Source organism: Geodermatophilus sp. CPCC 205761 (genome assembly GCF_051383655.1).
In the GTDB taxonomy this organism is placed as follows: domain Bacteria; phylum Actinomycetota; class Actinomycetes; order Mycobacteriales; family Geodermatophilaceae; genus Geodermatophilus.
This window is the reverse complement of the sequence record NZ_JALPKQ010000020.1, coordinates 1-55,923: the sequence shown is the minus strand read 5'-3', so window position 1 is coordinate 55,923 and position 55,923 is coordinate 1. Positions and strand designations below refer to the sequence as shown.

The window sequence follows — 55,923 nt, the reverse complement described above, 5'->3', positions numbered from 1 at the left end:
GTCGGCCGCGGAGTACGAGGCGATCGCCCGGATGTCACCGGCCGAGGAGGAGGTCGAGCCCTCCGCCTTGATCCGGTCCAGGTGGGCCACGACCGCGGCGGCGGTGAACGGCGTGCCGTCGTGGAAGGTGACGCCCGAGGGCAGCGTCATCGTCCAGTTCGTGCCGTCGTCCGTGGTCTCCAGCGACTCGGCCAGCTCGGGGACGACGTTGCCCTCGGCGTCGAAGCCCATGAGGCTGTCGTGGACGAAGCGGGTGACCTCCTGCCCGGCGCTGCCGAGCTGGGCCAGCGGGTCGAGCGTCTCGACCGGGGCGATCATCCCGACGACGAGCTCGCCGCCCTCGGTGGGCTCGGTGCGCTCGAGCAGCTGACCACCGGCCTCGTTGAGCGAGATGCCCTCGCCCTCGGCGCTGATCTCGCCGATCTCGGTGGCGGCCGCGTCGCTGCCGTCGCTGCCTCCGCACGCGCTCAGGACGGTCGCGGCCACGGCGGCGGCGCCGACCAGACGCCAGGTGCGTCTCATGCCGAACTCCTCTCCGACGACGGCTCGCGCCGCTCGTCCTCCGACGGCCCCGGAGGGCCGGCGGCCCGGGCTGGGCCGGGCTGCTGCCGAGCGATGTTCGAGGTCACACGGGGCGGGGGACACTGACGCGTGCCGGTCGCCGGAACGCCTGTGCTGCCCGGCCGGCACGGCAGGACCCGGCCGCCACGTGCACGGCAGGACCCGGCCGGGGGCAGCACGGCAGACCCGGCCGCCAAGTGCACGGCAGGACCCGGCCGCGGACAGCACGCGACACCGGCCGCCGGGTGCCCGGCGGCCGGTGTCGGGTAGCCGGCCGGCCCGCTCAGATCGGGTGGTGGCAGGCCACCTCGTGCTCGGGGCCGACGGCGGTCAGCGGCGGCATCTGCGCCGAGCAGATCTCGGTCGCGGCCGGGCAGCGGCCGGCGAACGGGCAGCCGACGGTGCCGGAGGTGGCCGGGCGGCCGACCTCGCCGCCGGCGCGGGGGGCGCGGCGCTCGGTCCGCGGCCCGGGCACCGACGACAGCAGCAGCGCCGTGTAGTGGTGCCGGGGTGCGGCGTAGAGGTCGGCGGACGGCGCGATCTCGACCAGCTTCCCCAGGTACATGACCGCCACCCGGTCGCTGATGTTGCTCACCACGGCCAGGTCGTGGGAGATGAACACCATCGACAGGTCGTACTCGGCCTTCATCCGCTCCAGCAGGTTGAGCACCTGCGCCTGCACCGAGACGTCGAGGGCCGAGACCGGCTCGTCGCAGACGAGCACCTCGGGTTCCTGCACGACCGCGCGGGCGATGGAGATGCGCTGGCACTGCCCGCCGGAGAGCTCGTGCGGGCGGCGGCGGGCCATCTGGTCGTCGACCCCGACCTCCGCGAGCACCTCAAGGGCCCGCCCCCGGGGATCGGCGGAGCCGACCAGCCGCAGCGGCTCGGCGACGATCTCCAGCGCCGTCCGGCGGGGGTTCAGGGAGGAGATCGGGTCCTGGAACACCAGCTGCAGGCGCCGGCGCACCGGCCGCAGCTGCGCCGTCGAGAGCCCGGTGAGCAGCTCGCCGTCCAGCCGGACCTCCCCGGCCGTGGGTGGCGGCAGCTGCACCAGGGAGCGGCCCATCGAGGACTTCCCGCAGCCGGACTCGCCGACCAGGCCCAGGGTCTCCCCCTTCCGCACCGACAGGCTGACGTCGTCCACGGCCCGGACCGGGGCCCGGCCGCGGGCGCGGTACTCCACGACGACGTTGTCGGCGGTGAGGATCCGGCGGTCGCGGGGCCGGACGCCGGCCAGGACCACCGGGGCCGGGATGGCGGTGCTCATGCGGACCCTCCGGGGACGGCGGCGGACACGGGGGAACCTGCGGCCACCGGGACCAGCAGGTCGTGCGGGCGCAGGCAGGCGACCGAGCGGCCCGGTGCCGACGGTGTGAGCGGCGGGAAGGACTCGGCGCAGTCGTCCCCGGCGCGGGGGCAGCGGTCGCGGAACGAGCAGCCCGGTGGCAGGTCGACCAGGCGCGGCGGCCGGCCGGAGATGGTCTTGAGCAGGGTGTGCGGCGGGTTCTCCAGGCGCGGGCGGGCCTGCTCGAGCAGCCGCGTGTACGGGTGCTCCGGGGCGTCGAAGACCGCCTCGGCCGGCCCGCTCTCCACGACCCGGCCGGCGTACATCACCGACACCTCGTCGCAGCGCTCGGCGATCAGTCCGAGGTCGTGGGAGACCAGCAGGATGGCCAGCCCGCGCTCCTCGCACAGCCGGTCGAACAGGTCGAGGATCTGCGCCTGCACCGTCACGTCCAGCGCGGTGGTCGGCTCGTCGGCGATGAGCAGTTGCGGGTCGCAGGACAGGGCGATGGCGATCATCACCCGCTGCCGCTGCCCACCGGAGAGCTCGTGCGGATAGGCACGCAGCCGGGCCTCCGGGTGGGGGATGCCGACCTGGCGCAGCAGCTCGACGGCCGTGTCCCGCGCCTGCCGCCGGGACAGCCCTTTGTGCAGCCGCAGCGGCATCGCGATCTGATGGCCGATCCGCATGACCGGGTTGAGCGCGGTCATCGGGTCCTGGAAGACCATCGCGATCTGCCGGCCGCGGATGTCGCGGCCCATCTCCTCCTCGCTCAGGCCGAACAGGTCCCGGCCGGCGAACCGCACCGCGCCGTCCCGCCGGACCAGGCTGCGCCGCGGGAGCAGGCCCAGCACCGACCGGGAGGTCACCGACTTCCCCGACCCGCTCTCCCCCACCAGGCCGTGCACGGTGCCGGCCTCGATGCGCAGCGAGACGCCGTTGACCACCTCCGCAACGCCGGCCGGGGTGGCGAAGTGCACGCGCAGGTCCTCGATCTCGAGCAGCGCCCCGCCGCTCGCCGTCGTGCCGTTCACAGGACCGACTCCCGGATGTCGAAGCGCTTGCCGAGGTGCTCGGCGAGGAAGTTCAGTGCGAGGAGGGTGATGAACATGGCGAAGGCCGGCAGCAGCACGATGTGCGGGTCGGTGGCCAGCTCGGAGCGGCCGGTGCCCATCATCGAGCCCCAGCTGGACTCCGGCGGGGGGACGCCGAGGCCGAGGAAGCTCAGGGACCCCTCGGCGACGATCGCCACGGCGACCAGCACGGTGGCGTAGGCCAGGACCGGCACCACCACGTTGGGCAGGATCTCCCGGCGCAGGATCCGCCAGCTGCCGGCGCCCATGCCGCGGGCCGCGGTGACGAACTCGCGATTGGTGAAGGCCATCGTCGCGGAGCGGGTGACCCGGGCCACCGCCGGCGAGGCGACGATGCCGATCCCGATGATGATCGTGTCCAGCCCGGGGCCGAGGAAGACGCCCAGGGCGATCAGCGCGACGAGGGCCGGGAAGGCCAGCATCACGTCGACGACGCCGCTGACGACCCGGTTGACCCGCCCGCCGAAGAAGCCGGCGCAGATGCCCAGCGCCGCGCCGATGAGCACCGCGACGGCGATCGAGCCGATGCCCACGGTCAGGCTGACCCGGGCGCCGGTGATCAGCCGGGCCAGGATGTCGCGGCCGATCTCGTCGGTGCCCAGCAGGTGCGCCCCCGACGTGCCGGGCGGTTCGGCGATCGCGCCGTAGTCGCTGCGGGTCGGGTCGGGCAGCGGCAGCAGTGGCTGCAGCACGATCGCGGCCAGCAGCAGCACCAGCCAGCCCAGCGACAGGGAGACCACGAGGCGGCGGGGGCGACGTCGGCGCCGGCGGGCTCCGGTCGCCTCCGGCGGCGGGACGGGGGCGACCACCGCGGTGGTCGCCGGCTCGACGTTGCCGGTGACGGTCATGCGCGCACCCTCGGGTCCAGAAGGGAGTGGAAGAGGTCGACGAGGAAGTTCGCGACGACGTACGCGGCGGCGACGACGAGGATGATCCCCTGCACCAGCACGTAGTCGCGGTTGTTGATGGCGCTGAACAGCAGGGTCCCGAGGCCCGGGATGCCGGAGATCAGCTCGATGATCAGCGCGCCGCCCACCAGCGTCCCGATGTTGATGCCGACGACCGTGATCAGCGTCGGCAGCGAGGGCTTGAGCGCGTACCGGTAGAGGATCGTGCGGTTGCGCAGCCCCTCGGCCCGCGCCATGAGGATGAAGTCCTCCTGCAGCGTGCGGATCATCTCGTTGCGCAGCACCCGCAGGTAGAGCGGGATGAGCCCGGCGGCCAGTGCCAGCGTGGGGATGGTCAGCGACATGAGGTTGTCGGCGAGCCCCTCGGAGATCGGCACGTAGCCCAGGGCCGGCAGGAGGCTCAGCTGCACGGCCAGTACCAGGATCAGCACCAGGGCGACCATGAAGTTCGGGATCGACTGGAGGCCGAAGGTGAAGAAGGCGGTCACCCGGTCGAACACGCCGTCCCGACGGCGCGCCGCCATCACCGCGACCGGCACGGCCACGGCCAGCGACACGATCTCGGCCAGGACCAGCAGCTCGACGGTCACCGGCAGCCGGTCGCCGATCGCCTCCACCACGGTCTGGCTGGTGCGGTAGGACTGCCCGAGGTCGCCCTGCACGGCGTCGCCCAGCCACAGCACGAAGCGCCACAGCAGCGGCTGGTCCAGCCCCAGCTCGCGGCGGATCTCCTCCACCGCGCCCGGCGTGGGGTTGTCGCTGGAGGCGACGATCACCTCGGCGGTGTCGCCCGGCAGCAGGTCCAGCAGGACGAAGACGAGGAAGCTCACCCCCAGCAGGACCGCTGCGAGGTGCCCCACGCGCGCCCCGACGATTCTCAGGTTGGTCACGTCCACCCTCCGTCTCCGGCCGGCGCGGCGGCCGGCGGACCGGACGCTAGGGGCGGGTCCGGGGAGTGGCGACGGTCACGTTCCGGGGACCGGCACGGGCGGTTCAGGCGGCGACCGGGCCCTCGTCACGCGGGTCGTCGAGGCGGGCCAGCCGCAGCCGCCCGCGCAGCCGGGCCAGGACGGCGAAGGCGACGACGAGCAGGACGCCGGCGGCCACCACGGTCGGGCGGGGTCCGGCCACGTCCGCGACCCAGCCCTGCAGCAGGGCGCCGAGCGGCGTCGCGCCGGTGAACACCATGATCCGCAGCGCGAGCACCCGGCCCCGGACGGCGTCGGCGACGATCATCTGGACCGAGGTGTTGACCGCGGAGATGATCGCGAGGAACGCGCCACCGACCACGACCAGCGCGGCGAGCGCGACCGGGAAGGTCGGCGCCAGGCCGAAGCCGGTCACCGCGACGCCGTAGGCGAGCAGCCCCCAGCGGACGGTGCCCGCGGACGTGCGGGAGCGGCCACCGGACACCAGCGGCGCGGCCAGCACCGCGCCCACCCCGAAGGCGACGTTGAGCAGGCCGAGGCCGACCGGGCCGACGTGCAACTCGTCCTCGGCGAAGACGACGGTGAACTGGAAGACCGGGTTGCCGAGCAGGGCGACGACGACCACGACGACGAAGCCGACGAGGATGCCCGGCTGCCCCCGGGTGTAGCGGACCGCCGCCCCGAAGGACCGGAGCACCTTCTCCCGCGGCGGCCGCGGGCCGCGGGGCCGAATCGGCCGCACCAGCGCCAGGGCACCGAGGACGAACAGGAACGACAGCCCGTTGAGCAGGAAGGCCCAGGCGGGACCGAAGGCGGCCAGCAGCACGCCGGCGATCCCGGGTCCCAGGGAGCGGGCGGCGTTGAACTGCAGCGAGTTGAGGGTGATCGCCGAGACGAGGTCCTCGCGGGGCACCAGGTCGTTCACGAACGACTGCCAGCTGGGCATGTTGACGCCGGCCAGCGAGCCCGCCACCGCGACCAGCGCGAGCACGAGCACCGGGTCGCGCAGGCCGCCGGCCCACGCCCCCCACAGCAGCAGCGCGGCCAGCGCCATGCAGCTCTGGGTGACCAGCAGGACGCGCCGCCGGTCGTGGCGGTCGGCCAACGCCCCGCCGAGCGGGCCCAGCAGCAGGCTTGGCGCGAACTGGGCGGCCGTGGCCAGGCCGACCCAGAAGGCGCTCCCGGTCAGCTGGTACAGCACGTACGGGACGGTGAGGTTGGACAGCCAGCTGCCGGTGTTGGACACCAGCGCGCCGCACCAGAAGATCGCGTAGTCGCGGTGGCGGAACGCCCGCAGCGCGTGCCGCAGCCCGCGCGGGGCGGGTGCGGGTGCCGCCGGGGGCTCGGTGCGCGCCAGGGTCAGCGCGGCGTCGTCCCGGCTCTGCGGGGCGGCCGCGGGGTCGGCCGGGTCGGCGGTGCGACGGCCGGCGGGGCCGTCGTCCACCCGCGTCACGACCTCCCCGCCGGCGACGGGACCAGCGCGGCGCCGGCCGGGCGGGCCACCGGGTCGGGTGCCTGCCCGGTGGCCGGTCCCGGCGTCCGCAGCTGGACGGCGGCGACCACCAGGCCCAGCGCGAGGATCCCGGTGAGCACGCCGAGCGCCGCGACGTAACCGCTGGTGAGGGCGGCGACCTGGGTCGCGCCGAGGGCGCCGCCCCGGCCTGCGAAGAAGAGGTCGGCCGTGGCCGCCGGGACGCCGCCGACCACGACGGTCAGCGCGACGGCGGTCGACAGCGTCATACCTCCCGACTGTGCCATCACCCGGATCGCGTTCACCCCACCGGCCCGTTCCGGCGGGGCGCTGCGCAGGAGCATGCTCGAGTTCAGCGGGTGCAGCACGCCGTTGCCCAGGCCGATCACGCCCATGCACACGAGCACCGGCACGGTGCGGCCGCCGGCGCCGACCGCCCACACCAGCCCGCCCATCCCGGCGACGCAGACCGCCGCGGACCCGACGACCAGCCGGCGCTCCTCCACCCACCGGGTCAGCCCGTCGGCCACCAGCGCGCCCACGGTGAGGCCCACCGCCAGCGGGGTCACCGCGAGCGCCGCCGCGAGGGGTGAGGCGCCGCGCACGCCCTGGAAGTAGAGGCCGACCACGGCGACGACGCTCATCCGCGGCATCGCGAGCAGGAACCCGGCGGCCAGGGAGAGCGAGAACGACCGGACGCGGAACAGCGCCAGGTCGATCGCCGGCCGGGCGGCGCGGCGCTCGACGAGCAGGAAGACCGGGAACAGGACGGCGAAGACGGCGATGCCGCCGACGACGACCGGGTCCCCCCACCCCTCCCGGCTGGCGCTCGACAGCCCCAGCAGCAGCGCGGCCAGCCCGACGAGGACGACGGTGTTGCCGCCGACGTCGACGCGGCCCGCCCGGCGCGGTCCGGGCGGGACGGTGCGAAGCAGCCGCCAGCCGCCGGCCAGCGCGAGCAGCCCGATCGGCACGGTGGCCCAGAACAGCCAGCGCCAGCCGAACCACGTCGTCACCAGCCCGCCGAGGGCGGGGCCGGCGACCTGGGCGACGGAGAAGCCGGCCAGGTAGACGCCCATCGCCCGGTTGAGCAGCTGCCGCGGGAAGACCGCGGCGAGGATCGTCACCGCGTTGCACAGCAGGGCGGCGGCGGCGACGCCCTGCACCGCCCGGAGCGCGAGGAACACCTCGGCGGTCGGGGCCGACCCGAGCCCGAGGCTGGCCGCGGTGTAGAGCGCGAGCCCGGCGAGGAACATCCGCCGCCGGTCGACCGAGTCGGCCACCTGGCCCATGACGATCAGCAGCGAGGTGTTGACCAGCATGTAGCCGAGCAGGATCCAGGTGGCCTGCACCGAGCCGGCGTCGAGGTCGTCGACCACCGCCGGCAGGGCGATGGTGAGCATGGTGCCGGACAGCGACATGAGGATCGTCGCGACGAAGACGACAGCGAGGACGCCCCACGCCGGGCGCGGGACACCGGCCGTCTCCCGCCCGTGCCCTCCCCGCCCGCGCCGCACCCGTGGCCTCCCGCCTGCCGTGGTCTCTCCGGATCCGCCCCCGCGCCGCGGCCGGTCCCGGTCGCGGGGCGGGAGCCGGGTCACCAGCCGAAGGGGTCCGGTTCGTAGCCGAACAGCTTGAGCCCGTAGGCCTGGTACATCGGGTCGGCGACGTTGCAGACGTGCACCAGGCCGGCGTGGCAGTCCCGCCAGAACCGCTGCATCGGCTGGCTGAGCCGCAGCGACCCGCCGCCGGAGTGGGCGAAGAGCCGGTCGACGGCGTCGATGGACCGGCGCACGGCCCGCACCCCGTTGCGACGGAGCTCCAGCCGGAACTCGTCGCTCAGGTGCTCGCCGCGCTCGACGACGTCCATGGCGCGCTTCCAGTCGTCGAGAAAGTGCACCCGGCTGGCCGCGATGTCCGCGGCCGCCTCGCCCAGCGTGGACAGGTGCGCCGGGTCGTTGGTCGTCGTCCCGCCCTTCACCGTGATCCGGGTGCGCGAGTAGGCGACGAACGCGGCCAGCGCACCCTCGGCCATCCCGAGGGTGCCGGCGTTGATCGCGGCCGGGAAGATCGAACCGAACGGGATGGCGTAGAGCGGCTGCTCCCGCCCGACCTCGCGGGCCTGGACGCCGTGGTCGAACCGCTCCAGCGCGCCGACCCGGTACTCGGGGACGAACACGTCGTCGACGGAGACGTCCTTGGAGCCGGTGCCGCGCAGGCCCACGACCTCCCACGAGTCGTGGTGGATCGTGTAGTCCCCGCGCGGCAGGACGAAGTGCCGCGGCGTGGGGTTGGCGATGTTCCCGGCCCCGTCGGTCACCAGCCCGCCGAGGATGATCCAGTCGCAGTTGTCGGTGCCCGAGGAGAACGGCCACCGGCCGCTGAACAGGTAGCCGCCCTCGACCGGCGTGGCCCGCCCGAGCGGCGCGTACGGGGAGGCGATCCAGGTGTCCGGGTCCTCGCCCCACAGCTCGTCCTGCAGCTTGACCGGGAACTGGCCGAGCTGCCAGGGGTGGACGCCGACGACGCCGGCGACCCAGCCTGCGGCCGGGTTGCGGGCACCGACGGCGAGCACGGTCTCGAAGAACTCGGCGGGGGTGGCCTCGAAGCCGCCGTAGTCCTTGGGCTGGAGCATCCGGATCACCCCGGCCTCGCGGAGCTTCTGCGCCGTCTCCTGCGGGAGGCGCCCCTCCTGCTCCGCCTCCGCGGCGTGCGACTCGAGGTAGTCGGCGATCTCCTCGACACGCTCCAGGACCTCATGCATCGTTCGTCCTCCGATCCGGGTGGGTGACGGTCAAGGCGACCGACGCGGCCGATCGTGTCCCCGGTTCCGGACGGGGCGGTAGGAAGCGGTGCCGCCTGCCGGAACGGCCGGTCCAGAGCGGTCACGCGACCCGGACGGCGAGGCCCTCGAGCCCGGGCACGGCCGGGAAGGCGGCCATCACCTCGGGGTCGTGACCGGGCACCACCAGGTGCGGCGAGTCGGCCAGCTCGCTGATCCGGTCGAACGCCGCGTACATGCCCGGGAGGCTGTTGACGATGGAGAACGGCCGGTCGGACCGGATGTTCTCGTAGAAGTGGGCGGCGTCGGAGGCGAGCACCACCCAGCCCTCCGCCGTCCGCACCCGGGTCACCTGGGTGCCCGGCGTGTGCCCGCCGACCAGGTGCACCGAGACCCCGGGCACCAGCTCGACGTCGCCGTCGACGATCCGCGCGCCGCCGTCCCACGCACGGCGCAGCACGTGCACCACGTCGTCGGGCTCCAGGGTGCGGCGGAAGTCGCCCCGGCCGGCCCACCGGCCGGCCACGAACTGCGTCTCCCGCTCCTGGACGACGACCGTCGCGTCCGGGAAGTCGGCGACCTGCCCGATGTGGTCCCAGTGCAGGTGGCTCACCACCAGGGTGCCGACGTCGGCCGGGGCGACGCCGAGCCGGCGCAGGGTGTCGACCGGGGAGGCGAGGTAGCGGCGGTTGCGCCGCTGCGCGGTGGCCGCGGTGTAGCCGGCGTCGACGAGGACCACGTGCTCGGCCGAGCGGGCCAGCCAGACGAAGTAGTCGGTGGGGTGGCTCTCCAGCGGGCGCGGCTCGGGGCCGTAGAAGTGCGAGCCGCGCACCGCGCCCGGGTCCTCGGCGAACTTGATCGCGTAGACCTCGTACACCGCGGCGCTCACCGGGCCGACGCTCCCGGGACGGCGTCGGCCGCCCCGGGAGCCCCCGCCGGCCGGTAGGAGACCAGGCGCACGGCTCAGGCGTTGCGAACGAAGTCGGCCACGAGCCGGTTGAACTCGGCGGCGTGCTCGATCTGCGCCCAGTGCCCGCACCGGTTGAGCAGCACCAGCCGCGAGTTCCGGATCATCGAGACCAGCCGCAGCGAGTGCTCGAAGTGCACCACCCGGTCGTCGCGGCCGTGGATCAGCAGAGCCGGGGTCCGGATGGAGGTGATCTGCTCGGGGGTGGCCACGGTGCGCACCGGGCCGCCGCCGGCCATGCCGGTGATCCAGTTGGCCAGGTGGTCGGGGCGCGCCGCGGCGGCGTCCGCCCGGATCCTGGCCAGCTCGTCGGTGGCGAACTCCGGCGCGAAGGTCATGATCTCGACCAGCCGCTTCATCGTCTCCGGCGTCGGGTTCCGGTACCCCTCGGCGAGGACCTTGAGCCCCTCGCTGGGCCCGTCGCCGGGGCTGAACAGGGGCGGCACGGAGAAGAAGCTGCCCGGCCCCATGGTGATCAGGTGGCTGATCCGGTCCGGGTGGCGGGCGGCGAAGGTCACCGCCGTCATGCCGCCCATCGAGTTGCCGACCAGCGCCGCCTTCTCGATCTCCAGGGCGTCCATGAACTCGAGCACCGCGTTGGGGTGGTCGTAGACGTCGGGGGTCGCGGCGTCGGACCGGCCCCAACCGGGGGCGTCGACAGCGAGCACGCGGAAGCGCTCCGACAGCGGGCCGATGTTGGGCCGGAAGTTGCTCCAGCCGGTGGCCCCGGCCCCGCTGCCGTGCAGCAGGATCAGCGGCGTGCCCTCGCCGGCCTCGTTGTAGTGGATCTTCCAGCTGCGCGTCCGGACGTAGCGGCTGGTGCCCTCGTCGGTCGGCTCCGGGCTCGTCTGCGGCGTGGCCATGTCGGCGGCTCCCTGGGTGTCGGTGGCGTGCAGCTCGATCCAACGAGCGACCGGCGGGCGGGGGAAGCGCGCCGTGCCACCCGGCGGGACGCCGCCCTCAGCGCCGGGCGGCGAGCTCGGAGCCGACGATCCAGCCCATCCCGAGCGCCGCCAGCAGGCCGTTGCCGGAGGAGTAGCCGGCCGAGTCGGGGCCGGCCAGGCCGACCGCCGTCCCCCCGCCGGCGCGCAGGCCGGGCACGGTGGACCCGTCGGTGCACAGCACCCGGCCGCGGGGGTCGATGCGGGCCCCGCCCTGGGTGGTGAGCACACCGTGGGTCACCCAGGCCGCGTGGAGGACCGTGCCCTCCAGTGGCCGGCCGGGCCGCGGCTCCGCGAGGGAGCCGGCGAGGACGTCGGCGGGCAGGCCGAGCGCGGCGGCGACGGCGGTCGGGCTCTCGAAGCGGCCGAAGGCACCGGCCCGCACCGACTCGCGCATCAGCTCGGACTCCGCGGCGGCGTCCATCGCCCGCTGGTCCCACAGCAGCACGGCCCGCTCCCCCGGCACGCCCCGCAGCACGCCGGCCAGGCCGGAGTAGCCGTACGCGGTCTCGTCGACGAACCGCCGTCCGCCGGCGTCGACGAGGACCGCCCCGAGGAAGGGCAGCGCCGGGTTGAGCCGGGTGCCGTGCCCGGCGACCACCAGCCCGTGCCGGAGGCAGGCGGACATGTTGCCGAACGCGGCGCCGAGCTCCCGCAGCCACGGGACGGCGTCGCCCGTGCTGGCGCTGGTGCCCCCGAAGAACGGCTCGCCCAGCGCGGCGCAGTGCTCGCGCATGAGCTCGGGGTTGGCGCCGAACCCGTCGCAGGCGAGGACGACGGTGCCGGCGCGCACCTCCTGGCGGGCGCCGTTCTGCTCGACGACGACGCCGGTGACGCCCGCGCCGCCGGTGAGCAGGCCGACCGCGGGCGCGCCGTCCACGACCGCGACGCCCGGCAGCCCGGCCAGCGCAGCGCGCAGGTGCGCCATCAGCCGGCCGCCGCCGCGCCGGCCGACGTCGGTGTGCAGCCGCGGCACCGACATCCCCGCCCGCGGCATGTCGGTGCCCAGCTCGACCGGGTAGCCGAGGGCGTCGGCGATCCACTCCACGTACTCCGGCGCCGCCCGGCACAGCGCGAGGACCAGCTCCCGCGCCTCCTCGTCGCCGCTGGCGGCCAGGATCTCCCCGGCGTGCTGCTCCGGGGAGTCCTCGATCCCCAGCTCGCGCTGGAAGCGGGTGCCGCCGGCGGCCAGGCTGCCGCTGGAGATCGCCGAGTTGCTGCCGTCGCGCAGGTCCTTGTCGAACACCGCGACGGTCAGGCCGGGGTGCCGGCCGGCGCGCAGCGCGGTCATCGTGCCGAAGCCGCCGGCCCCGACGACCGCGACGTCGACCTCCACGGTCTCGGTCATGGTCGGACCGGGACGACGGGGGCGGCGGTGCGGCCGGTGCCGTAGAAGTCGCGGGCCGCGTCGACCAGCGCGCGGGGCGGCTGGGCGTGGTGGAAGCCGCGGCGGGAGGGCCGCAGCCCGGTGCGGCGGTACTGCGCGGCGCGCAGCTCGGCCACCTGCAGGCAGGTGCCGATCGAGTCGAGGACCGGCACCTCGTCGACCCGGGCGACGCCCTGGTCGGCGAGGAACACGTTGAGCGGCCCCTCCCCCGGCACGATCACCGTGGCTCCCTGGTCGACCACCTCCCGGGCGGCGGCGGTGAACGCCTCGACCAGCGGCTCCGGGTCGGCGTAGGCCGCCATCACGTCGGTGAACCGGGCGTCCACCTGGGCGATCGGGCCGACGACCTGGTCGAGCCGGTAGGTCCGCAGGTTGCGGCGCAGCTGCGGCTCGAGCGCCCCGATGAAGTTCACGATGCCCACGCAGTCGCCGAGCGTCGCGGCGACCAGCACCGAGGTGTGCCCGAACGCGACGACCGGGATGTCGACGAGCGTGCGCACCTCCTCGTAGCCGGTGTCGGGCACGGTGGCGATGAGGAAGGCGTCGTAGCCCTCGTCCTGTGCCTGCAGCGCCGCGCCGACGAACTGCTCCCGGTGCAGCCCGGAGAGGTAGGCGTAGCCGATGTGCGTGCCCGGGTAGTCCGAGGGATAGGTGCCCGGCCGCATCCCGTGCAGGTCCACCGTGGTGCCCGGGCCCGCGACGGCGTCCAGGTGGCGCTGCAGGGCGTCCCGGTAGTGCGGGACGTCGTCGAGCACGGTGAAGCTCTGGTGCCAGATCCGCATCTCAGGCCTCCCCGACGGCGGCCAGCAGCTCGGCGTCCCTGCGGTGAGACGCGGCCTGCTGCCCGGCGATCCGGCCGAACACCGCGCCGCGCAGCACCGACGTCGAGCCGGTGTAGTTGGAGTAGTAGAGGCCGGTGAGCTCCCCAGCGGCGTACAGCCCCGGGATGGGGTCGCCGTCGCGGTCGACCACCTCCGAGCGCGGGGTCACCTTCAGGCCGCCGAAGGTGAAGACGTTCGCGGCCATGATCGGCAGCGCTGTGAACGGCGCCTGCGCGATCGGGGTGGCCCAGTTCGACTTGGCCGGCGTCAGCCCCCACGTGGCCAGCCCGTCGGGCACCGCCGGGTCGAAGGCGCCGTCGGGGCAGGCGGCGTTGTAGGCGTCGACCGTGGCCTGCAGCCGGTCGGCCGGGACGTCGAGCCTCGCGGCGAGCTCGGCGATCGACGCCGCGGTGATCGCCGGCTGGTCGGTGCGGATCGCCGAGCGGAGGTTGGGCACCGCCGTCCCCCGCGCGTCGAGGACGACGTACGCGAGGCCGTCCGGCTGCGCCTGGATGACCCGGGTGACCCGCTCGTACCAGGCGTCGACCGGGCCGCGGGCCTCGTCGACGAACCGCTCCCCGTCGGCGTTGACGAGGATGCCGTAGGGGAAGCAGAAGACCGCCGCCTCGGGCTCGCCGGAGCGCGGATCGACCGGTTCGGCGTGGAAGAGCGCGAAGTTGCCGGCGGTGGCCGCGCCGGCGGCCAGCGCCATCTCGATGCCCTCGCCCTTGTTCCAGTTGCCGCCGCGGGCGACCGGCCGGGTGGTCAGCGCCCGCTCGCCGGTGTAGCGGGCCATCATCTCGGCGTTGCCCTGGAACCCGCCGCAGGCCAGGACGACGGCGCCACGGTGGCGCACCGGGCCGTCGGGCGTCGTCGTCTCGACGCCGGTGACCACGCCGTCCTCCACGACGAGCGCGCGGGCGGTGGTGCGGAAGCGGAACTCGACGCCGGACTCCCGGGCCGCCGCGCCGAGCGTCTCCACGATCGCCAGCCCGCCGCCCACCGGCGCCCACCGGGTGGTCGAGGTGGTGAGGAACGGGGTGGGCAGCTGCTCGAAGCGCAGCCCGTGCGTGGTCATCCAGCGCAGCGTGGGCCCGGCCTGCTCGGCGAAGGTCTCCACGTAGTCGGGGTCGACGACGTGCGAGCCGCGGGTGAGCCCGGAGCGGCGGGCCGCGTCGCGGGTCGTCTCGATCACGAGGCCCGGGTCCGGGTGGCCCATGACGTCCCCGAGCAGCGTCTCCTCGAGCCCGTCGGCGGCCTCGTCGAGCGAGCGCATCCGCAGGAAGGCCTCGGTGTAGCGGGTGTTGCCGCCGCTGTCGGCCTCCGGCGCCCGCTCGAGGACGACGACCCGCGCCCCCTCCTGCGCGGCGGCGACGGCCGCGGTCAGCCCGGCGACCCCGGCCCCGACCACCACCACGTCGTACGTCTGTGCCATCACAGGGCACCCACCACGTCGGCGGCCGACCGGACCGCGGCGAACAGGGGCAGGGTCGTGGTGACCGCGAACTCGTGCGCGGCCGGTGAGAACGAGGCGCACATGTCCTCGACGACGACCACCTGGAACCCGGCGTCGCCGGCGTGCCGGGCCGCGGACTCCACGACCAGGTTGGTGGCGACCCCGCCGAGGACCAGCGTGCGGATGCCCTCCGCGTGCAGGACGTGCATCAGCGGGGTGCCGACGAAGGGGTCCACGCAGCCCTTGTCCACCACCGGCTCGCCGTCGATCGGCGCGAGGTCGGCGACGATCGCGGCCTCCGGGGAGCCGGCCAGCATGGCCCGGCCCTGCGGATAGGCGTCGAAGCGCGGCAGCCGGTTGGTGCGCAGCGCGTAGGTGGGGTCGAACGCCAGGCGCACGTGCGCGACGAACAGGCCGGCCGCGCGGGCGGCGGCGAGCACCTCGGCGGCGGTCTGGACGACCTTGCGCTCGGCGACCTGGTCGGCCAGCACCGGCATGCGGCCGTGCGGGCCGTGCTCGCACAGCGCCACCTGGTAGTCCAGGAGCAGCAGCGCGGTGTCGGGTCGGGTCATCAGGAGGGTCCTGTCCTCTCGGGGGGTGGGGTTCGGCGGGCCGGTCACCACGCGGACCAGCCGCCGTCGACGTAGACGACCTGGCCGGTGACGTAGGCCGAGGCGGGTGAGGCGAGCAGCAGCAGCGGGCCGTCGAGGTCGCGCTCGGGGTCGCCGAGCCGGCCGAGCATGGTGCGGGCGGCGAACCACTCCAGCCGCTCGGGGTCGGCGGCCAGCGGAGCGGTCATCGCGGTGGGGTAGAAGACCGCCGGCGCCAGGCAGTTGACGGTGACCCCCGAGGGGCCCAGCTCCGCGGCCAGCGCCCGGGTCACGTTCACGACGCCGGCCTTCGAGGCGTAGTAGGCCGACTCGGGCACCGGCCCGACCCGCTCGGCGTAGACGGTGGTGAGGTTGACGATCCGTCCGGCGCCCAGCGCCGCCATCCGCCGTCCGGCGGCCCGGCCGAGCAGCCAGGTGCCGGTGAGGTTGACCCGGACCACCCGCTCGAACTCCTCGAGCGTCGTCTCGTCGTAGCCCTTGCGCAGCATCACGCCGGCGGCGTTGACCAGGACGTCGAGCCGGCCGTGCCGGGCGAGGACGTCGTCGAAGAGCGCCTCCACCGAGGCCTCGTCGGTGACGTCGCACTCGGCGGTCCCGGTGCCCGGGGCGCGCTCGGCGGTGGTGGCGAGGTCGTCCTTGCGTGCGGCGACGTCGGCGGCGACCACCCGCGCGCCGCGGCCGGCCAGCGCGAGCACGGCCCGCTCGCCGAGACCCCCGGCGGCGGCGCCGACGACCACCGCCACCTGCCCGGTGAGGTCGAACGGGTCGGCGCTCACCGGGCGCCCACCGTGGCGGCGCGGGCCAGGGCGGCGGCGGTGCGGCCGGCGATCCGCCCGAAGACGCCGCTCTTCCCGATCGACGTGCCGGTCATGTAGCCGCCTCCGTGGAAGCCGCCGACCACCTCGCCCGCGGCCAGCAGGCCGGGGATCGGGTCGCCGAACACGTCGCGGACGGCGCACGTCGGGTCGACGGTGAGCCCGCAGTACGTGGCCAGCACGACGGTCGTGCTCGGCTGGGCGTAGAACGGCGGCGTCCGCAGCGGGACCCGCTCCCCCACGCCGCCGGAGAGGTGCACCCGGCCCTGCTCGTCGGGGGTCCCGGCGTCGATCGCCGCGTCGTACCGCTCGACGGTGGCCACCAGCTCCGCGGCGGGCAGGCCCAGCGCGTCGGCCAGCTCGGGCAGGCCGTCGGCGACGGTCAGCAGGCCGCTGCGCTCGCGGGCGGCGAAGTCGTAGATCGGCGTCTCGTCGTCGCTGCGGGCCATCACCCCGGCGTCGAAGACCTGGTAGGTGACGCCGCCGGGCTGGGCCAGGCTCGCGTCGCCCAGCTCCTTGTACGGCCGGGACTCGTCGACGAACCGCCGTCCCTCCCGGTTGACCGCGATCGCGCCCTTGTAGACGGCGAGGATGCCGGTGCCGCGCTCCCCCGGGACGTCCTCGGGGTAGATGCCGTAGGTGCCCTTGACGTAGGGCGTGTCGACGACGCCGGCGCCGAGCTTCATCCCCATGAGCAGGCCGTCGCCCTGGCTGCCCGCTCCACCCTCGCGGCGGGCCAGCCGCATCTGCGGGGCGAACCGGGCCAGCAGCTCCGGGTTCTGCGAGAAGCCGCCGGTCGCGAGGACGACGGCCGCCGCGCGCACCTCGACGACGCCGTCGCCGGTCTCCGCCTCGACCCCGGTGACCCGGCCGTCCTCGGTGAGCAGCCGGCGCACCCGCACTCCGGTGACCACGGGGGCGCCGAGCTCGGCGGCGCGGGCGGTGAGCACGTCGAGCAGCCGGCGGGTGTCGGTGGGGTGCGAGCGCGGCACGCTCTGCCCGGCGGCGGCGTGCACCGTGCCGTAGCGGATCCCCAGGCCCCGGAACCAGCGGTAGGTCTCCTCCTGGTGCGCGCAGTAGGCGTCGACGAGGGCAGGGTCGTTGACGTGGTGCCCGGTGGTCAGGAGGTCGGCGCGCAGCAGGTCGGCGGAGTCCGCGATGCCCTGGGCGGCCTGCTCGTCGGTGCCGGCGAAGGCCGACAGCCCGGCGGACAGGACGGTGCTGCCGCCGGTCTCCTCCCGGCGCTCCAGCAGCACCGCGCGGGCGCCCTGCTCGGCGGCCGACAGCAGCGCGGCGCACCCGGCCAGGCCGCCGCCGACCACGACGACGTCGTAGCCGGGTCCCGGAGCTGCGCTCACCGGGACGCCCACGGCCGGTCGTAGTGCCGCTCCGCGGCCTGGTAGGCGGGCAGGTGGAACAGCTCCTGGCGCACGTGCCAGGCGGCGATCCGGTCGCTGTAGGAGCGGGTCTCGCCCTCGGCGGCCAGGTGGGCGAGCGCGTCGGCGGCGGCCCGGAGCGCGGCGCGCATGACGAAGTTGGCGTACAGCACGAAGGAGAAACCGAGGTCGCCGTACGCCTCCACGCTCAGCTCGGGGGTCTTGCCGCCCTCGACGACGTTGACCACCAGCGGCACCCCGGCCAGCTCGCGGCCGACCCGCGCCAGCTCCTCGACGGTGCGGGGAGCCTCGACGAACAGCACGTCGGCGCCGGCCTCGACGTAGGCCGCGCCGCGGCGGATCGCCTCGTCGATGCCCTCGGCGCTGCGGGCGTCGGTGCGGGCGACGAGCACCAGGGCGTCGTCCTCCCGGGCGTCGCGGGCGGCCTGCAGCTTGGCCTGCATGTGCTCGGCGGGGATGAGCCGGTGGCTGTCGAAGTGCCCGCAGCGCTTGGGCATCTCCTGGTCCTCGAGCTGGATCGCCGCGGCCCCGGCGCGCTCCAGCAGCCGGACCGCCCGCATCGCCGACAGCGGCCCGCCGTACCCCGTGTCGGCGTCCACGACGAGCGGCAGGTCGGCGGCGAGGCCGAGGCGGCCGACGTGCTCGACCACCTCGGGCAGGGTCACCAGGCCGACGTCGGGCAGGCCGTGGACGGCGTTGGCCAGGCCCGCACCGGTGGCGTAGGCGGCGCCGAAGCCGGCCTGCTGGACCAGGCGCAGCCCGGCGGCGTCGGTCACCCCGGGCACGACCAGCGGCCGGCCGGTGGCGCGCGCGTCGGCCAGCGCGGCGCGAAGCGCGGTGCGCCGGTCGTGCGCGCTGCGGGCCGGGCCGATGCCGACGAGGTCGGACGGCAGGGGCACGCCGTCGGGCGAGGGGGGCACGGATCGTCTCCTGGGGGTCGGGGCGGCTGAGCTGGCCCGACCCTGACCGGCGGTGCAGTCCCGGACAACGACCGCGTTCCGCCGTCCGGGACGGCGCGCTCGCCGGGGTCCCGCGCCGGGGAGACTGTTGACCTGGGCAACGACCCGACGACGACAGGAGCTCCATGGCGCACCCGCGGACCCGCCGCAGCCTGTACCTGGTCCTCGGCGCGCTGACCGCCTTCGGGCCGCTGTCCACCGACCTCTACCTGCCGGGCCTGCCGGACATGGCGCGGGTGCTGGGCACCTCCCCCTCGCTGGCGCAGGCGACGATGGCGACCTGCCTGGTGGGCCTGGCCCTCGGGCAGCTGGTCGCCGGACCGCTCAGCGACCGGCTGGGCCGCCGCCGTCCGTTGCTGGCCGGGGTGGCGCTGTTCGTGCTGACCTCCGCGCTGTGCGCGCTGGCGACGTCGGTCTGGCTGCTGCTGGCGCTCCGCTTCGTGCAGGGCCTGGCCGGCGGGGCGGGCATCGTCATCGCGCGGGCCGTGGTGCGCGACCTGTTCGAGGGACGCCGGGCCGCGCAGGTGTTCTCCCAGCTCATGCTGGTCTTCGGGCTGGCGCCGGTGGTCGCCCCGGTGGTCGGCGGCCAGATCCTGCGGTTCGCCGACTGGCGGGGGCTGTTCGTGGCGCTGGCGGTGATCGGCGCGCTGATCCTGCTGGGGTCGCGCGCCGCCCTGCCCGAGACGCTGCCGCCGGCCGCGCGGCACACCACGGGATCCCGCGCCCAGCTGCGCCAGCTGGGCGGCCTGGTCACCGACCGGACCTTCGCGGGCCACATGGCCGTGAGCGGGCTGCACGGCGCGACGCTGTTCGCCTACATCTCGATGAGCTCGTTCGTGCTGCAGGAGGAGTACGGCCTGGGCCCGCAGGGCTTCTCGCTGGTGTTCGCCGCCAACGCGGTCGGCCTGGTGCTCGGCGCCCAGCTCAACGGCGCGCTCGTCATGCGCCTGGGCCCGGCGCGGCTGCTGGTCGTCGCGCTGGCCGCCATCGTCACGGCCGCGGCGGCGCTGGTCGCCGGCGCCCTCACCGGCCACCTGGCCGCGCTGCTCGTGCCGCTGTTCCTCGTCGTCACCTGCGTCGGCGGGATCGGGGCGAACAACACCGCGCTCGCGCTGGGGCCGCACGCGTCGTCGGCCGGGTCCGCCGCGGCGCTGCTCGGGATGACCTCGTTCGGCGTCGGCGCCGTGCTGCCGCCGGTGGCCTCGCTGCTCGGCACCACCGGGACGGTGATGGCCGCGACGATGCTCACGACGAGCGCCCTCTCGCTGGCCCTCGTCCTCACCGTCGTCCGGCCGTGGCGTCGCCCGGAGCCGGCGGCCGTGCCGGAGGCGGTGCTGTCGCCCGCGACGCCCTAGTCGGGCCGGGACCGGACCCGCGGTGTGGTCGCCGTCCTCGCGCTACAGCGCGGGTCCGGCGGCGCCCCGGTGAGGTCGGCCTGCCCCAGCCAGGGCCGAAGTGGCCACGATGGCCCTCCGAGGACGACGGCCCCCTCCGAGGACGACGGCGTTCAGCGTCCGTCGATGCGGTTGCGGGCGATGACCTGCGCGGCGATGACGTTGCGCTGGATCTCGTTGGTCCCCTCGCCGACGATCATCAGCGGCGCGTCGCGGTAGTACCGCTCCACGTCGTACTCCTTGGAGTAGCCGTAGCCGCCGTGCACCCGCAGCGCGTCGAGGGTGACCTGCGCGGCGACCTCGGAGGCGAACAGCTTGGCCATCCCGGCCTCCAGGTCGCTGCGCTCGCCGGAGTCGAAGCGCTCCGCCGCGTCGACCGTCATCAGGCGGGCCGCCCGCACCTTGGTGGCCATGTCGGCGATGAGGTTGCCGACCGCCTGGTGCTGCCAGATCGGCCGCCCGAAGGTCTCCCGCTCCTGGCTGTAGCGCACCGCGTCGTCCAGCGCGGCCTGGGCCACTCCGACCGCGCGGGCGGCCACCTGGATCCGGCCCACCTCGAGGCCGGACATCATCTGCGCCCATCCGTGGCCGGGCACGCCACCGAGCACCCGGCCGGCCGGCACCCGGACCCCGTCGAGGGCGACCTCGCAGGCCTCCACCCCCCGGTAGCCGAGCTTGGGCAGGCCGGGCGAGACGGTCAGGCCGGGGGCGGGCTCCACCAGCAGCACGCTGATGCCGGCGTGGCGGGGCCGCGCGTCGGCGTCGGTCTTGCACAGCAGCGCGAACAGGCCGGCGTGCGCGGCGTTGGAGATCCAGGTCTTCGAGCCGGTGACGACGAGGTCGCCGCCGTCGGGCCGGGCGACGGTCCGCATGGCCTGCAGGTCGCTGCCGCCACCCGGTTCGGTGAGGGCCATCGTGGCGCGCAGCGAGCCGTCGGCCATGCCCGGCAGGTACCGCTGCCGCTGCTCGTCGGTGCCGAAGCGGGTCAGCAGGTAGGCGACCACCGAGTGGCCGCCGATGGCGCCGGCCAGGCTCATCCAGCCGCGCGCGAGCTCGGCGCTGACCCGTGCGAAGGCCGGCGTCCCGAGCCCGGTGCCGCCGTACTCCTCCGGCACGAGCAGCCCGAAGAAGCCGAGCTGTTTCATCGCCTCGATCAGCGGCTCGGGGTACACGTCGTCCCGCTCGAACTCGCGGACACGGGGGCGGACCTGCTCGTCGACGAAGGCGGCGACCATGTCGACCAGCTCCTGGTCCGGCGCAACTCCCATGGACAGCCTCCTCTGTTGGCGAAGTTCGCCAGGAGAACGGGCGTACTTCGTGATCCATGACACACGCGACGTGCCGTGAGACTGCCGATAGTGCCCACATGGCACGCCGCCTCTCCACCGCGAGCACCTCGATCCAGCGCCGGATCGCCCTCGCCCCCGCTCCGTCACCCTGGTGGCGCAGCGCCGTCGTCTACCAGGTCTACCTGCGCTCGTTCGCCGACAGCGACGGCGACGGCATCGGCGACCTGGCCGGTCTGCGCAGCAAGCTGCCCTACCTGGCCTGGCTGGGCGTGGACGCGGTCTGGATCAACCCGCACTACCCCTCCGGCGGTGCCGACGGCGGGTACGACGTCATCGACTACCGCGCCGTCGACCCGGAGTACGGCGACGTCAGCGAGCTCGAGGCGCTGGTGGACGACGCCCGCCGGGTGGGCCTGCGGGTGCTGCTCGACGTCGTTCCCAACCACACCTCCGACCAGCACGCGTGGTTCCGGACGGCGCTCGCCGACCCCGACTCCCCCGAGGCCGCGCGCTACCACTTCGCGCCGCCGTCGGAGGAGCCGCCGAACAACTGGCAGTCCCTCTTCGGCGGGCCGGCCTGGTCGCGCACCCCCGACGGTCGCTGGTACCTGCACCTGTTCGCCCCCGAGCAGCCCGACCTCAACTGGCGGGACCCGGCCGTCGCGGCCGACTTCGAGCGCACCCTGCGGTTCTGGCTCGACCGGGGGGTGAGCGGCTTCCGCGTCGACGTCGCCTACGGCCTCTTCAAGGACGCCGCGCTGCGGGACAACCCCGGCTTCTACGCCCCCACCCTCTTCGGCCACGGACCGGAGCAGGCGATGACCTGGAACCAGCCCGAGGTGCACGACGTGTGGCGGCGCTGGCGCGAGATCTGCGACGAGTACCCCGACACGATGCTGGTCGGCGAGGTCTGCCTGGCCGACCTGGACCAGGTGGCGCTGTACTCGCGGCCGGACGAGATGCACCAGGCGCTGTCGTTCCGGCTGCTGAAGTCGTCGTGGGAGACCGGCTCGTTCGCCGAGGCGATCTCCGGCGCCCTGGCGGCCTACGGGCAGGTCGGCGCGCCGGTCTCCTGGGTGCTCGGCAACCACGACAAGGAGCGCCAGGTCACCCGCTTCGGCGGCGGGCCGGTCGGCGCCGCGCGCGCCCGCGCGGCCGCGCTGCTCATGCTGGCCCTGCCGGGCTCGGCCTACCTCTACGCCGGTGACGAGCTGGGGCTGCCCCAGGCCACCGTCCCCGACGAGGCCAAGAAGGACCCGATCTTCCTGCGCAGCGGCGGGGCCCGGGCCGGCCGGGACGGCTGCCGCGTCCCGATGCCGTGGAACTCCACCCCCGGGGTCGGCTTCTCCCCCGACGGCGCCCAAGACCCGTGGCTGCCGGTCCCGCCGGAGTGGCGCCGCTACGCCGTCTCCCGGCAGGCCGAGCACACCGGCTCGATGCTGCACCTGCACCGGCAGGCGCTGGCCGTCCGCAAGGCCCACCCGGCGTTCAGCTCCGGCGAGGCGACGGTGAGCACGCAGGGCGACGTCCTGACGGTCCGCTCGGTCGGCGCCGACGAGACGGTGCGGTGCGTGGTCAACATGGGCGCCGAGACGGTGCTGGTCCGCTGCCGCGGCACCCTGCTGATGGCCTCGACGGCGCACGTGCACCACTCGGCCGGCAGCGTCGCACTGCCGCCGAACACCGCCGTCTGGCTGGTCGAGCACTGACCGCGCGGTACCGACCGTCGGGACTGCGGCGGTCGGTACCCGGTGCGGGTCACCGGACGGCGACGACGACCTTGCCGACGGCCTGACCGTCGAGCACCCGGCGCACGGCGGCGGCCGTCTCCGCGAGCGGGAACACCCGGTCGACCAGCGGGGTGACCGCGCCGGAGGCGATCAGCTCGTCCAGCGCCGCGAGGTCCGCGGCGTTCTCCCGGGCGACGAAGGTGCCCAGGTGCTGGCGGAGGAACGGGGACAGCGCCTGCGCCCGCAGCTGCCGGTCGGTGCCCCCCAGCCACCGGCCGCCGTTCTCGCCGCCGACGATGACCAGCCGGCCGCGCGGGGTGAGCGCCCGGCGGAGGTGGGTCAGCCGGCGGTTGCCGCCGATGTCGAGGACGACGTCGTAGCGCTGCCGGCCGTCGGTCGGGTCCTCGCGGGTGTGGTCGACGACGTGGTCGGCACCCAGCGCGCGGACCGCCTCGACCTTCGACGTGCGGCACACGCCGGTGACCTCGGCCCCGTACGCCTTGGCGATCTGGACGGCGAAGCTGCCCACCCCGCCCGAGGCGCCGATGACCAGCACCCGCTGCCCGGACCGCACCCGCCCGTGGTCGCGCACCGCCTGCAGGGCGGTGAGCCCGGAGATCGGCGCGGCCGCCGCCTGCTCGGGCGGCAGCGCGGACGGACGGGCCACGAGCTTGGCCGCGGGGGCGGTCGCGTACTCGGCGAAGCAGGCCGAGCCGACGCCGTAGACCTCGTCGCCGGGCCCGAACCCGCTCACCCCCGTCCCGACGGCGACCACCGTGCCGGCCAGGGTGCGTCCGGGGTTGGCCGCCTTGGGACGGCGGACGCCGAAGCCGGCCGCCCGGATCGGGTAGGGCAGCCCGGCCATCACGTGCCAGGTGCCCATGTCGACGCTCGCGGCGCGCACCCGGACGAGCACCTCGCCGTCGCCGGGCACCGGCAGGTCGCGCTCGCCGACGCGGAGGACCTCCTCCGGGGCGGCTCCGTAGCGGTCCTGCACCACGGCCGTCATGCACTCGGCGCGCGTGGCGCCCTCGGTCCGACCGGTCATCGAGCGGCTCCGTTCCTGAGGGGACTTACGCCGTAAGTATGATACTTACGGCGTAAGGTCGTCAAGAGCCGGAACTCAGGAGGTGCCGATGACCGAGGGCCCACGCCGAACGCGCACCCCGCTCAGCCGCGAGCGGGTGCTCCGGGTCGCCGTCGCTCTGGCCGACGAGATCGGCGTCGAGGCACTGAGCATGCGCAAGCTCGGCGAGGCCCTCGGCGTCGAGGCCATGTCGCTCTACAACCACGTGGCCAACAAGGACGACCTGCTCGACGGCATGGTCGACGTCGTCTTCGCCGAGATCGAGCTGCCCTCCCCCACGGCCGGCTGGCGGACGGCGCTGCGCGGCCGCGCCGTCTCGGTCCGCGAGGCGCTCACCCGGCACCGCTGGGCGATCGGCCTCATGGAGTCGCGGACCTCACCCGGCCCGGAGACGCTGCGCCAGCACGACGCCGTCCTCGGCTGCCTGCGCGGCGCCGGGTTCTCGGTCGCGCTGGCCGCGCACGCGTACTCGCTGATCGACAGCTACGTCTACGGCTTCGCCCTGCAGGAGCGCGGGCTGCCGTTCGACACCGCCGAGGAGGCCGCCGAGCTCGCGCCGGCGATGCTGGCGGCGTTCCCGGACGGGGCCTATCCGCACATGGTGGAGATCATGACCGAGCACGTGCTACGGCCCGGCTACTCCTACGGCGCCGAGTTCGCCTTCGGGCTCGACCTGCTCCTCGACGGCCTGGAGAGCGCCGCCGCAGGCGGTTGAGCCGGCCCTGCACGCCGCGCGGCCGACCGGACCGCGCCGGGCGACCCCACGGCAGTCCTCGCCGCGCGTAGCCTCCGACCACGGAGCCGCTCAGGCTCCCGATGAGGGAGCTCCCATGGCCGACAAGTCCCCCCGGCACTCGATGTCGAAGAAGTCCGGCAAGTCCCTCAAGGAGAAGCGGACCGAGCGCAAGGCGAAGGCCGACACCACGACCCAGATGGAACGGCTGACGCACGACAAGAAGCACTGAGCGCCCCGGGCACCGCCACCTCCCCCGGACGGTGCCGACACGACGGCGGTCGATCGGCGCGGTGACCGGACGGTGCCGGCCGACGCTGCCATGACCGCGACCGGTCCGAGAGCTGAGCGGCCCCCTTCCCATGGGACCACCGTCCGTGATCGACTGCGCTCCTTCCGCCGCGGCGGCGGCGTTTTCCCGGCACTGGGGGCAGCGATGTCGTTGGAGCAGGACGTGGCGGCGGCCCGCCGGGCCGTCGACGCACTCGAGCAGGCCTGCGGCCCGCTCACCCGACGCTTCGGGGACACCGTGGACTCACGCCGACTCAAGATCGACGTCGCCCGGCTGCGCGACGACCTCAACCTGCTGTGCGGCAGCGCCCGCGGGGTCGAGGTCGTCGGGACCCGGGCGTACGACCCGGTCATGTGGGACGACGGCTACGACGGCGAAGTGAGCACTCCGGGCCGCAGCCTCCGGTGACGGCCACTGCGCCCCGCGGGACCGGAGCGGTCACCCCGGGTGGAGGGAACGGGGCCCACCCCCCGCGCCGCGCCGCGATCGCGGCCCGCACGCTGCGCACGGACCGCTGGTGGGTGCAGCCGCTGCTCACCGTCCTGGCGCTGCTCGCGTTCATCGCCTACTCGTCGTTCCGGGCGTTCCAGAACGCGTACTACTTCGCCGAGCCCTACATCTCGCCGTTCTACTCGCCGTGCCTCACCACGGCCTGCGAGGGCGACACCTTCCCGGAGCTGTTCACCGGCCCGTCGTGGATCTCCCCCGCGATCTACATCCTGATCTTCCCGCTGGGCATCCGGATGACCTGCTACTACTACCGGAAGGCCTACTACCGGTCGTTCTGGCTCTCGCCGCCGGCCTGCGCGGTCGCCGAGCCGCACCGGCGCTACACCGGGGAGTCGCGGCTCCCGCTGCTGGGCCAGAACGTGCACCGCTACTTCCTCTACGCGGCCCTGGTCATCAACGTCATCCTGTTCTACGACGCCGTCCTCGCCTTCCGCGACGAGACCGGCGCGTGGGGGCACATGGGCCTGGGCACGCTCATCCTGCTGGCCAACGCCACGCTGCTGGCCCTCTACTCGCTGTCCTGCCACTCGTGCCGGCACATCGTCGGCGGCCGGCTGAACTCCTTCTCGCGGCACCCGCTGCGCTACCGGTTCTGGACGGTCGTCTCGCGCCTGAACGGCCGGCACATGCAGTTCGCGTGGGCCTCGCTGGTCAGCGTCGCGCTGGCCGACTTCTACGTCTTCCTGCTGGCCACGGGCACGATCTCCGACCTTCGCTTCTTCTGAGCAGGAGTTCTTCTGATGGTGGAACTCGAGCGGCACGACTACGACGTCGTGGTCGTGGGCGCCGGCGGCGCGGGCCTGCGGGCCGCGATCGCCGCGCACGAGCAGGGCGCGCGCACCGCGGTGGTGTGCAAGTCCCTGCTGGGCAAGGCGCACACGGTCATGGCCGAGGGCGGTATCGCCGCGGCCATGGGCAACGCCTATCCCGAGGACAACTGGCGGGTGCACTTCCGGGACACCATGCGCGGCGGGAAGATGCTCAACCACTGGCGCATGGCCCAGCTGCACGCGCAGGAGGCGCCCGACCGGGTCCGCGAGCTCGAGGACTGGGGCGCGCTGTTCGACCGCACCGCCGACGGCCTGATCAGCCAGCGCGACTTCGGCGGCCACCGCTACGCCCGCCTGGCCCACGTCGGCGACCGCACCGGGCTGGAGCTGATCCGCACCCTGCAGCAGCGCACCGTCGCCCTCGGCGTCGACGTCTACATGGAGTGCACGGTCACCCGGCTGCTCACCGACGCGGAGGGGATCACCGGGGCGTTCGGCTACTGGCGCGAGTCCGGGCGCTTCGTCGCCTGGCAGGCGCCGTCGGTGGTGCTGGCCACCGGCGGCATCGGCAAGGCCTACAAGGTCACCTCGAACTCGTGGGAGTACACCGGCGACGGCCACTCCCTGGCGCTGCAGGCCGGCGCCTCGCTGGTGAACATGGAGTTCGTCCAGTTCCACCCGACGGGGATGGTCTGGCCGCCGTCGGTGCGCGGGATCCTGGTCACCGAGAGCGTCCGCGGCGACGGCGGCGTCCTCCGGAACTCGGCCGGCAACCGCTTCATGTTCGACTACATCCCCGACTTCTTCCGCAAGGAGACCGCGGAGACCGAGGACGAGGCCGACCGCTGGTACACCGACAAGAAGAACAACCGGCGGCCACCGGAGCTGCTCCCCCGCGACGAGGTGGCCCGCGCGATCAACAGCGAGGTCAAGGCCGGCCGGGGCTCGCCGCACGGCGGCGTCTTCCTCGACATCGCCTCGCGCCGGGACGCCGAGTACATCCGCAAGCGGCTGCCGTCGATGTACCACCAGTTCAAGGAGCTGGCCGACGTCGACATCACCGCCGAGCCGATGGAGGTCGGGCCCACCTGCCACTACGTCATGGGCGGGGTGGAGGTCGACCCGGACACCGAGGCCGCCCGCGTGCCCGGGCTGTTCGCCGCCGGTGAGGTCGCCGGCGGCATGCACGGCTCCAACCGGCTGGGCGGCAACTCCCTGTCGGACCTGCTGGTGTTCGGCCGCCGGGCCGGGCTGGCCGCCACCGAGCACGCCCAGAAGCGGGCCGGCCTGGTCGCGCTGGCCGACGAGGCGCTCGCCGACGCCGCCCGGGCCGCGCTCGCGCCCTTCGAGCGGGAGGGCGGCGAGAACCCCTACACGGTGCAGCAGGACCTGCAGCAGACGATGCACGACCTGGTCGGCATCATCCGCACCGCGCCGGAGATGGAGCGGGCCCTGGAGCGGATCGCCGCCCTCAAGCAGCGCGTGGCCGCCCTCTCGGTCGAGGGGCACCGGCAGTACAACCCGGGCTGGCACCTGGCGCTGGACCTGCCGCACATGCTGCTGGTCAGCGAGTGCATCGCCCGGGCCGCCCTCGCGCGGGAGGAGAGCCGCGGCGGGCACACCCGCGACGACTTCCCCGCCGCGGACGTCGAGTGGGCGCGGACCAACCTGGTCTGCAGGCGGACGCCGGACGGCGGGGTGGCCGTGGCCCGGCAACCTCTGCCGGCCATGCCACCCGAGCTCGCCGAGGTCTTCGAGGAGGGCTCCGCGTGAGCTACGACGCGACGTTCCGGGTGTGGCGCGGGGACGCGTCCGGCGGGGACCTGCAGACCTTCACCGTCCCGGTCAACGAGGGCGAGGTCGTGCTCGACATCATCCACCGGCTGCAGGCCACCCAGGCCGGTGACCTCGCCGTCCGGTGGAACTGCAAGGCCGGCAAGTGCGGCTCCTGCAGCGCGGAGATCAACGGGCGGCCGCGGCTGATGTGCCTGACCCGGATGAGCACCTTCGCCGAGAGCGAGACGATCACCGTCACCCCGCTGCGGGCCTTCCCCGTCATCCGCGACCTCGTCACCGACGTGGCGTTCAACTACGAGAAGGCCGCGCAGGTCCCGGCCTTCACCCCGCGACCCCGCGACGGCGACGGCAACCACCGGATGCAGCAGGTCGACGTGGAGCGCCCGCAGGAGTTCCGCAAGTGCATCGAGTGCTGGCTCTGCCAGGACACCTGCCACGTGATCCGCGACCACGAGGCCAACAAGGCCGTCTTCGCCGGCCCGCGGTTCCTCATCCGGCTGGCCGAGCTCGACATGCACCCGCTGGACGTCGTCGACCGCAAGGACGCCGCGCAGGACGAGTTCGGCCTGGGCTACTGCAACATCACCAAGTGCTGCTCCGAGGTGTGCCCGGAGGGCATCCACCTCACCGACAACGGGATCATCCCGCTCAAGGAGCGCGTCGTGGACCGCCGGTTCGACCCGGTCACCTGGCTGGGCGCGCGGATCCGGCGGCGCCCGCGGGACTGAGAGAGGACCCCCTGCCCCCCACCGTGGAAGTACCCCGTCCTCCTCACCGCTCGCAGGCTCGCGGCGAGCCTCTGGACGGGGCCGCGGCGGGACCCTGCAGGGGGCCGCCCGGGGGTCAGGGCAGGAACTGGTCGAGGTCCGGCTCCTCGGACAGCGTCCCGTACTCCGTGGCCTTCGCGCCGAGCCGCTCGAGGGCCTCGCGGCTGAACTCGGTCCGGAACGTCGGGATGACGATGCGCTCGAGGACTGCCGGGTCGATCTCGGTGTACGTGCCGGTGATCCGTCGGACCTCGTCCGGGTTCTCCTGCGAGAACTCCAGCGACCGGTTCATGGCCCGCTGGAAGGCCTCGACCAGCTCCGGCTGCTCCTGCATCAGCTGCTGCGACGTGAAGACGCAGGAGATGTCGAGCTCCGGGTGGAAGTCGGAGAAGTTGTAGGACAGCACCCGCGCCCCGGCGTCGACGGCCTCGGTGAGGAACGGGTCGAGGATCCAGGCGGCGTCCACCTGACCGGTCTGGAGCGCGGCCGGCGCATCGGGGAAGGGGATCTCGACGAACTCGACGCCCTGCGGGTCCCCACCGGCGTCCTCGACGACCGACCGGATGGTCGTGTCCCCGATGTTGTTCAGGGTGTTGACCGAGACGGTGTTGCCGGGCAGGTCGGCCATCGACTGGATCGGCGAGTCCCCGGGCACCACGACGGCGCCGAAGTCGGGGTTGCCGGCGGTGGAGTTGGCGTTGGTGATGCACTGCAGGGGCAGCCCCTCGTCGACGGCGATCATCGTGGAGAGGACGTTCCCCCGCCCGAACTCGAACTCGCCGGAGACGACGCTGGGGACGACGGCCGCCCCGCCGACGGCCGACTCGATGGTGAGATCGAGCCCCTCCTCCTCGAAGAAGCCCTGGTCGACGCCGAGGTAGAGCGGGGCCGAGTCGACGATGGGCTGGGTGCCGATGGTGACGGGGGTCAGGCCGCCCTCCTCCGCGGCACCCCCGGCGGCGTCGTCGTCGGAACCGCCGCAGGCGGCGAGGGCGAGCAGGGCGGCGACACCGGCGGCGGCGACGCGGGACCTGGATCCGGTCACGGGGCAGCTCCTTCGCAGAACGGGGACGGGGGTCGTGCGGGTCCGAGGGGTGCGAGGACCGGTCAGGGCCGGTGGGCGCGGTCGCGCCAGAAGCCCCACGCGCGCGGGAGCTGCGGGGTGTTGGTGGCCACGGTCGCGGCGGCCTCCTCGTCGGTGAGGTAGGTGCAGCCACCCAGGCGCAGCGCCTCGGCCTGGGCACGGGCGTTGACCTCGGTGTAGACGGCCCGGTAGACGGCCTCCTCCACCGAGGCGCCGACCGCGGTCGCCCCGTGGCCCCGCATGAGGACCACCGAGGACCGGCCGAGGGCCCGCGCCAGCGCCACCCCGGACTGCGGCGTCCGCACCAGCAGGTCCGAGCCGGACCCGAGGGTGTCCCGCGCCTCGAACACGGGCGCCTCGGGGGCCAGGAACCCGGCCATGTGCAGGACCGGCCGCAGCGGGGTGCCTGCGACGCCGAACGGGATGACCGCCGGCGAGTGGCTGTGCACGACGGCGTGCACGTCCGGCCGGGCGCGGTAGATCTCCCCGTGGATGTGCCGCTCGAGGTACGGCGGCCGGGGGTCGTCGGTGGTCCCGTCGAGGGTGAACAGCTGGACGTCGTCGGCCTGCACGAGGCCGGGCGCGAGGTTCCGGGCGAGCAGGAAGGTGTCCGGGTCGTCGGCGGATCGGACGCTCACGTGCCCGAAGGCGTCGAGGATGCCCTGGTCGACGAGGATGTGGTTGGCCTCCGCGAGCGTGGCGCGCTGCTCGCGGGACCTCGTCGACGTGGTGTCCTCGCGCACGGCGGCCCCTCTCGGTCCCCGCGGGTGGCGATCACCCGCCGGACGATCGTGACCCGCGGCACGAGCGGTCACGCAGGACTTTCTGGAGAGCAGAACCGGGCGACGCGCTCGGTGGAACGCTCAGCGCTCCTCGGCCGCCCGCCGCTCCGCGCCGGTCTCGCCCGCGTACCCGACGTCGTCCCCGCCGGCGACGCGGCCGACGAACTCGCCCGACCCGCCGGTGCCGGTGGTGGTCGGCGCGTCGGGGGCGTCGCTGTCGCCGCCGCCGGTCGCGCGGGTCAGCGCCTGCGCGTCGTCGCGGTCGACGTCGTCCTCGCCCGGTCGGGGGTCACGCGGCATGCTCGTCCTCCTCGCCGTCAGCCCGGCTGTACCCGGCGGCCGGGCGACGACACCGGCCTCGACCCCACATGGAGAGTTGATGGCGACCGCACCTGGAGGATGGCAACGCACCCTCCGGCGTGCACCCCTCGGGGGACCACCGCGGGAGGAGGCACCATGCCCGTCGTCGAGCCGCACCGTCCGCACCGGGCCGCCGCCGGGGCGTTCGTCGCGCCCGGCCGGTCGCTGGTCTGGGGAGCCGGGTGGGCGACGGCCGCCGGCTGCCTGCCGGCCGCCGTGGCGGGAGCGACGGTGCTCGGTGCGGCGGCCGGCCCGGTCCTCGGGGCGCTGATGACGCTGGCCGCCGTTCTCACCGGACGCTGGCTGTCCGCCGACCTCCCGCCGGCCGGGGGCGCCACCCCCTGGGACGAGGACGCCGTCAGGCGGGGACCACCCGCACCGGGACGCTGGCCCAGCCCTTGAGGGTGTTGTTCAGCTTCGGCGTGGGCTCTCCGGCCGGCTCGATGGTGCGGGCCCGCTCGGCGAGGGCGGAGAGCACCAGCTCGGTCTCCAGGCGGGCCACCGGCTGGCCGACGCACTGGTGGATGCCCATGCCGAAGGCGACGTGCCCGGCCGTGCGCCGGCTGATGTCGAGCTGCTCGGCGTCCTCGCCCCAGTGCCGCGGGTCGCGGTTGGCCGAGCCGAGGAACAGCAGCACCTTCGTGCCCTCGGGGATCGTCGTCCCGGCGACGTCGACGTCCCGGCTGGTGGTGCGGAAGAAGGTCTGCACCGGGGACTCCCAGCGCAGCGCCTCGTCGTAGGCGAACTTGGCCTTGGCCGGCTGCGCGTGGATCTGCGCCCACTGGTCGGGGAAGCGGGAGAGCGCGTAGACGGTGTTGGCGATGCCGTAGACGGTGGTGTCGAGGCCGGCGGTGAGCAGCGAGCGCACCAGCATCGGGGCCTGCTCGTGGGTGATCTCCCCGCGGTCGGCGGCCTCCCAGATCTGCGCGCCGAAACCGCCGGGCGCCAGGTGCTCCCGCTGGCACTGCTCCCAGATCCAGGACTGCACCGGTGCGGCGGTGGCCAGCGCGTTCCGACGCAGCTCGTTGTCCGGGCCGAAGGCGTTGAACGCCAGCCCGCCGTAGGGCAGCAGGTTCTCCCGGCCCTCCTCGGGCAGGCCGACGGCGTCGGGGAAGACCCGCAGCGGGTAGACCTCGGCCAGGTCGGTGACCGCGTCGAAGGTGCCCTGCTCGACCAGCCGCTCGGCGATCTCCCGCGCCGGTGCGGCGAAGCGCTCCCGCAGCGTGCGCATCGTGCGCGGGGAGAGGACGCCGTTCATCGCCGTCCGGACGACGGTGTGGTCCGGCGGGTCGGCCTCCAGCAGCAGGCTCGGCGGCCGCCACGGCTTCTCCTTGGCGAAGTCCGCGAGGCCCGCGCCGCGGCTGGAGACGAAGGTCTCCCAGTCCTGCAGCGACGCCTTGACCTCCTCGAAGCGGCCCATGGCGTAGATGCCGTACCGGGGGAGGAAGACCACCGGGCCGGCGTCGCGCAGCCGGCGGTGGAAGTCGTAGGGGTCGGTCAGCACCTCGGTACCGAACGGGTCGTCGTCCAGGACGGGGGCGTCGCTGGTGGGCGGGCTGTCGACGGTCACAGGAGCACTCCCGGGTCGGGGGTCGCGGTTGACGTCAGCGTGACGCGCCCGACCTCCCTCGGCCCACTCTCCTCTCATCTGTTGAGAGAAGGCTGGGTCCCGGTGTGACGGGCACCGCACCATCCTCCTCGTGCGCGGCACCCCTGCCGCCATCCGAGAAGGAGACCTGCATCGATGTCTGCACCTGCCACCCACCCCCGTCGCCGGCTGGCCGGGCTCGCGCTCGGCTGCGCGGCCACGCTCGTGCTGGCCGCGTGCGGCTCCGACGACGATGCCGGCAGCGGAGGTGGCGAGGGCGGCGGTGAGTCGGGCCCGGCAGCGCTGACGCTGGGCTACTTCCCGCTCGTGCACACGGCGACCGCGGTGAACGCCGAGGAGACCGGCCTGTTCGACGACGCCGGGCTGGACGTGACGCTCGAGCAGACCTCCGGCGGCGCCCAGGCCATCCCCTCGCTGATCGCCGGCGAGTACGACATCACCTACGGCAACTACACCTCGGCGGTGCTGGCGGCGCAGCAGGGGCTGCCGGTGCGGATCGTGGCCGGCAACGACGTCGGCGCCACCGACCACGCGATCATGGTCGCGGCCGACTCCCCCTTCCAGGGCCCGGCTGACCTGGCCGGCGCCCGGATCGCGGTCAACAACCTGCAGAACATCGGCACGGTTGCGATCAACGCCGTCCTGGAGGACGCCGGCGTCGACATCTCGACGATCCAGTTCCTCGAGCTGCCGCTGCCGGACATGGCCGCCGCCCTCGAAGCCGGCGACGTGGACGCCATCTGGCAGGTCGAGCCCTTCCAGGCCTCGGCCCTGGCGGCCGGCCACCGGGTGCTCTTCCCGCTGTTCAGCGGCCCGGTCGAGGGCATGCCCGTGGCCGGGTGGCTGACCACCGAGCAGTACGCCCAGGAGAACCCCGAGGTGATCGAGTCGTTCCGGTCCGCGCTGGCCACCTCCATCGAGCAGCTCGACGGCGACCGCGAGCGGCTGGTCGAGCTGGTGCCGACCTACTCGCAGGTGCCGGCCGAGACCGTCGAGGCAGTCGAGCTGCCGCAGTGGGACGCCGAGGCCGACGCCGAGCAGCTGCAGGAGATGAGCGACCTGATGCTGGAGTACGGGATCATCAGCGAGGAGTTCGACGTGGAGACCATTCTCATCGACTGAGCACGTCGGTGGGGCGGCTCCGCGGAGCCGCCCCACCGTCAGGCGCGGAGGTACGCCAGCACGGCCAGCACGCGGCGGTTGGCGTCGGCGGCCTCGTGCAGGTCCAGCTTCGTGAAGACGTTGTGCACGTGTGCCTCGACCGTCTTCGGAGCGAGGAAGAGCCGCTCTCCGATGGCCTGGTTGGAGCGGCCCTCGGCCATGACAGCGAGCACCTCCCGCTCCCGTTCGGACAGCAGGTCGAGCGGGTCGCGGGCACGTCGCCGGCCGACGAGCTGGGCCACCACTCCCGGGTCGATCACCACCCCGCCGGCGGCCACCCGCCGGACCGCGTCGACGAGCTCGGCCGGGTCGGTCACCCGCTCCTTGAGCAGGTAGCCGGTCCCCCGGGTGCCGGAGTCCAGGAGCTGCATGGCGTAGTGCGGCTCGACGTGCGCCGAGAGCACGAGGACGCCGATGCCCGGGTAGCGCTCGCTCAGTTCCCGGGCGGCGGCGAGGCCCTCCGTGGTGTGGCTGGGCGGCATGCGGATGTCGACGACCGCGACGTCCGGCCGGTCCCGCTCGACCGCCTCCAGCAGGGCCGCGGCGTCGCCGACCTGGGCGGTGACCTCGAGTCCGGCGTCGGCCAGCAGGCGGCAGATGCCGGCCCGGAACAGCGCGGCGTCGTCGGCGACGATCACTCGCACGGCAGCGTCGCGATCACCCGCGTCCCCGAGCCCCGGGGGCTCCGGACCACCAGCCGGCCTCCGAGCGCGGCCACCCGGTCGGCGAGGCCGCGCAGGCCCGAGCCCGCCGGGTCGGCGCCGCCGACCCCGTCGTCGCCCACCTCGACCCGCAGCAGCCGGCCCTCCGGCCGCACGTCGACGGTCACGGTGGAAGCGTCCGCGTGCTTGGCGGCGTTCGCCAGGGCCTCGGACACCACGAAGTAGCAGGTCTGCTCCAGCGCCTCCGGCCACCGCCGGTCGGGGACCGCACCGATCACCGCAGGCACCGGGGACCGATCCACCAGCGTGGCCAGCGCCGGCCCGAGCCCGGCATCGGTGAGCAGCACCGGGTAGATCCCGCGGGCCAGCTCGCGGAGGTCGTCGAGGGCGCCGGACAGCTCCGCGCCGGCCTCGTCCAGCAGCGCGGCCACCTCCCCGGCGCCGGCCGAGCCCAGCTGGGTGCGGGCCAGGCGCAGCGCCAGCGCGACCGTGACCAGCCGCTGCTGGGCGCCGTCGTGCAGATCCCGCTCGACCCGGCGGCGGGCGGCGTCGGCCGCCTCGACGATCCGCGCCCGGGACGCGTTCACCTCACGCAACTGCGTGCGCACCTCGGCGTGCAGCCGCTCGTTCTGCACCGCGAGCCCCGCGCTGGCCGCCACCGCCGCCACCAGCTCGGGCTCACCGGTGAGCGCCCGGTCGTGCACCAGGACCGCGATCCGCTCCCCGTCGCGCTCCAGGTAGGTCAGCGCCCGCCCGTTCCCCGCGGCGAGATCGGCCACGGGCGCGCCGTCGGGGCCGACGAAGGCCTCCCGCTCGGGCAGCCAGTAGGCGAGCTCCAGCGACGGGTCGTGCAGCGTGCGGGCGAGCACGCTCCGCAGCTGCTCCGGGACGGGCACCCCGGCGCCGAGCTCGACGACCAGGCGGCTCACGCCGGTCCGGTCGAGGTGGCTGCGCAGCAGTCCGAGCAGCAGCGCCAGCGGCCACACCACGAGCACGACCTGCGCGGACCAGGCCAGCACCACGCCGGCGGCCGGCGGGATGAGCAGCAGGATCGCCGTCCGCTGGACGAGGATCGTCACCACGACCACGGCGCCCCCGGCCACCCCGGGAGCGAGGCTGCGGCGCTGCGCCGGCCCGCCCGCGCGCCAGCGGGCGAACACGACCGCCAGCAGGGTGAGGAACAGCGCGACCACGACGCCCTGCACGGCGAGGTCGATCGCCGACGGGGCGAACTCGCCGTTGGTCGGCGCGATCACGAGGCCGTTCGGGGGCGGCCCCTCGCCCAGCCCGCGGTCGACGGAGAAGACCACCAGGAAGGCGGCGTCCAGCGGGGCGGACAGCAGGTAGCCGACGCCGACGACGGCCCCCTCCACCCCGGTGCGCACCCGCCCGTCGGGGAACGTCGCGAGCAGGTGCACCAGGAGGCTGAGGTACACCGACCCCAGCAGGACCCCGGCGACGAACGCGGGACGGGCCGCGACCGCGACCACGTAGCGGGCGAACCAGGCGAAGCCCAGCGCGACCATCAGCGCCCCGGTGCGGCTGGCCGGGCGGTGGCTCCAGGCGACCAGGCCGACGCCGATGAACGACCAGCCGACCGCGAGGCTGAGCACGAGCGTGGGCGGCAGCAGGTCGGGCGGGATCGCGTAGCCGCCCCACACCAGCGCGGCTGCCGCGCCCGCCCCGGCCGCGACCCCGGCCGCCCCCGTCCCCCACCGCAGCCCGCGGCTCAGGCGCTGCACGGGGTCGCCCTCGGCGGACCGTCGATCACCTGCCACAGGGTCTCGCTGCTCAGGTCCCCCTTGGCGATGAACCCCCGCGCGCGGCAGCGGTCCACCCGCGACCCGTAGTCCAGGCGGGCCCGGCTGGAGACCAGCACGACGACCGGGCCGCCCCGCCAGCCGGTCAGCTCCTCGGCGATCGTGAAGCCGTCGAGGTCGGGCAGCTGGACGTCGAGGAGCACCACGTCAGGGACCAGTTCGCGGGCCGCCACCAGGGCGTCGGCGCCGTCGCCCGCCTCGCCCACGACCTGGAAGCCGCCCGCGGTGAGCAGCCGCCGGGCGAGCGACCGGAAGGGGGCGTGATCGTCGACGATCAGGACCCGCGCCGCCATCCGTCGATGCTGTCACCGCCGACCGCCCCTCGACACAGGGTTGACCCTGCTCCTCGGCAGGGGTGGCCCCGTGGTCCCGGACGTCGGCCGCGCGGACCCTCGGACCCGTCGCATCAGCTCCGGAGGTCGTCATGTCCAGTACGCGAGCCTGGGTCCGGCAGCACCGCCTGACCACCTTCTTCGTCCTCGCCTACGTCGTGGCGTGGGTCCCGTGGCCGCTCGCCGAGGCCGGGCTGATCCCCGGGCAGTTCTTCTTCCCCGGCGCTCCGCTGGTCGCCGCGCTCGTGGTGATCGGGGTCGCCGAGGGGCGGACCGGGTACCGGGACCTGCTCTCCCGGTTGCTCCGCTGGCGGGTCGGCTGGCAGTGGTACGTGGTGGCGGTCGGCGTCCCCGTGCTGCTCGTGCTGGCCACCGGCTGGGTCGTCGCGTGGCTGGGCGCCCCCGCCCCCGACCTCTCGGCGATCGTGTGGGCCGATGTCGCGATCGTGCTGCTGGTCCGCCTCGTCGATCCCACCGACGGGGCGCTCGGCGAGGAGCCGGGCTGGCGCGGCTACGCCCTGCCCCGGCTGCAGCTGGCCGCGTCCCCGGTCCGGGCGGCCACGGTGCTCGGCGTGCTGGCGGCCGGCTGGCACCTCCCGCTGGTGCTGACCGGCAACCTGCCCGTCGTCGGGCTGCCCTCGACGGTGGTGATCACGTTCCTCTACGTCTGGCTGTTCAACCGCACCGGCGGCAGCCTGCTGATGGCGCTGCTCTTCCACGCCAGCCAGGGGGCGTTCACCTACGGGATGCTCGGCTTCGACGCCGCCGACGAGGACCGCGCCGCCGTCGTCTACTTCGCCGTCCTGGTGGTCGCGGTGGCCGCCACGCTCGTCCTGGACCGCACGGCGTGGCGGACCGCGCCCCCCACGGCGATCGCGACCGCCGACGAACCCCTCGCGCGCACCGGGCGCTGACGTACCCGACCGGCAACGACAGGAAGGTGATCACCGTGCTCATCACGACGACGAACGAGGTGCCGGGCCACCGGATCGAGGAGGTGTACGGCGAGGTGTTCGGCCTCACCGTCCGCTCCCGGCACGCCGGGTCCCAGCTCGGCGCGGCGATGAAGTCCCTCGCCGGCGGGGAACTCCGCGGGCTGACCAAGAACCTCGAGGAGAGCCGGCAGGAGGCCCTGGAACGACTCGTCGGCGCGGCCGAGGCCAAGGGCGCCGACGCGGTGGTGGCCATGCGCTTCGACACCACGGAGATGGGCAGCACCTGGACGGAGGTCTGCGCGTACGGCACGGCGTGCCGGCTGACCAGGCTGTAGCCGACACTGCTGCGGGCCGGGGCGACATGGTCGCCCCGGCCCGCGAGGCGCCGCGCTCGTCCTCAGAGCTCCGGCGCCGCCGCGTGCACCGGATGACGGCGGGTGCCCCAGGCGTAGGTCTGCTTGCGCAGGCCGAGGTAGAGGTGGGTCTCGGTGGACTCGACGCCGTCGATCCCGCGGATGCGGGCCACCGTCTCCAGCAGCTGGTCGTCGTCCTCGCAGACCACCTCGACGAGCAGGTCGACCGACCCCGCGACGATGACCACGTAGTCGACCTCGGCGAGGTCGGCGAGGGCATCGGCGACGGCGCGGGGGTCGCCACTGGTGCGGACCCCGACCATCGCCTGGCGGGAGAAGCCCACCTGCAGCGGGTCGGTCACCGCCACGATCTGCATGACGCCGGCGTCCAGCAGCCGCTGCACCCGCTGCCGGACGGCGGCCTCGGAGAGGCCCACGGCGGTGGCGATCCGGGCGTAGGGACGGCGGCCGTCCTCCTGGAGCTGCTCGATGATGGCGCGTGAGACGTCGTCCAGCACGAACTGCCCCCGGGTGGTCATCCTCGGATCGTATCGACGCAGTGGACTGACGGGGTCGTCCGTCCGGGTGGCTGGCCGCTACGCTTCCCTTGCTCCGACTTCCTCCGCACGACGGGATCCGCAGCGATGACCACCACCGAGCAGGACGTCGCCGCCCCGGGCCAGCCCCTCGGCGCGGAGGCCACCGCGAACCTGTGGCTGCACTTCTCGCGCATGGGGGCCTACCGGGACACCCCGCCGCCGGTGATCGTCCGCGGCGAGGGGGCCGAGATCTTCGACGACCGCGGCCGGCGCTACCTCGACGGGCTGGCCGGGCTGTTCGTCGTCCAGGCCGGGCACGGGCGACGGGTGCTGGCCGAGGCGGCCGCGCGCCAGGCGGAGCAGCTGGCCTTCTTCCCGCTGTGGTCCTACGCCCACCCGGCGGCGGTCGAGCTCTCCCAGCGGCTGGCCGCCGCCGCCCCCGGCGACCTCAACCGGGTCTTCTTCACCACCGGCGGCGGCGAGGCGGTGGAGACCGCGTGGAAGGCCGCCAAGCAGTACTTCAAGCTGACCGGCAAGCCGGAGAAGACCAAGGTGGTCAGCCGGGCGGTCGCCTACCACGGGACGACGCACGGCGCGCTGGCGATCACCGGCGTCCCGGCGCTCAAGGAGGTCTTCGAGCCGCTGGTGCCCGGCGCCTGCCACGTGGCCAACACCAACCTCTACCGGGCGCCGGTCCACGGCGACGACCCGGAGGCGTTCGGCCGGTGGGCCGCCGACCAGATCGAGCAGCGGATCCTCGCCGAGGGCCCGGACACCGTGGCCGCGGTCTTCCTCGAGCCGGTGCAGAACGCCGGCGGCTGCTTCCCCCCGCCGCCGGGCTACTTCGCGCGGGTGCGGGAGATCTGCGACCGGCACGACGTCCTGCTGGTCAGCGACGAGGTGATCTGCGCGTTCGGCCGGCTGGGCAGCACGTTCGCCTGCGACAAGTTCGGCTACGTGCCCGACCTGATCACCTGCGCCAAGGGGATGACCTCGGGCTACTCCCCCATCGGCGCGATGATCGCCTCCGACCGGGTCATGGAGCCCTTCCTGCGCGGGACGGCGTCCTTCCCGCACGGCTACACCTTCGGCGGGCACCCGGTGAGCTGCGCCGTCGCGCTGGCCAACCTCGACCTGTTCGAGGAAGAGGGCCTCGACGCGCACGTGCTGGCCAACGAGGCGGCGTTCCGGGCGACCCTGGAGCGGCTGCTCGACCTGCCGATCGTCGGCGACGTCCGCGGGGACGGGTACTTCTACGGGATCGAACTGGTCAAGGACAAGGCGACCAAGGAGACCTTCGACGCGGCCGAGTCGGAGCGGCTGCTGCGCGGCTTCCTCTCCGGCGCGCTGTTCGACGCCGGGCTCTACTGCCGGGCCGACGACCGCGGCGACCCCGTCGTGCAGCTCGCCCCGCCGCTCATCTGCGGCCAGACCGAGTTCGACGAGATGGAGCAGATCCTGCGCTCGGTGCTCACGGAGGCCTGGTCCCGGCTCTGAGGGATCCGTTGATCATCGCCAGCCGGTCACGCCCGCCGGTGTGTCGGGCGACCCTCCGACGATGATCATCTACGCCGAGCGACCTTGGCACCGAGCAGGCCCGCCGGATTCGCGGGCCGGCCTCCAGCAGTGCCTGGACAAGATGGCCGTGCTGCTGACCGGCGAGCCCTCGCGGGCACCCGAGGCCGATGCCTCGGACCACCTTGGGCATCGGCACGTCGGCGCTAGCCTCCGGCGGTGGGCGTCGAGGAGAACAAGGCCGTCATCCGGCGGTGGGTCGAGGTGACCAACGCGCACGACCTCGATGCACTCGTCGAGCTGTTCACCCCGGACACCGTCGACCACGTCGGGCGGCGCGCCGGCCCGGAGTGGTGGCGGCAGGTGTTCCAGTTCCTGTACGCCACCTTGCCGGACTGGCAGTGGACGCTCGATGACCTGGTCGCCGAGGGCGACCGGGTGGTCGCGCGCCTCACGGCGCGAGGGACGCACCTGGGATCGGAGATCCCGTTCCTGCACGGCGTGGCGCCCACCGGCAAGCCGGTGGAGTGGACCCACCACCACAGCTTCCGGCTGGTGAACGGCCGGATCGCCGAGCACTGGGCCAATCGCGACGACCTCGGTTTCCTGCGCCAGGTCACCTCCACCGGCGGGTAGCAGCGCGGGGCTGACCACCGCAGCGAGGGGGCGCGTCGACCGGCACCCGGCCGTGAAGACGGCCGAGACCCACATGGGGACGTCTGCCCAGGTCAGCGGTGGCGTACCGCCGCGCGATCGCCCACAGTGACGATCATGGTGGGCGACCAGAAGAGTCCCTGGCAACGGCGGTACGAGGCCGGAACGGCCCGCGAGCGGGCCGGGAACGAGGCATGGGTGAAACGCCGCTTCGGCGTCCCGATCGGCCGGACGATCGCCCGCGAGGTCCCGTGGGCACTCGGGCTGTTCCTGCTCCTCTCCCTGCTGCAGGACTGGGTGTGGGGACTCGTGGGCGCGCTGGGCTACCTCGTCGTCATGCTGGTCTTCCGCGCCTGGGCGCGACGGCGTCACGGCGTCTCGACCACGAACCAGTGATCGCCGGCCGGCTGCTCCGCTCGCACCGATGAATCGCACCGTCGCCGGACGTCAGAAACGGCATGGAGCCCGTAGTTGAACAGGACCTCCGCTTCGGTGACCCGGAGTCGCCTCCGACGCCCTGGGCCGAGACGCTCGAGGTGCTCGAGACCGCCGAGCTCTTCTGGATCTCCACCGTCCGCAGCGATGGCCGGCCGCACGTCACACCGCTGCCGGCCGTCTGGCACCGGGACCGGCTCCACTTCTGCACCGGCGCCGGAGAACAGAAGGCGGTGAACCTCGCGCGCAACCCGCACGTGGCGCTCACCACCGGCAGCAACCGGTGGAAGGTGGGGCTCGACCTCGTGGTCGAGGGCGCCGCCGTGCAGGTCACCGACGACGCCACGCTCCGGACCCTCGCCGACCTCTGGCGCAGCAAGTACCAGGGCGACTGGGACTTCACCGTCGAGGACGGGACGTTCCGGCACGAGGACGGCGGCGCCGCGATCGTGTTCGAGGTGGCTCCGACGAAGGTGCTCGCCTTCGCCAAGGGCCGGTTCGCGCAGACCCGGTACCGCTTCCCGAGCACGTCGGCCGACCGCTGAGCCGGTGCCCGCACCCGGCGGCGGAACACCCTCAGTGCCGGAGCGCGGGACCGCCGTCGCGGAACAGGTCCGCGTACGCCTGACCGGCCAGGATGCGGGCCACCTCGCAGTCGCCGTGGCCGCGGCCGGCGATCAGGGCGACGAGCTCGTCGCGGTCGGCGAGGGTGTCGTAGTCGGCCAGCTCCTGCATCAGCGCCCGGTGCGCCATCCGCCTGCTGCGGGCGCGCCCGAGGTGGGTGCGGAGCCCGACGCACGCAGCGGTCCACGGCATGACCGTCTCCAGTTCCGTCCGGACCGCGAGCCTCCCACGACGCGCCGGCGCGGCGAAGACGTCCCTGAGCGAACCGTCGGCGTTCACCCGGGAACGTCGTCCCCGCGTCAGGCGCCGTGCTCCCTGGCCGGGACGCAGAGGACGGGCCGGTCGGACACGTGCAGCAGCTTGTGCGACACCGACCCGAGGAACGCACCGCGCAGCGGGCTCTCACCCCGCGTGCCGAGGACGATCACGCGGGCGTCGTGCCGGCCGGCGGCCTCGACGATCGCCTGGGCCGGCTTCTCCGACAGCACCTCGACCACCGTCCGGACGCCGGCGCTGTCCGCCTCCGCGACCGCGTGCTGCACCGCCGTCCGGCCCATCTCCGCCACTGCCCGCTGGTGGGCCTGGAACTCCTCCCCGAGCCCGCCGGGCGGCTCGACGCCGTAGACCAGCACCAGCGGCTCGTCGAAGCGGGCGGCCAGCGAGATGGCCATGTCCAGCGCCGGGCGGGAGCCGGGCGACTCGTCGTAACCGAGGACGATGCTCACCGCAGGTCCTCGTCGACGTGGATGCGGTCGCCGGCGATCCCCGGCCGCTCCTGCCAGAACCGCCGGTCCCGGGCCCGCCAGACGAACATGAGGACCAGGCCGACGACGAAGATCGCGACGCCGATCACCAGCGGGGGCCCGACGCTGAGCCACGCCTGGCCGGTGTAGGAGTTCTCCGGGTCGGCGAGGTCGCCGAGGGACAGCACCAGCAGCCAGATCAGCAGCGCGGACCCGATCAGCGGGCCGACCCCGATGAGGAAGAACGACGCGACGCTGCGGGTCAGCTGCCGGCGGTGGTAGACGGCGCAGGCGATGCCGGTCAGCGCGTAGTAGAAGGCGATCAGCAGCGACAGCGCGGTGATCGAGTCGAACAACGCGTTCTCGCTGAGCAGGCTCACCGCCACGAACCAGACGCTGGCGATGCCGCCCACCCACCAGGTGGAGACGTCGGGCGTGCGGTGCCGCGGCGAGATGTGGCCGAAGCGGCGCGGGAAGGCGTGCCGGCGGGCCATCGACAGTCCGGTGCGCGAGGCCGGGAGGATCGTCGTCTGGGTGGAGGCGATCGCCGCCGTCGCCACCGCGAGCAGCACCACCCAGTCCCAGCCGCCCATGACCTCGGTGGCCAGCAGCGCGAAGATCGCCTCCTCCTCGTCGGCGTTCTCCGCGAGGTAGTCGGTGCCGGCGAAGGCGAGGACGGCGATCGCGACGCCGACGTAGGTGACCAGCAGGACGACGGTGGAGACGATCGCCGCCCGGCCCGGGGTCGAGGTGGAGTCGCGGGTCTCCTCGGTCAGGTTGACCGCCGACTCCCAGCCCCAGTAGGCGAAGACGCCGAGCAGCAGGCCACCGGTCAGGGCCGCCCCACCGGCGCCGAACGGGTTGAGCCAGCTCCAGGCCGGGTCGAGCCCGCCCAGCGGGCTGTTCCCGGTCACGCCGCGGACGATGGCCACCGCGGCGAACACCAGCAGGGCGACGGTCTGGGCGAGGATCAGCCCGTTCTGCAGGTGCGCAGAGAGCTCCGTGCCCAGGACGCAGATCCACGTCATGAGAAGGATCAGCGCCACGGTCAGTACGAGGACGACCGGCGTGTTCTCGGCCAGCGAGTCGAGGTTCACCGTGCGCAGCGTGAAGACGACGCCGACGTTGGCCAGCGACCCGATGATGAGGACGCCGGTCATCGTGATGGCCCAGCCGCCGATCCAGCCGAACCAGGGGCCCATCGCGCGGGTGACCCAGGAGAACGTCGTCCCGCAGTCGGGGTCCACGCGGTTGAGCGCGGCGAACGCCGAGGCGATCAGCAGCATGGGCACGAAGGAGGCCAGCAGCACGCCCGGCGTGTTCACCCCGGTGAGCGCGACCAGCGCACCGATGATCGCGGCGAGCGAGTACGCCGGCGAGGTGGAGGCCAGCCCGATCACCAGGGCGTCGAGGAAGCCGATGGCGCCCGGCCGGAGGGTCGGCTCGGCGACCGGGTCGGCGACGGAGTCGGCGGGGTCGGCGCTCATGCGACGGTTATCGCAGCCACAGCGCCCCACGGCAAGGGTTTGGTGCGCAGGAGCCTGGTCCGACCACGGAACTCGTGGCTAGGGTGGCCGCCACTCCCCGGAGGTGGTCATGCGCATCCTGCTGGTCGGCGCCGGTGGCGTCGGCAGCGCCGTCACCACGATCGCCGCACGCCGAGAGTTCGTCGAGCGCCTGGTCGTGGCCGACTACGACCAGGCCCGCGCCGAGAAGGCCGTCGCCGTGGCCGGTGACCCGCGGTTCGTGGCCGCCCGGGTGGACGCCTCCGACGAGGCCGCCGTCCGGGCGCTGCTGGCCGAGCACCGCTGCGGCGCGCTGCTCAACGCCACCGACCCGCGGTTCGTCATGCCGCTGTTCCGCGCCGCCCTCGCCGCCGGCGTCGACTACCTCGACATGGCCATGTCGCTCTCCTCCCCGCACCCGGAGCGGCCGTTCGAGGAGACCGGCGTCAAGCTCGGCGACGAGCAGTTCGCGCTGGCCGGCGAATGGGAGGCCGCCGGACGGCTGGCGCTGGTCGGCATCGGCGTCGAGCCCGGGCTCGCCGACGTCTTCGCCCGCTACGCCGCCGACCACCTGTTCAGCGAGATCGACGAGCTGGGCGTGCGCGACGGGTCCGACCTCACCGTGCGGGGCCACGAGTTCGCGCCGTCCTTCTCCATCTGGACGACGATCGAGGAGTGCCTCAACCCGCCGGTCGTGTGGGAGCGCGACCGCGGCTGGTACACGACCGAGCCGTTCAGCGAGCCGGAGGTCTTCGACTTCCCTGACGGCATCGGCCCGGTCGAGTGCGTGAACGTGGAGCACGAGGAGGTGCTCCTCATGCCGCGGTGGGTCGACGCCCGACGGGTCACCTTCAAGTACGGCCTCGGCTCGCACTTCATCGAGATCCTCAAGGTGCTGCACGAGACCGGCCTGGACTCCACGACCCCGGTGCGGGTCGGCGACGTCGAGGTGTCCCCCCGCGACCTCGTCGCCGCGGCGCTGCCCGACCCGGCCGGCCTGGGCGAGCTGATGTCCGGGAAGACCTGCGCCGGCCTGTGGGTGAGCGGCACCGGCACCGACGGCCGACCGCGGCAGGTCTACCTGTACCACGTGGTGGACAACGCCTGGTCGATGGCGGAGTACGGGGCACAGGCGGTCGTCTGGCAGACCGCCGTCAACCCCGTCGTCGCCCTCGAGCTGCTGGCCACCGGCCGCTGGCGCGGCAGCGGCGTCCTTGGCCCCGAGGCCTTCGACGCGGTGCCGTTCCTCGACCTGCTCACCGAGTACGGCTCGCCGTGGCACCTGCGCGAGGGCGGCTGACCGCTGCCCGCCCGGCGGTCGCGGCCGCGACCGCGCCGAGCGCGTTGGTCGCCAGGTGCAGCAGCGCCGGGGCCAGCAGGCTGCCGCTGCGCTCCCAGCAGCAGCCCGGCCCCCGCCGTCCCCCGCGCAGGCGGCCGGCACCAGGGCGCCGCGGACGGCGGGCGCGCCGGTTCCCGGCCGGACGATCATGCACGCGTGGGGCTCCCCCGGTCCGCGCGGCGGGCCGTTCCGGTGGTGGTCGGGGTCCCGTGCGTCGTGGTCGTGACCGTCAGCGGGGAGCTGACCCCCGCAGCCCTGCTCGCGGTGACCGGTGCCGGCGGTGTGGTCGCGGCGGTGGCCCTCGCCGCGCGGTCGGGTGCCACGGCACCACCGGTGGGCCGCGCCGGCCGGCCGTGGCTGCTGTGGATCGCGCTCGTCCTCGCGTGGGAGGTGACGGTCCTGGCGCTGCCCGGCGTCCCGAGCCTGAGCGACCTGCTCGACCCCGTGCTGGCGCAGCCGCTGGTGCGCGCCGCGGCGACGGCCGGCTGGCTCGCGGCCGGCGGGTGGCTGCTGGCCCGGCCCTCCGGCCGGGACCGGCCGTGAGCGGCACGGTCCTGAGCCTCGCGGGGTTCGCGCTGCTCGCCGTCGCCGGCGTCTGGCTGGCCGGTGCCGGCCGGCGCTCCGCCGGCCACGTCACGGCCGCCGAGGCGGTCGCCGCGGCCATGCGCACGCTGCCCGGGCGCCTCGCGGTCCTGGCGGCCTGGCTGTGGCTGGGCGTGCACTTCCTCGCGCGCTGACAGTCGCTGCGATGCTCCCGCTGCTGTCACCCGGCGTGCTCGGCGACGACCGTGTCCAGCACGTCGAGCGCCTCGGCCAGCAGGTCGGCACCGATCACCAGCGGCGGCAGGAAGCGCAGCACGTTGCCGAACGTCCCCGCGGTCAGCGTGATGACGCCCTGCGCGTGGCAGGCCCGCGAGATGCGCGCGGTCAGCTCGGCGTCCGGTTCGGTCGTGCCGGGGCGCACCAGCTCGACGGCGAGCATGGCCCCGCGGCCGCGCACGTCGCCGATCGCGCCGGTGCGCTCCTGCAGCGCCCGCAACCGCGGCAGCATCGTCGCCTCGATCGCGCGGGCGGCCCCGGCGAGGTCCTGCTCGGCCATGGTGCGGATGGTCGCCAGCGCGGCGGCGCAGGCCACGGGGTTGCCGCCGTAGGTGCCACCGAGGCCGCCGGTGTGGCAGGCGTCCAGGAGCTCGGCGCGCCCGGTGAGCCCGGCCAGCGGCAGGCCGCCGGCGATGCCCTTGGCGGTGGTCACCAGGTCGGGCACCACCTGCTCGTGCTCGCTGGCGAACCAGCTGCCGGTGCGGCAGAAGCCGGTCTGGATCTCGTCGGCGACGAGGACCGCGCCCGAGCCGCGGCACCACTCGGCCAGGGCGGGCAGGAAGCCCGGTGCCGGGACGACGAAGCCCCCCTCGCCCTGGATCGGCTCGATGAGCACCGCGGCCACGTTGCCGGCGCCGACCTGGGTCTCGACCAGCGAGAGGGCGCGCGCGGCCGCCTGCTCGCCGGTCATCCCCGGCTCGTCCCGGAACGGGTAGGACATCGGCACGCGGTATACCTCGCCGGCGAACGGCCCGAAGCGGTGCTTGTAGGGCATGTTCTTCGCGGTCAGGGCCATCGTGAGATTGGTCCGGCCGTGGTAGGCGTGGTCGAAGACCACGACCGCCTGCCGCCCGGTCGCGTGCCGGGCCACCTTGACCGCGTTCTCGACCGCCTCGGCGCCGGAGTTGAACAGCGCCGAGCGCTTCTCGTGGTCGCCGGGGGTCAGCCGGGCCAGTTCCTCGCAGACGGCGACGTAGCCCTCGTAGGGCCCGACCATGAAGCAGGTGTGGGTGAACGCGGCCACCTGCGCCTGCACCGCCGCGACCACCTCGGGGGCGGCGTTGCCGACGGTGGTGACCGCGATCCCCGAGCCGAGGTCGATGAACGAGTTGCCGTCGACGTCGACCACCACGCCGCCGCCGGCCCGATCGACGTAGACGGGCAGCACGCTGCCCACGGCCGAGGTCACCGCGGCCGCCCGCCGGGCGGCGAGCTCGCGCGAGCGCGGGCCCGGCACATCGGTGACCAGCCGGCGCACCTGCTCGAGGGCGGACCCGGTCAGCACATCCGTCATGAGATCTCCTCGGCTCGGCGGGGCGCTGGAACGGCCACCCCTCAGGGTCCCGCGCCGAGCATGCGAGGCGTGGGGGGGAAGGGTGGTCCTCTCAGAAGGCCGGCATGACCTCGTCGTGGATCAGCCGCAACTGCTCCTCGACGGTGGCGACGCCGGCGATCTCCCGGCCGGTGAAGGCCTTCACCATCGAGACGTCGGTGATGGCGGCGATGAGGTGGTTGACGCCGGCCGGCTCGATCTCCTTGATCTTCGCGGTGACCTCCTCGGGGGTGCCCGCGAACGACAGCTTCTCCGCGAGCTCCGGCGTCGTCAGCTCGATGCCCTTGGCGAGGTCCCCGCCGCCGATCGCGTCGATGATCGGCTTGAGGCTGTCGGGGTCCACGCCGTTGCGCTGGAGCTGCTCGGCCGGCATGGAGGAGGCGTAGATCCCGACCATGCTGCGGGCGGCGTCCTTCGCGGCCGCGGAGTCCCGGCCCACCGCCACGACCACCCAGGCGCCGAAGTCCAGCGTCGTCCAGTCCTTGCCCGCCTTCTCGGCGCCGATCCGCAGGTGCTCGGCGGCGTAGTCGTAGGCCGCGCGGGTGTAGCTCAGCGCGTGGTGGCAGCCGTCGGAGTGCTCGGCCGCCGCCTCGAACGACCGCGGTCCGCGCATCGCGCCCATCTTCACCGGCACCCGCTCCTGCACCGGGCGGGCGAAGGTGAACAGGCCGTCGTAGCGGAAGAACTCGCCGTCGAAGGTGATCGCGCCGTCGTCGAGCAGCGTGCGGATGACGTGCACGCCCTCGATGACCCGCGACAACGGCTTGGTCGTCGTCCAGTCGATCTTGTACTCGGCGAGCAGGCCGAAGTTGCCGCTGGAGAGCACCACCTCCGCGCGGCCGCCGGTCAGCTCGTCGAGGGTGGCCGCCGCCTGTGCGATCAGGGTGGGCTCCCGCAGGGTCACCGAGGACACGCTCGGCCCCATCCGGATCCGCGAGGTCTGCGCCGCGGCCGCGGCGAAGAGCAGCCAGAGGTCCTTGTGCCAGGTCTCGTCGGCCGCGTAGACGGCGTGGAAGCCGAGCTCGTCGGCCAGCTTGATCGCCCGGAGCGACTCCTCGAGGGGGTAGTCGGGCAGCATCGCGTAGCTGAACTTCATCGGATCTCCTCACTCGGGACGGTGGACGACGGGGCGTTCCCGGCCCCGCGCCGGATCTGCTGGAGGTGAGCGGCGACCTCGATCGCATCGCCCTCCGGGACGCCGTCGGAGTGCCGGTCGGGCCGGGCGATCGCGAGGTAGAGCAGGCCGGCGACCAGCACGATCCCCACGCCGATCGCGACGATCCAGCGGTCGAGGAAGGCGTCGGCGTCGCCGGGGCGGATAAGCAGGTAGATCGCGAACAGGCCGTAGGCGAGCGCGGCGACGTTGACGACCAGACCCCAGCTGCCGAGGTTCCACAGCCCGGCCGGCCGCCAGCCGCGCAGCCGCTGGCGCAGCGCGGCCAGGACGACGGCCTGGAAGGAGATGTAGATGCCGCAGACGGCGAACGCGGTGACGCGGGCGAGGGTGTCCGGCCGCCAGAAGACGAACAGGCAGATCAGCATCGGCAGGACGCTGACCACGATCAACGCGTTGATCGGCACCGCGTTCCGCTCGGGCAGGTGCGCCAGCCAGCGGCTGCCCGGCAGCATCCGGTCCCGGCCGAAGGAGTAGAGCAGCCGGCTGCCGGCCGCCTGGAGGGACAGCACGCAGGAGATGAACGCCGTGACGATGACGACGAGGAAGATCTTCGACCCCACCGTGCCGAGGGAGCTCTCGAGGATGCCCGGGATCGGATCGGCGTTCTCGCCGTCGACGATGCCCTGCAGGTCGGGGGCGGCGAGCACGTAGCCGGCGTAGGACAGCAGGCCCGAGACGCCTCCGACCACGATCGTGAGGATCATGGCCTTCGGGATCCGCCGGGTGGGGTCGGAGACCTCCTCGGCCACGTCCCCGCAGGCCTCGAACCCGTAGAACAGGAAGAGCCCGGACAGCGAGGCGGCCAGGAAGGTGGCCAGGTACGCCTCGTCGCCCCCGGCCCCCATCGCGTCGAAGAAGACCGAGAACGGCTGCTCCCGCCGGAACAGCAGCAGGTACAGGCCCAGGGCGACGACACCGATCAGCTCGGCGGCCAGACCGATCTTCGCGACGCGGGCCAGGGTGCGGGTGCCGCTGACGTTGGCGAGGAACGCGACGACGAGCAGACCGACCGCGGTGAGGAGGACGACGCCGGGGGTGGCGGCGACGCTGAACAGCGCCGCGACGAAGCCGCCACCGAACTCGGCGACCGCGGTGATCGTGACGATGACCGCCCAGATGTAGACCCAGGAGACGATCCAGGCGTAGCGCCGGTTCCACAGCCGCCGGGTCCACGGGTAGATGCCACCGGCCAGCGGGTACTGCGACACGACCTCACCGAAGACCAGCGCGACGAGCAGTTGGCCGATGCCCACGATGACGATCCACCAGATGGCGGGTGGGCCGCCGATGGAGAGGCTGAAGGCGAACAGCGAGTAGACGCCGACCAGCGGGGACAGGTATGTGAAGCCGAGGGCCATGTTGGCCCACAGGCCCATGCTGCGCTCGAACTCCCCCGAGTAGCCGAGGGCGGCGAGCTGCTCCTCGTCGGCCGAGGAGGCCCGGGGGTGGTGCGCGGAAGTGGTCACCGACATCTCCTGGGATCGGCGGAGCCCCGGTCCCCCTCAGCGCCGAGGCTGTGCTCCAGCTCACATGACGCGGCGAAACCTATAGACCCATAGTTCAAGGAGGCAAGGGGCCGCTGAGCGGCTCGTCGCCGCGCCTCGCGGTCAGCCGGTCGGCAGCCCGTCGTCGCCGTCCACGGCGTGCAGCCGCCAGGGCACCCCGGCCACCGGCACCCCGTCGCCGGGCAGGTCGACGCCGGGCCGCAGCAGCGCGCCGACCAGCCGGGTGGCCGACGTCGAGAGCACCACCCGGCCCTCGTCGTTGACGAGCACGAACGCGGGCACGTCGGCACCGAGGAGGCCCAGCAGGTGGGTCTCGAACCGGCTCACGGGGACGTCGGCGCCCACGACGCCGAGGAACCGCCCGCCGTCGAGCACCGGCTCGGTCAGCGTGAACAGGTAGCGGCCGGTGCCGTGGACGTCGACGTAGGGGCCGACGACGTGCCGCCGGCCGGTGCGCCGCGGGACGTCGAACCACTCGGTCGACGTGTAGTCGTAGAAGCCGAGGCTGGACGGGCGGAGGTCGGGGTGCAGCGCTCCCAGCCGCCCGCCGGCCGGGTCGACCTGCCACCAGAGCAGGCGCAGGCCGACGCCGTCCTCCGGCCTCGGGGCGACGATCAGCCCCAGCCCGACCGCCAGCTGGCCGGGCGTCCCGAGCAGCTCGCGGACCGCCTCCTCCAGCCGGTCCGCGCCCGTTCCCGCCGGGTCGCGCAGTACCGGCAGCGCGGCCGCCTGCAGCCGGTGCACCTCGGCGAACACCTCCTCGACGACCGCCGCCACGTCCGCGGCCAGCAGCGCCGTCCCCGCCGCGGTCACCCGGCCACCTCCGCGCCCGACGCCACCGCGGGGCCGCCGGCGGCACGCAGCCGGCGCAGGCACAGGTCCACCGACCAGGCCGTGCGGGTGTCCACGTGCTCGGCGGCGAGCTCGCGGGCCCGCGCGGGGTCGCGGGCGTCGATCGCGTCGACGACGGCCCGGTGGCCGGCGACCACCACCGCGAGCAGCCGCGGGTCCGAGGCCGGGGGCCAGGGCAGCTGGCCGAGCTCGAGGTGCAGGTCCATCTCCTGCATCGTCAGCCGGACCGACTGGGCACAGGCGGCCAGTTCGACGTAGAACCGGCCGTCGGCCCGGCGCTGCCCGGTCGGGGTCTCCTCCCGCGCCAGCCGGTCGACGATCTCGCGCAGCCGCGCGATCTCGCAGGCCGAGGCGCGGGAGGCGGCGAGCCGGGCGGCGGCGGAGGCGACCGCGGCGTGGACGTCGCCGAGCTCGCGCAGGTCGGCGGTGCCCAGCTCGGTCAGCCGGGCGTCGGCGAGCTCGGCGAGGGCGTCGTCGCGGGAGCGGACGAAGCTGCCACCGCCCCTCCCCCGCCGGGTGTCGACCAGGCCGAGCGCGCGCAGCTCGGCCAACGCGTCGCGCAGGGTCACCGTCGAGACGTTGAGCATCGTCGCGAGGTCGGTCTCCGAGGGCAGCTGCTCGCCGTCCCCGAGCAGCCCGAGGGCGATCGCGCTGCCCACCCGGCGGACGACGGCCTCGCTGCGCAGGGCGCCGTCGTGCAGCGGTGCGAACACCGCCCGGCGGGCGTCACCGCTGAGCACCTGCACCGCGTCCGCCTCCCGCCGTCCGAGCCGCCCAGTCTGCCCTCGGATACCCCGAGCGGTTAACCATTGATCCCATAGGTTTGCCCCGTTAGCGTGGCCGCACCCTGCCTCGAGAGTGACGAGGAGCACATCCGTGACACAGGTGCAGCCCGAGCGGGTGCCCGAGGCCGATGCGCTGTCGGTGCCCTTCACGCCCGGAGTCCCGTCCAACCCGCCGGAGCTGACGAGCTACCCGGAGACGCTGGCCGGACCCGTACCGCCGCCCCGCACCGACCCGAAGACGGCGGCGTTCGTCGAGCAGTGGCGCAACACCTCGTACAACTGCTTCTCCTCGGGGCACAAGTTCTGCCGCGAGGTCTGCCCGGTCACCCAGGTCGAGCGCAACGAGTCGTGGACGCCCACGGCCTTCCACGCCAACGTCGTGGCGATGGAGCGCGGCGAGCTGGACATCGCCGACATCGCCGCCGACTACGTCAACTGCACGCAGTGCGGCGCCTGCGAGCTGCGCTGCCCGAACACGCTGTTCACCGGCGACTTCTACCGGTTCCGCACCCGCACGGTGGACGTGGTCAAGGCGGTCCGGTCCCTGGCGGTGGAGAGCGGGGTGCACCAGCCGAACTGGCAGAGCTGGAACGAGCGCACCGACCTGCGCACCCACGAGCCGGTGCTGGGCGAGACGCCGGTCGGCCAGGAGACGGTGCGCAGCTGGGCCGAGGGGCTCGATCTCCCGATCGGCGGGGAGACGGTGCTGTTCGTCGACTGCGAGGCCGCGTTCTACCGGACGTCGGTGCCGCGCGCGGTCGCCCAGGTGCTCCAGCTCGCCGGGTACGAGTTCGGCCTCATGCGCGAGCAGTGGTGCTGCGGCGGCCCCGCAGCGGAGATGGGCTACGCCGAGCAGGCCCAGCGCTTCGCCCGTCACAACCTGGACGACTGGCGCGCCACCGGGACCCGGCGGGTGCTGGTGCTCGACCCGCACGACTACATCAGCTTCACCGAGGACTACCCGAGGTACTTCGGCGAGGAGTTCGACGACATCGAGGTCGTGCTGGTGCTCGACGTGCTGGCCCAGCTGCTGCGCGAGGGCCGGCTCACGCCCTCGGTGCCGGTGGACCGGGCGATCACGTACCACGACCCCTGCCGGCTCAACAAGCGCAAGGGGATCTGGCAGGAGCCGCGCGAGCTGCTGCGGGCCATCCCCGGACTGCGGTTCGAGGACGTCGACCGGGTGACGCAATGGTCCTACTGCTCCGGCGGCGGCGGGGGGCTCCCGATCGAGAAGCCCGAGCTGACCGCCCGGATCAGCGCGGCCCGCCTGGAGCGCGCGGCCGAGCTGGACGTCGACACCCTGGTCAGTGCCTGTCCCTGGTCGGAGCGGCCGCTCTCGGACGCCGGCGACGCGCAGGACATCGACGTCGTCGACCTGCACGAGCTGTTCGCCCAGTCCCTCGGCATCGACGTCGGCGGCTCCCGCGGCGACGTCGGCGACCGCCGGCTGGCCCAGGAGCGCACCGGCGTCCCCGGCCGGGCCCGGCGGACCCGCGGCACCGGCGGCGGGTGCGGTGGCGGCTGCGGCAACGGGGCCGGCGGCTGCGGATGCGGCGGGCACTGACCATGACCACCACCTTCGGCGCCACGCCGTTCACCAACGAGCCGTTCACCACGCCGCCGCTGAGCGACGAGCGCCTGGCCACCCTGGTCACCGCACTGCGCGGGGTCCTCGCCGACGACCAGGTCCTGCTCGCGAAGACCGACCGCTACAACCGGGCGCGGGTCCCGGCGCCGTTCCCCGTGCACCGCTGGTCCGACCGCGTTCCCGACGTCGTGGTGATGCCCAGGTCCACCGAGCAGGTGGCCCAGGTGGTGCGGATCGCCAACGACCTCAAGGTGCCGGTCGTCCCGCGCGACGGCGGCACCGGGCTCACCGACGGCGCCGTGCCGATGCACCGCGGCATCGTCGTCGACGTCAAGAAGATGGACCAGATCCACGAGCTGGACCTGGTCCACCGCACGGTCACCGTGGGCACCGGCATCAACATGCTCAAGCTCAACGAGCGGCTGGCTCCGCACGGGCTGTTCTACCCCGACGACCCCGCGTCCTACCCGTGCTCGCTGGTCGGCGGGCGGATCGGCACCAGCGGCTGGTCGCTGATCGGCTCCCGCTACGGGCACACCCGGGACCTGGTGCTCAGCTTCGACCACGTGCTGCCCACCGGCGACGTGCTGCACGTCGGCGACGGCATCGGGCAGCAGATCAGCAAGAGCTCGAGCGGCTACCAGCTCAAGCACCTGTTCATGGGCCACCAGGGCACCCTGGGCATCGCGACGCGGGCGACGCTCAAGCTGTTCCCGAAGCCGGAGGCCGAGCTCTCCCCGTTCTGGGCCTTCGACAACTACGACGACGCGCACGCCTGCACCGGGGCGCTGGCCCGGGCCGGGGTGGCCACGTTCGCCGGGGCGGTGCTCTTCGACGAGCACAAGGTCGCCTACCTGCGGCGGGACGACGAGGCCTACATCCCCCAGCCGGCCGACGTCCGCGCCCTGGTCTGCGCGGTCATGTACGGCTACGAGGACGAGGTGCGGGCCGGCGGCAGGCGGTTGTTCCGGATCGCCAAGGAGCACGGCGCCCGGTACCTCGGCGACGAGATCTCCGAGGGCGACTGGGCCGCCCGGCACGACCGGTACGCCACCCCGCTGCACGGGCGCACCAAGGACGGCCAGGTGATCCCGATGTCCTGGCACTGCGAGGACGCCTCGATCACCTTCGCCAACCTGCCGGCGGTCTCCCGGGCGTGGCACGAGATCCTCGCCGACCTGCGCCGTCGGACCGACGTCTTCGACGACTGGGGCATGTTCGCCTACACGAACACCTCCACCGGCGTGGACTACCTCACCGAGATCGACGTCGGCATCTGGGAGCAGCGGCTCGACGAGGCGGCCTGGGCGGCGTGGGTGGAGGCCAAGCGGGCCATCGCCCAGGTGGCCATCGCCTCCGGCGGCTCGATGAGCGCCTGTCACGGCTCCTGCCGCGAGGGCGAGGTGGACCTGCTGCCCCAGGAGCTGGGCCGGGGGTTCGACGTGATGCTCGACGTCAAGCGGGTCCTGGACCCGAACAACATCATGAACCCGGGCAAGTACCTGCTGGACCGGGCCTACGACCGGAGCACCGATGCCCACCGATGACGCCCCGCCCGTGACCGCCGACGGCGCGCCGGCCGGCCCGCCGGCCGCGGCGCCGTACCGCTTCGCCGAGCAGCACACCCCGCCGTCGCCGGTGCGGGTGAGCGAGGTCGCGCAGACCACGTTCGAGCACGTCTACGAGGTGGACCCGCGGCTCATGGAGCGGCACGTGCTGCAGCAGGTCTTCCCCAACTGGGACACGCTGCGGATCATGCGCAGCCGGCACGACCACCTGCACTGGATGCACCAGCACTTCGCGTCCGGGGTGGTCACCGGGTCGGAACTGCTGGCCGAGGTGGAGGCCGAGACCGCGTCCTCCGGAGAGGGATCCGCATGAGCGAGAAGCTGGAGCTGCGCAACTTCGTCGGCGGGCAGCACGTCGACGCCACCGACGGCCGCCGGATGGACCTGGTCGACCCGGCCACCGGGGAGGTGTTCGCCACCGCGCCGGTGTCCGGCGCCGAGGACGTCGACCGCGCCTACGCCGCCGCGGCCGGCGCCTTCGACGGCTGGCGCGACGCGACGCCGTCGGAGCGCTCGCTGGCGCTGTTCCGGCTCGCCGACGCGATCGAGGCGCACGCCGACGAGCTGGTGGAGCTGGAGAGCCGGAACACCGGCAAGCCGCTCGGCCTGACGGCGACCGAGGAGATCCCGCCGATGGTCGACCAGATCCGGTTCTTCGCCGGCGCGGCCCGCAACCTCGAGGGCCGGGCGGCCGCGGAGTACATGGCCGGCCACACGTCGTGGATCCGCCGCGAGCCGGTCGGGGTGATCGGCCAGGTGACGCCGTGGAACTACCCGATGATGATGGCCGTCTGGAAGTTCGCGCCCGCGGTCGCGGCCGGGAACACCGTCGTCCTCAAGCCGTCGGACACCACCCCGGCCACCACCCTGCGGATGGCCGAGCTGGCCGCCGAGTTCCTCCCGGCCGGCGTGCTCAACGTGGTCTGCGGGGACCGGGACACCGGGCGGGCGCTGGTGGAGCACCGCACGCCGCAGATGGTGTCGATCACCGGCTCGGTACGGGCCGGCATGCAGGTCGCGGAGGCGGCCGCGCACGACGTCAAGCGGGTGCACCTCGAGCTCGGCGGCAAGGCCCCGGTCGTGGT

58 protein-coding genes (1 of these 58 only partly in view) are annotated in these 55,923 nt (G+C 74.0%); 23 read left to right on the top strand and 35 right to left on the bottom strand.

Translation table 11 applies throughout. From position 1 onward, the window contains the following. The 17 genes from MY526_RS14075 to MY526_RS13995 all read right to left on the bottom strand — a co-directional run. On the bottom strand, positions 1-522 hold the 5' portion of the coding sequence (locus tag MY526_RS14075; RefSeq protein ID WP_436704131.1) for an ABC transporter substrate-binding protein. Its footprint begins 1,113 nt before the window's first position; 522 of the gene's 1,635 nt are visible here — the first part of the coding sequence; its start codon is at positions 520-522; the stop codon falls past the left edge of the window. A gap of 322 nt (positions 523-844) precedes the next feature. After that, entirely contained in the window at positions 845-1,831 is a 987-nt protein-coding gene (locus MY526_RS14070) for an ABC transporter ATP-binding protein (RefSeq protein ID WP_436692940.1), read from the bottom strand. Further along, positions 1,828-2,883: an ABC transporter ATP-binding protein gene (locus MY526_RS14065; RefSeq protein WP_436704130.1), complete on the bottom strand. Its 1,056-nt coding sequence runs from the start codon at positions 2,881-2,883 to the stop codon at positions 1,828-1,830. The genes MY526_RS14070 and MY526_RS14065 overlap by 4 nt, the downstream gene beginning before the upstream one ends. Then, positions 2,880-3,791 carry an ABC transporter permease gene (locus tag MY526_RS14060; RefSeq protein ID WP_436692937.1) on the bottom strand — a complete coding sequence of 304 codons (912 nt, stop codon included), beginning with the start codon at positions 3,789-3,791 and terminating at the stop codon, positions 2,880-2,882. Before MY526_RS14060 ends, MY526_RS14065 begins: the two co-directional genes overlap by 4 nt. Further along, positions 3,788-4,741 (bottom strand): ABC transporter permease, encoded by a 954-nt coding sequence (locus MY526_RS14055; RefSeq protein WP_436692935.1) that lies wholly within the window; start codon positions 4,739-4,741, stop codon positions 3,788-3,790. The genes MY526_RS14060 and MY526_RS14055 overlap by 4 nt, the downstream gene beginning before the upstream one ends. A 103-nt stretch (positions 4,742-4,844) precedes the next feature. After that, positions 4,845-6,233 (bottom strand): MFS transporter, encoded by a 1,389-nt coding sequence (locus tag MY526_RS14050; protein ID WP_436704128.1) that lies wholly within the window; start codon positions 6,231-6,233, stop codon positions 4,845-4,847. Continuing rightward, a complete protein-coding gene (locus MY526_RS14045) occupies positions 6,230-7,768 on the bottom strand; it encodes an MFS transporter (protein ID WP_436692931.1) in 1,539 nt (512 codons plus the stop codon). The genes MY526_RS14050 and MY526_RS14045 overlap by 4 nt, the downstream gene beginning before the upstream one ends. Positions 7,769-7,848: 80 nt before the next feature. Further along, positions 7,849-9,015: an acyl-CoA dehydrogenase family protein gene (locus MY526_RS14040; RefSeq protein WP_436692930.1), complete on the bottom strand. Its 1,167-nt coding sequence runs from the start codon at positions 9,013-9,015 to the stop codon at positions 7,849-7,851. A 121-nt stretch (positions 9,016-9,136) separates the two neighbouring features. Further along, positions 9,137-9,922: an N-acyl homoserine lactonase family protein gene (locus tag MY526_RS14035; RefSeq protein ID WP_436692928.1), complete on the bottom strand. Its 786-nt coding sequence runs from the start codon at positions 9,920-9,922 to the stop codon at positions 9,137-9,139. A 74-nt stretch (positions 9,923-9,996) separates the two neighbouring features. Beyond that, positions 9,997-10,863 (bottom strand): alpha/beta fold hydrolase, encoded by an 867-nt coding sequence (locus MY526_RS14030; protein WP_436704126.1) that lies wholly within the window; start codon positions 10,861-10,863, stop codon positions 9,997-9,999. A 97-nt stretch (positions 10,864-10,960) separates the two neighbouring features. Next, complete coding sequence (locus MY526_RS14025; protein ID WP_436692924.1) at positions 10,961-12,289, bottom strand: FAD-dependent oxidoreductase; 1,329 nt, start codon at positions 12,287-12,289, stop codon at positions 10,961-10,963. After that, positions 12,286-13,110, bottom strand: coding sequence for an aspartate/glutamate racemase family protein (locus MY526_RS14020; RefSeq protein WP_436692922.1), 825 nt, complete (start codon positions 13,108-13,110; stop codon positions 12,286-12,288). Before MY526_RS14020 ends, MY526_RS14025 begins: the two co-directional genes overlap by 4 nt. Before the next feature lies 1 nt (position 13,111). Then, a complete protein-coding gene (gene tcuA / locus MY526_RS14015) occupies positions 13,112-14,584 on the bottom strand; it encodes an FAD-dependent tricarballylate dehydrogenase TcuA (RefSeq protein WP_436704124.1) in 1,473 nt (490 codons plus the stop codon). Beyond that, positions 14,584-15,177, bottom strand: coding sequence for a cysteine hydrolase family protein (locus tag MY526_RS14010; RefSeq protein ID WP_436704122.1), 594 nt, complete (start codon positions 15,175-15,177; stop codon positions 14,584-14,586). Before MY526_RS14010 ends, tcuA begins: the two co-directional genes overlap by 1 nt. Before the next feature lie 44 nt (positions 15,178-15,221). Then, positions 15,222-15,992, bottom strand: coding sequence for an SDR family NAD(P)-dependent oxidoreductase (locus tag MY526_RS14005; protein WP_436692916.1), 771 nt, complete (start codon positions 15,990-15,992; stop codon positions 15,222-15,224). Then, positions 15,989-17,389, bottom strand: a complete 1,401-nt coding sequence (locus tag MY526_RS14000; protein ID WP_436692914.1) for an FAD-dependent oxidoreductase — start codon at positions 17,387-17,389, stop codon at positions 15,989-15,991. The genes MY526_RS14005 and MY526_RS14000 overlap by 4 nt, the downstream gene beginning before the upstream one ends. Further along, positions 17,386-18,348, bottom strand: coding sequence for an isocitrate lyase/PEP mutase family protein (locus MY526_RS13995; protein ID WP_436692913.1), 963 nt, complete (start codon positions 18,346-18,348; stop codon positions 17,386-17,388). Before MY526_RS13995 ends, MY526_RS14000 begins: the two co-directional genes overlap by 4 nt. 164 nt (positions 18,349-18,512) lie before the next feature. Here MY526_RS13995 and MY526_RS13990 point away from each other — a divergent pair, with 164 nt between their 5' ends. Further along, the gene (locus tag MY526_RS13990; protein WP_436704120.1) at positions 18,513-19,742 is read left to right on the top strand and encodes a multidrug effflux MFS transporter; all 1,230 of its coding nucleotides are present in this window, start codon (positions 18,513-18,515) and stop codon (positions 19,740-19,742) included. A gap of 152 nt (positions 19,743-19,894) precedes the next feature. Here the strand turns inward: MY526_RS13990 and MY526_RS13985 are convergent, their stop codons facing one another. Beyond that, positions 19,895-21,049: an acyl-CoA dehydrogenase family protein gene (locus MY526_RS13985; RefSeq protein ID WP_436692909.1), complete on the bottom strand. Its 1,155-nt coding sequence runs from the start codon at positions 21,047-21,049 to the stop codon at positions 19,895-19,897. A 98-nt stretch (positions 21,050-21,147) separates the two neighbouring features. Here MY526_RS13985 and MY526_RS13980 point away from each other — a divergent pair, with 98 nt between their 5' ends. After that, positions 21,148-22,779, top strand: a complete 1,632-nt coding sequence (locus MY526_RS13980; RefSeq protein ID WP_436692908.1) for a glycoside hydrolase family 13 protein — start codon at positions 21,148-21,150, stop codon at positions 22,777-22,779. 49 nt (positions 22,780-22,828) lie between these two features. Here MY526_RS13980 and MY526_RS13975 read toward each other — a convergent pair whose 3' ends face one another. Further along, entirely contained in the window at positions 22,829-23,848 is a 1,020-nt protein-coding gene (locus MY526_RS13975; RefSeq protein ID WP_436704118.1) for an NAD(P)-dependent alcohol dehydrogenase, read from the bottom strand. Positions 23,849-23,936: 88 nt separating this feature from the next. Here MY526_RS13975 and MY526_RS13970 point away from each other — a divergent pair, with 88 nt between their 5' ends. The 6 genes from MY526_RS13970 (at position 23,937) to MY526_RS13945 (ending at position 28,717) form a co-directional block, all read left to right on the top strand. Next, a complete protein-coding gene (locus MY526_RS13970; protein ID WP_436704116.1) occupies positions 23,937-24,602 on the top strand; it encodes a TetR/AcrR family transcriptional regulator C-terminal domain-containing protein in 666 nt (221 codons plus the stop codon). A gap of 115 nt (positions 24,603-24,717) precedes the next feature. Next, the gene (locus MY526_RS13965) at positions 24,718-24,852 is read left to right on the top strand and encodes a hypothetical protein (RefSeq protein WP_436692902.1); all 135 of its coding nucleotides are present in this window, start codon (positions 24,718-24,720) and stop codon (positions 24,850-24,852) included. A gap of 204 nt (positions 24,853-25,056) precedes the next feature. After that, positions 25,057-25,320 (top strand): hypothetical protein, encoded by a 264-nt coding sequence (locus MY526_RS13960; protein ID WP_436704115.1) that lies wholly within the window; start codon positions 25,057-25,059, stop codon positions 25,318-25,320. Beyond that, positions 25,317-26,147: a hypothetical protein gene (locus MY526_RS13955; protein ID WP_436692899.1), complete on the top strand. Its 831-nt coding sequence runs from the start codon at positions 25,317-25,319 to the stop codon at positions 26,145-26,147. The genes MY526_RS13960 and MY526_RS13955 overlap by 4 nt, the downstream gene beginning before the upstream one ends. Before the next feature lie 15 nt (positions 26,148-26,162). Next, on the top strand, positions 26,163-27,965 hold the full coding sequence (locus MY526_RS13950) for a fumarate reductase/succinate dehydrogenase flavoprotein subunit (RefSeq protein WP_436692897.1): 1,803 nt from the start codon (positions 26,163-26,165) through the stop codon (positions 27,963-27,965). Then, positions 27,962-28,717: a succinate dehydrogenase/fumarate reductase iron-sulfur subunit gene (locus tag MY526_RS13945; RefSeq protein WP_436704113.1), complete on the top strand. Its 756-nt coding sequence runs from the start codon at positions 27,962-27,964 to the stop codon at positions 28,715-28,717. The genes MY526_RS13950 and MY526_RS13945 overlap by 4 nt, the downstream gene beginning before the upstream one ends. A 115-nt stretch (positions 28,718-28,832) precedes the next feature. Here MY526_RS13945 and MY526_RS13940 read toward each other — a convergent pair whose 3' ends face one another. The 3 genes from MY526_RS13940 to MY526_RS13930 all read right to left on the bottom strand — a co-directional run bounded on the left by MY526_RS13940 (position 28,833) and on the right by MY526_RS13930 (position 30,922). Then, positions 28,833-29,801, bottom strand: coding sequence for an ABC transporter substrate-binding protein (locus MY526_RS13940; protein ID WP_436692893.1), 969 nt, complete (start codon positions 29,799-29,801; stop codon positions 28,833-28,835). Positions 29,802-29,863: 62 nt separating this feature from the next. Continuing rightward, on the bottom strand, positions 29,864-30,583 hold the full coding sequence (locus tag MY526_RS13935) for a class II aldolase/adducin family protein (RefSeq protein WP_436704111.1): 720 nt from the start codon (positions 30,581-30,583) through the stop codon (positions 29,864-29,866). A gap of 120 nt (positions 30,584-30,703) precedes the next feature. Continuing rightward, the gene (locus MY526_RS13930) at positions 30,704-30,922 is read right to left on the bottom strand and encodes a hypothetical protein (protein WP_436692890.1); all 219 of its coding nucleotides are present in this window, start codon (positions 30,920-30,922) and stop codon (positions 30,704-30,706) included. A 156-nt stretch (positions 30,923-31,078) separates the two neighbouring features. On the opposite strand from MY526_RS13930, the gene MY526_RS13925 reads away from it, so the two are divergent. Beyond that, positions 31,079-31,384 carry a hypothetical protein gene (locus MY526_RS13925; RefSeq protein ID WP_436704109.1) on the top strand — a complete coding sequence of 102 codons (306 nt, stop codon included), beginning with the start codon at positions 31,079-31,081 and terminating at the stop codon, positions 31,382-31,384. Here the strand turns inward: MY526_RS13925 and MY526_RS13920 are convergent. Then, a complete protein-coding gene (locus tag MY526_RS13920; protein WP_436704108.1) occupies positions 31,341-32,552 on the bottom strand; it encodes a cytochrome P450 in 1,212 nt (403 codons plus the stop codon). The two genes, MY526_RS13925 and MY526_RS13920, sit on opposite strands and share 44 nt — an antisense overlap. A 174-nt stretch (positions 32,553-32,726) precedes the next feature. On the opposite strand from MY526_RS13920, the gene MY526_RS13915 reads away from it, so the two are divergent. After that, positions 32,727-33,713 (top strand): ABC transporter substrate-binding protein, encoded by a 987-nt coding sequence (locus MY526_RS13915; RefSeq protein ID WP_436692885.1) that lies wholly within the window; start codon positions 32,727-32,729, stop codon positions 33,711-33,713. Between the two features lie 38 nt (positions 33,714-33,751). Here the strand turns inward: MY526_RS13915 and MY526_RS13910 are convergent, their stop codons facing one another. The 3 genes from MY526_RS13910 to MY526_RS13900 are packed head-to-tail and all read right to left on the bottom strand — an operon-like array spanning position 33,752 to position 36,527. Then, positions 33,752-34,396 (bottom strand): LuxR C-terminal-related transcriptional regulator, encoded by a 645-nt coding sequence (locus MY526_RS13910; RefSeq protein ID WP_436692883.1) that lies wholly within the window; start codon positions 34,394-34,396, stop codon positions 33,752-33,754. Beyond that, complete coding sequence (locus MY526_RS13905; RefSeq protein ID WP_436692881.1) at positions 34,387-36,156, bottom strand: sensor histidine kinase; 1,770 nt, start codon at positions 36,154-36,156, stop codon at positions 34,387-34,389. Before MY526_RS13905 ends, MY526_RS13910 begins: the two co-directional genes overlap by 10 nt. Continuing rightward, complete coding sequence (locus MY526_RS13900; RefSeq protein WP_436692880.1) at positions 36,144-36,527, bottom strand: response regulator; 384 nt, start codon at positions 36,525-36,527, stop codon at positions 36,144-36,146. Before MY526_RS13900 ends, MY526_RS13905 begins: the two co-directional genes overlap by 13 nt. A gap of 131 nt (positions 36,528-36,658) precedes the next feature. On the opposite strand from MY526_RS13900, the gene MY526_RS13895 reads away from it, so the two are divergent. Beyond that, entirely contained in the window at positions 36,659-37,480 is an 822-nt protein-coding gene (locus MY526_RS13895) for a CPBP family intramembrane glutamic endopeptidase (protein ID WP_436704107.1), read from the top strand. A gap of 26 nt (positions 37,481-37,506) precedes the next feature. Next, entirely contained in the window at positions 37,507-37,836 is a 330-nt protein-coding gene (locus MY526_RS13890; RefSeq protein ID WP_436692877.1) for a YbjQ family protein, read from the top strand. 62 nt (positions 37,837-37,898) lie between these two features. On the opposite strand, the gene MY526_RS13885 is transcribed toward MY526_RS13890, so the two are convergent. Next, positions 37,899-38,393 (bottom strand): Lrp/AsnC family transcriptional regulator, encoded by a 495-nt coding sequence (locus MY526_RS13885; RefSeq protein ID WP_436704106.1) that lies wholly within the window; start codon positions 38,391-38,393, stop codon positions 37,899-37,901. Positions 38,394-38,498: 105 nt separating this feature from the next. Between MY526_RS13885 and MY526_RS13880 the strand changes: the two genes are divergently transcribed. The 4 genes from MY526_RS13880 (at position 38,499) to MY526_RS13865 (ending at position 41,542) form a co-directional block, all read left to right on the top strand. Then, a complete protein-coding gene (locus MY526_RS13880) occupies positions 38,499-39,890 on the top strand; it encodes an aspartate aminotransferase family protein (protein WP_436692873.1) in 1,392 nt (463 codons plus the stop codon). A 237-nt stretch (positions 39,891-40,127) separates the two neighbouring features. Further along, a complete protein-coding gene (locus tag MY526_RS13875) occupies positions 40,128-40,544 on the top strand; it encodes an ester cyclase (RefSeq protein WP_436692871.1) in 417 nt (138 codons plus the stop codon). A 135-nt stretch (positions 40,545-40,679) separates the two neighbouring features. Continuing rightward, positions 40,680-40,958, top strand: coding sequence for a hypothetical protein (locus MY526_RS13870; RefSeq protein WP_436692870.1), 279 nt, complete (start codon positions 40,680-40,682; stop codon positions 40,956-40,958). 62 nt (positions 40,959-41,020) lie between these two features. Further along, positions 41,021-41,542 carry a pyridoxamine 5'-phosphate oxidase family protein gene (locus MY526_RS13865; protein WP_436704105.1) on the top strand — a complete coding sequence of 174 codons (522 nt, stop codon included), beginning with the start codon at positions 41,021-41,023 and terminating at the stop codon, positions 41,540-41,542. Positions 41,543-41,573: 31 nt separating this feature from the next. Here MY526_RS13865 and MY526_RS13860 read toward each other — a convergent pair whose 3' ends face one another. The 3 genes from MY526_RS13860 to MY526_RS13850 all read right to left on the bottom strand — a co-directional run bounded on the left by MY526_RS13860 (position 41,574) and on the right by MY526_RS13850 (position 43,851). After that, on the bottom strand, positions 41,574-41,813 hold the full coding sequence (locus tag MY526_RS13860) for a hypothetical protein (RefSeq protein WP_436692867.1): 240 nt from the start codon (positions 41,811-41,813) through the stop codon (positions 41,574-41,576). Between the two features lie 107 nt (positions 41,814-41,920). Beyond that, positions 41,921-42,346: a universal stress protein gene (locus MY526_RS13855; protein WP_436692865.1), complete on the bottom strand. Its 426-nt coding sequence runs from the start codon at positions 42,344-42,346 to the stop codon at positions 41,921-41,923. Next, complete coding sequence (locus MY526_RS13850; protein WP_436692863.1) at positions 42,343-43,851, bottom strand: APC family permease; 1,509 nt, start codon at positions 43,849-43,851, stop codon at positions 42,343-42,345. The genes MY526_RS13855 and MY526_RS13850 overlap by 4 nt, the downstream gene beginning before the upstream one ends. Positions 43,852-43,960: 109 nt before the next feature. Here MY526_RS13850 and MY526_RS13845 point away from each other — a divergent pair, with 109 nt between their 5' ends. The 3 genes from MY526_RS13845 (at position 43,961) to MY526_RS13835 (ending at position 45,945) form a co-directional block, all read left to right on the top strand. Beyond that, the gene (locus MY526_RS13845) at positions 43,961-45,169 is read left to right on the top strand and encodes a saccharopine dehydrogenase family protein (protein ID WP_436692861.1); all 1,209 of its coding nucleotides are present in this window, start codon (positions 43,961-43,963) and stop codon (positions 45,167-45,169) included. A gap of 195 nt (positions 45,170-45,364) precedes the next feature. Continuing rightward, a complete protein-coding gene (locus MY526_RS13840; RefSeq protein ID WP_436704104.1) occupies positions 45,365-45,751 on the top strand; it encodes a hypothetical protein in 387 nt (128 codons plus the stop codon). Further along, the gene (locus MY526_RS13835; protein ID WP_436692858.1) at positions 45,748-45,945 is read left to right on the top strand and encodes a DUF6186 family protein; all 198 of its coding nucleotides are present in this window, start codon (positions 45,748-45,750) and stop codon (positions 45,943-45,945) included. The genes MY526_RS13840 and MY526_RS13835 overlap by 4 nt, the downstream gene beginning before the upstream one ends. A 26-nt stretch (positions 45,946-45,971) precedes the next feature. Here MY526_RS13835 and gabT read toward each other — a convergent pair whose 3' ends face one another. From gabT to MY526_RS13810, 5 genes are all read right to left on the bottom strand, one after another. Continuing rightward, positions 45,972-47,321, bottom strand: coding sequence for a 4-aminobutyrate--2-oxoglutarate transaminase (gene gabT / locus MY526_RS13830; protein ID WP_436692857.1), 1,350 nt, complete (start codon positions 47,319-47,321; stop codon positions 45,972-45,974). Between the two features lie 91 nt (positions 47,322-47,412). Beyond that, a complete protein-coding gene (locus MY526_RS13825; RefSeq protein WP_436692855.1) occupies positions 47,413-48,456 on the bottom strand; it encodes an LLM class flavin-dependent oxidoreductase in 1,044 nt (347 codons plus the stop codon). Beyond that, positions 48,453-50,003, bottom strand: coding sequence for an APC family permease (locus MY526_RS13820; RefSeq protein WP_436704103.1), 1,551 nt, complete (start codon positions 50,001-50,003; stop codon positions 48,453-48,455). Before MY526_RS13820 ends, MY526_RS13825 begins: the two co-directional genes overlap by 4 nt. A gap of 141 nt (positions 50,004-50,144) precedes the next feature. After that, a complete protein-coding gene (locus MY526_RS13815; protein ID WP_436692851.1) occupies positions 50,145-50,855 on the bottom strand; it encodes a cache domain-containing protein in 711 nt (236 codons plus the stop codon). Beyond that, on the bottom strand, positions 50,852-51,640 hold the full coding sequence (locus tag MY526_RS13810; protein ID WP_436704102.1) for a FadR/GntR family transcriptional regulator: 789 nt from the start codon (positions 51,638-51,640) through the stop codon (positions 50,852-50,854). Before MY526_RS13810 ends, MY526_RS13815 begins: the two co-directional genes overlap by 4 nt. Before the next feature lie 130 nt (positions 51,641-51,770). Between MY526_RS13810 and MY526_RS13805 the strand changes: the two genes are divergently transcribed. From MY526_RS13805 to MY526_RS13790, 4 genes are all read left to right on the top strand, one after another. Beyond that, positions 51,771-53,246 (top strand): (Fe-S)-binding protein, encoded by a 1,476-nt coding sequence (locus tag MY526_RS13805; RefSeq protein ID WP_436704101.1) that lies wholly within the window; start codon positions 51,771-51,773, stop codon positions 53,244-53,246. 2 nt (positions 53,247-53,248) lie between these two features. Next, positions 53,249-54,817: an FAD-binding oxidoreductase gene (locus MY526_RS13800; RefSeq protein WP_436704100.1), complete on the top strand. Its 1,569-nt coding sequence runs from the start codon at positions 53,249-53,251 to the stop codon at positions 54,815-54,817. Further along, positions 54,804-55,151: a hypothetical protein gene (locus MY526_RS13795; protein ID WP_436704099.1), complete on the top strand. Its 348-nt coding sequence runs from the start codon at positions 54,804-54,806 to the stop codon at positions 55,149-55,151. The genes MY526_RS13800 and MY526_RS13795 overlap by 14 nt, the downstream gene beginning before the upstream one ends. After that, positions 55,148-55,923: aldehyde dehydrogenase family protein (locus MY526_RS13790; RefSeq protein WP_436704098.1), on the top strand; the 776-nt coding region annotated here is incomplete at its 3' end. The genes MY526_RS13795 and MY526_RS13790, both read left to right, overlap by 4 nt.

Coding starts and splice junctions, on each gene's coding strand:
- MY526_RS13930 (WP_436692890.1), bottom strand. CDS start 30,922: ATGCCGCGTGACCCCCGACCGGGCGAGGACGACGTCGACCGCGACGAC.
- MY526_RS14020 (WP_436692922.1), bottom strand. CDS start 13,110: ATGCGGATCTGGCACCAGAGCTTCACCGTGCTCGACGACGTCCCGCAC.
- MY526_RS13845 (WP_436692861.1), top strand. CDS start 43,961: ATGCGCATCCTGCTGGTCGGCGCCGGTGGCGTCGGCAGCGCCGTCACC.
- MY526_RS13795 (WP_436704099.1), top strand. CDS start 54,804: ATGCCCACCGATGACGCCCCGCCCGTGACCGCCGACGGCGCGCCGGCC.
- MY526_RS13985 (WP_436692909.1), bottom strand. CDS start 21,049: ATGGGAGTTGCGCCGGACCAGGAGCTGGTCGACATGGTCGCCGCCTTC.
- MY526_RS13915 (WP_436692885.1), top strand. CDS start 32,727: ATGTCTGCACCTGCCACCCACCCCCGTCGCCGGCTGGCCGGGCTCGCG.
- gabT (WP_436692857.1), bottom strand. CDS start 47,321: ATGACGGATGTGCTGACCGGGTCCGCCCTCGAGCAGGTGCGCCGGCTG.
- MY526_RS13825 (WP_436692855.1), bottom strand. CDS start 48,456: ATGAAGTTCAGCTACGCGATGCTGCCCGACTACCCCCTCGAGGAGTCG.
- MY526_RS14070 (WP_436692940.1), bottom strand. CDS start 1,831: ATGAGCACCGCCATCCCGGCCCCGGTGGTCCTGGCCGGCGTCCGGCCC.
- MY526_RS13885 (WP_436704106.1), bottom strand. CDS start 38,393: ATGACCACCCGGGGGCAGTTCGTGCTGGACGACGTCTCACGCGCCATC.
- MY526_RS14030 (WP_436704126.1), bottom strand. CDS start 10,863: ATGGCCACGCCGCAGACGAGCCCGGAGCCGACCGACGAGGGCACCAGC.
- MY526_RS13895 (WP_436704107.1), top strand. CDS start 36,659: ATGTCCAGTACGCGAGCCTGGGTCCGGCAGCACCGCCTGACCACCTTC.
- MY526_RS13970 (WP_436704116.1), top strand. CDS start 23,937: ATGACCGAGGGCCCACGCCGAACGCGCACCCCGCTCAGCCGCGAGCGG.
- MY526_RS13870 (WP_436692870.1), top strand. CDS start 40,680: ATGGTGGGCGACCAGAAGAGTCCCTGGCAACGGCGGTACGAGGCCGGA.
- MY526_RS13990 (WP_436704120.1), top strand. CDS start 18,513: ATGGCGCACCCGCGGACCCGCCGCAGCCTGTACCTGGTCCTCGGCGCG.
- MY526_RS13975 (WP_436704118.1), bottom strand. CDS start 23,848: ATGACCGGTCGGACCGAGGGCGCCACGCGCGCCGAGTGCATGACGGCC.
- MY526_RS13880 (WP_436692873.1), top strand. CDS start 38,499: ATGACCACCACCGAGCAGGACGTCGCCGCCCCGGGCCAGCCCCTCGGC.
- MY526_RS13980 (WP_436692908.1), top strand. CDS start 21,148: ATGGCACGCCGCCTCTCCACCGCGAGCACCTCGATCCAGCGCCGGATC.
- MY526_RS13960 (WP_436704115.1), top strand. CDS start 25,057: ATGTCGTTGGAGCAGGACGTGGCGGCGGCCCGCCGGGCCGTCGACGCA.
- MY526_RS13865 (WP_436704105.1), top strand. CDS start 41,021: ATGGAGCCCGTAGTTGAACAGGACCTCCGCTTCGGTGACCCGGAGTCG.
- MY526_RS13900 (WP_436692880.1), bottom strand. CDS start 36,527: ATGGCGGCGCGGGTCCTGATCGTCGACGATCACGCCCCCTTCCGGTCG.
- MY526_RS13950 (WP_436692897.1), top strand. CDS start 26,163: ATGGTGGAACTCGAGCGGCACGACTACGACGTCGTGGTCGTGGGCGCC.
- MY526_RS13860 (WP_436692867.1), bottom strand. CDS start 41,813: ATGCCGTGGACCGCTGCGTGCGTCGGGCTCCGCACCCACCTCGGGCGC.
- MY526_RS13800 (WP_436704100.1), top strand. CDS start 53,249: ATGACCACCACCTTCGGCGCCACGCCGTTCACCAACGAGCCGTTCACC.
- MY526_RS13965 (WP_436692902.1), top strand. CDS start 24,718: ATGGCCGACAAGTCCCCCCGGCACTCGATGTCGAAGAAGTCCGGCAAG.
- MY526_RS13925 (WP_436704109.1), top strand. CDS start 31,079: ATGCCCGTCGTCGAGCCGCACCGTCCGCACCGGGCCGCCGCCGGGGCG.
- MY526_RS14060 (WP_436692937.1), bottom strand. CDS start 3,791: ATGACCGTCACCGGCAACGTCGAGCCGGCGACCACCGCGGTGGTCGCC.
- tcuA (WP_436704124.1), bottom strand. CDS start 14,584: ATGGCACAGACGTACGACGTGGTGGTGGTCGGGGCCGGGGTCGCCGGG.
- MY526_RS14025 (WP_436692924.1), bottom strand. CDS start 12,289: ATGACCGAGACCGTGGAGGTCGACGTCGCGGTCGTCGGGGCCGGCGGC.
- MY526_RS14010 (WP_436704122.1), bottom strand. CDS start 15,177: ATGACCCGACCCGACACCGCGCTGCTGCTCCTGGACTACCAGGTGGCG.
- MY526_RS13850 (WP_436692863.1), bottom strand. CDS start 43,851: ATGAGCGCCGACCCCGCCGACTCCGTCGCCGACCCGGTCGCCGAGCCG.
- MY526_RS14040 (WP_436692930.1), bottom strand. CDS start 9,015: ATGCATGAGGTCCTGGAGCGTGTCGAGGAGATCGCCGACTACCTCGAG.